This window comes from Cytobacillus sp. FSL K6-0129 (genome assembly GCF_038007625.1).
Classification (GTDB): Bacteria; Bacillota; Bacilli; order Bacillales; family Cytobacillaceae; genus Cytobacillus; species Cytobacillus kochii.
Map to the genome: position 1 here is coordinate 1095756 of NZ_JBBOXM010000001.1, position 57671 is coordinate 1153426.

A 57671-nucleotide genomic window follows, 5' to 3' on the forward strand; every position below is an offset into this window, starting at 1 on the left:
TTGATAAATTTTTCTGACTTCATAGGTCTTGTAAAGTTCTAATTTCCGCAACTCTATTGGATGTCTATTAACACCAAATTCTTTTAGTTTTGCAATATACCAGCCTTTTGAACCTTGATAAGCCATCCTCATCTCTCCCACAGTCTTTTTAACAATATATGTGATAAGAATCGGAGACATGCTTATTGATGAAGGTTTTTTCCTAACACATCTTTTGCTCCAGTTATGGGAATGACACTACCCGTGATAAAACTAGATGCAGGTTCAATAAGAAAAGCAATCACCCTCGCCACATCCTCCCCTGTGCCAGGGCGCCCGACAGGAGTTCGATCATCTTTTACTGTACAGGCATCGTCTATATCACTCTCTTTCCACTTGCCAATAATATCCCCTGGACAAACCATATTTACTGTTATGCCATTTTCTGCTTCTTCTAAGGCAAGCGTCTTTGTTAATGAGACTACACCTGATTTTGCTGCAGCAAAAGCCGAACGATACATCCATCCTGGGGCAGTTTCAGCGCGATCAAAACCTATTGTTATGATTCTCCCCCACTTCCCCTTTCTCATGAGTGGAATGATGGCTTTTCCTAATATAAATAAAGCTTGTAGATTTCCATTTATTAAATAAGACCATTCATCTAAAGAGTATTCAATCATTTTCTTTTTTTCATGAATATATGGGCCCGCGTTATGTATCAAGATATCAATTGAATCTGTTTTCGCTAATGATTGCTGTATGAGATGATTACATTCATCTTCATTCGTAATATCTGCTTTAATTGCAATATTTTTTGTCCCATATTTGTTAGTAAGGGCCTCACAAAGTTCAATTGCTTTTTGTTCACTATGTCTATAATTAATAATCACATTTACATTTTGCTCTGCTACTTTCCAAGCAATACTGCTACCGATACCGGTTGACCCACCAGTAATTAACGCTGTCTTTGTATTCACAAAACAACCCCTTTTAGTTAGAATTTTTAAAATTATTATTTAATTTTAATACTAATCACTATAAAGTAATGTTGCAAGTGTTTTGAATTGATGTTTTTTTAACGAAAATAGAAATGTTGCATAAATTAATGAATAGGCGATTATCATCATCGGAAAGATCATCTCTTTTTTTGGAAGGGTGAAAAGTGTATGTTCCCTTGGAATCAATTCCCATTTAATAAAGAAATGAAGTCCAAATTCGAAAAATTAAACCAAAAAGAAGTCAATGAGTATGTACAAGGGATGCTCGGAAAAGTCTTTCCGAATGACCTTCAATATTCAAACGAGCAAAAACAAGAAGAAACTCAACATACAACAGAAAATAGTCCATCACAAAGTAAATTAAGATTTCGTGTCTTGGAGACACATAAATATGTTTTTGTGCGAATAGAAATCCAAAAACGAGAATGGTTAAAGCAATTAAAAATGTATCATACAACCAATCAACTCATTCTCGAACATATTCCAAAAGACAGTGACCAAACACTTATTACATTACCGACTCTTGTAAATAAAAAAGGCGCTAAAGCAGACTACCAAGATGCCATTTTAGAAATCCAACTTTATAAGTTGATTGACCGGCAATTATCTGAAATACATGTCGATGACCATTAGTTAGGAGGGGAATATTATGTTACTACCTGAATACCCTAACGACATGCTTTCAATCATCAAAAATGGATTACCAAATATAAAAAAAAGAAAGAAGAAAGTCTTAATTGCAGGTGCAGGCATGGCTGGATTAGTTTCAGCCTCACTCCTTAAACAAGCGGGTCATACTGTCACTGTTCTAGAAGGGAATAACCGTATAGGGGGTAGAATCTACACGCTTAGGTCCCCTTTTACAAATGGAAATTATCTTGATATGGGTGCGATGAGAATTCCTCATACACATAAACTCGTATTACAATATATAGAAAAGTTTCAATTGCCATTATCCCGTTTTATTAATAGTCATCCAAACGATATTATTTATATTAATAATAGGAAGATTTCAAGAAAACAATACGAAGAAAATCCAAACTTACTTGATTTTCATTTAAATAAAAATGAGCAAGGAAAGACAGCCTTTACACTATTACAAGATGCCGTAGAGCCATTTATCACTCTCTATAATAATAGTACAGAAGAAGAAAAGAAAAAAATGATCTCAGAATACGACAAATATTCAATGGTCGATTTTTTAAAGTTTAACCCTTTAGCAACGCCTTTATCTTCAAATGCGATCAGATTAATTAGTATTCTCTTAGGTATTGAAGGGTTTCAAGAATTATCATTTATGTCGATTTTATCTAGTGTTCTCTCCCCACTCTTTCAACCTGATATCCAATATTTTGAAATAAGAGGTGGGAATGATCAACTTCCCTATTCCTTTCAAATGGAATTAGCATCGAACCTATTTTTCAATCAAAAAATAGAAAGAATCAAACAAAGTAGTAATAAAGTAAATATATACGTACATGATACATATCAACATACATTTAAAACGTATACAGGCGATTATTGTCTTATTACCTTACCGTTTACTACACTTCAATTTATAGATTTACTACCCAAAAATAGCATTAGTCAAAAAAAATGGCAGGCAATTAGAGAATTGCAAAACATTTCTTCTATGAAAATTGGAATTGAGTTTAGTAGCCCTTTTTGGGAAAGGTACAACTTTGGTCATGTCATAACTGATTTACCGATTCGTTTTAGCTATATTCCAAGTAGAGTAAATAATGATGCACCAGCGGTTTTACTTGCAAGCTATAGTTGGGGCAGTGACGCTTTATTATGGAATAGTTTGTCACAATCAGATATTACGAGGGAAGTCTTGAAATGCTTAAGTGAAGTATATGGCAATATTGTCTATAAAGAATACCTTAGAACCTTTACATTTAATTGGAGCAGAAATTCATTTTCTGCAGGTTGTTTCACGTTATATGCACCAGGTCAACAAAAACATTTCGGTGAGGAGGTAAGTAAACCCTCAGGCAAACTTCATTTTGCTGGGGAGCATACATCCTTATTCCCTGGTTGGATTGAAGGAGCAATCGAGTCAGGTATTCGTGCAGCGGCAGAAATTCACATGAGGGAATAGTCATAATAAAAAAACGGTGAAAAAGCCATAAATAATACAAAGACCTTTTCACCGTATATGTTATTTAAGTAACAGTATATCCACCGTCAACTGTTACAGATTGAACCGTAAGTAAGCTTTACCCATCTTTACGCTCATATCAGCAATGACAACGTTTGCACATTTTTCACTGCATGCCTTGACATCTAAATAGCCAATCACTGTAACACCACTCGTGATGATATGCTTTCGCGTAAGTTTATTTACAAATTAAACCGATGTAGCACCTTGTCCACCATCGATACGATAATATGAACCTGAAATAAATGAAGCTTTTTCTGATGATAAAAATACCATTAGATCAGCAATTTCCTCAGCTGTTGCATATCTTTTCATTGGTACAGAGCTTTCAAATTGTGTACGTGCATTCTCTGTTTGTTCAGGCATGGCGTTTGCTTCAATGGATCTCATCATTTGTGTATCTACACCAGATGGTGCTACTGCATTGACTCTAACACCATAATCTGCCGCTTCTAATGCAGCCGTTTTATTTAACCCGATTACCGCATGTTTAGATGCAACATAAAGTCCCATACCTGGTGCACCTAATAAACCGCCGTTTGAAGCCGTATTAACGATTGCCCCACCTTTTTGAGCTTTCATCACAGGTAAAACATATTTTAATCCTAAAAACGCACCGTAAACATTTACACCAAATACTGCATCAAAATTTTTCTTTGTTTGCTCATCTAAGATGGCAAAATCGCCATTGATCCCAGCGTTATTTATAAATGTATCGATACGACCAAATGCTTGTTGTGTATCTTCAACATATTTCTTTACATCTTCTTCTTTTGTTACATCAGCTGATAACAATAAAATCTCCTCAGCATCAATAGAAGCAGCAGCCTTTTCTAATGCTTCTTTAGATAAATCTACTAGTGCGAGCTTGGCACCTTCTTTAGCAAAAGCTTTAGCTGCTGCTATTCCAATACCACCTGCGGCACCTGTAATTAGAACTACTTTGTTTGCGAAATTCATCTCATATTCCTCCCTTTTGTCTCATACAAAATAATCATACTACTAAAATTGTATATTGTCGACAATTTTGTTTGCTATAATAGGATGCCCAAAAAGTGGCATCCTTATTCTAACGTTTCTAATAAAAGAGCTGGAACTATATCCTTCGCTTCAGTAATTTTATTTTCCATTAGATTCTTGGTGATTAATTTCATTTTTGGATGAAAACGATTCATCGTATTCGTTGTCCATTTCACTTGGGCAAACACTGTTAATATATAAACAGATTCATAATAAAATTTAGATAGTGCTTTATTATTCGCCACTTCAAAAAAGAACGTAGTTAAACCCGTGGACTTCATTTGATAACCAATGAGATCACCTGCAAGGAAAGCTTCTTCCACTGCATTGAGTTTTAATTTTAACGTATCTTTCGTTTCATCATGCCATTGATGCGAAGTCATATCTAGTGCCATTTGAATGAGTCCAACCATGACATGTGTATATTCTTTAATATCTTCTGTCGTAAAGGATTTTACAACTGTCCCTTTTCGATGAATACGCTCGACAATATTGTCTACTTGAAGTAAATATAATGCTTCTCTCACAGGTGCTCTACTCGTTTTTAGCTCTTCTGCTATTTTCTCTTCCACAATTTTATCTCCAGGAATATAAGAACCTTCCATGATTTTCGTTAATATGTATTTGGCAATTTGTTCGGGAAGCGATTCACCAAATCGATGCTCATTATTAAATAAAAAATCCTTCAAACCATTCACTCCGTTGTTTAATTACTCTTTATTTATCCATTATATCATTTAATTAGAACGATTTGGAAATTTAATCAGAATTGGATGAGTAAGCCGTCAGGTATATAGTTGTAATCAGATGGTTGTAAAATTTAAATTTGATATCCATCAAATTCATGTACACAAACACAAACTATATTGGTAAACATTCATGAATAAACCTTACTTTGCTACAATAAGTCAAATCATAAAGTCTGAATATGCATTTGTTTTATAGAGGAATAAGAAAAAGATGAGCAACGTCTGCATCATATGATACAGGTGTTGCTCATCTTGAAGGATAATTTAAGCATATTTATCCGATAATTATTTACCGATGAACATTTGAGTCCAGTAATTACCGTTCTCAACATAACCTACTCCAAGGTGAGTATAGCTAGAGTTAAGAATGTTTTCACGGTGACCTTGGCTATTCATCCAAGCTTGTACTACTTCTTCTGGTGTTTGTTGACCTTGGGCAATGTTTTCACCTGCTGAAGTATAAGAAATACCAAATTGTTTCATCATATCAAATGGAGAACCATATGTTGGGCTGTTATGATCGAAATACCCTTTTGCTTGCATATCACGAGATTTTTCACGCGCTACCTTACTAAGCTCCACATCAAGTTTTAATGCAGGAAGACCAGCATTTGCACGCTCTTTATTTGTTAAATCAAGTACTTGTTGTTCATATGCACTAACTTCAGATGAAGCTTCTTCTGATGGTGCTTGTTCTTCTTCAGTTACTTCTTGCTCTGGTTGTTTTTCTGGTTGTGCTGCTTCTTCAGCTGGTTGTTTTTCTGGTTGTGCTACTTCTTCAGCTGGTTGTTTTTCCGGTTGTGCTGCTTCTTTAGCAGGTTGTTTTTCCGGTTGTGCTGCTTCTTCAGCTGGCTGTTCCGCTTGCTCTGGTTGTGCTGCATGCGCTTTACCTTGTTCTAATGCTGCTTGTGCTTTTTCTTTCGCTTGACTTAAGATATTTTGAATATCCTCTTGATTCCAATTTACATTATATTTACCGATGCAATCTTGCATCACTTTATTAATATAATCTTGGTTTAACATATTAGAAGTTTGATAGACAAAAGCCTTTGTATCTACTTTTACTTGAGCTGGCTCTGCCGCTTCTGCCTTGTTTAAACCTGGTGCTGATACTAGTAATGCAGCTGCTGCCGCTACTGAAAAAATAACTTTCTTACTCATAATCTATTTCCTCCCTAATGGATGTTTTTTGTTGTTTCTTGCTGTGACATAATCATATCATAGGTTTTTTTGTAATATTTTTGGGAGGAAATAGCAATGAATTATTCTTGTATGGTTCTATCTAAAAATAGAAAGAAAAAACGTTATGATTAGTAGGTTTGTTTGATTTTTAGAGAATAGGTTTTTTTATCATTAATTGGTAATGACACTATCGTGTTTCCATTTATATACTAGAATACTATACTTGACAACTTAAAAAAGCCTTTTTCTCTTTTACGTTTATTACATGAAGGTAACATTCGTGATAATTATTATGCAACTATAATGAAATGATATCAAAGCCTAAAAACCTTGATATAAGGCGGTTTGTAGCATATAAACCTATTTTCATTTGCCTATTGAAGAGGAAGGGAAATACATCCCTATCCTTCTATATAAAAGGCCACTCTTCTTCTTATAGAAAGAGTAGCCTTTAAAAATTAATGATCATTTACCATCGGAAGTATAATTTGTATCGTTGTCCCAATATTGTATTCACTTTGAATAAGCAAGCGCCCTTCATGTAAATGTACGAGTTTCTCCACAATAGCTAACCCAAGCCCTGTACCTCCATCAGCTCTTGTCCTTGCTTTATTCACTCGGTAAAATCTTTGCCGGATTTTATCTAAGTCTTCTTCAGGTATCCCAATCCCAGAGTCTTCCAATTGAATACAACAGCCATCTTCTGTTTGGAAAAGATCAAGTAGTAATGTGCCCTCATCAGTATATCTAATCGCGTTATCAAAAATATTTTGCATAATTTGTTCGATTCTTCCTTCATCTGCAATAATAATGATATCAGGATCAAGATCTACTTCTATAGATAAGCCTTTTCTTTTAATTCGCGGACTATACTTTTGCACGACATCTTCCAAAAGCTGGGCTAGGGGTATTGGCGCCTTCACCAAACGATAGTCATCAGTTTCAAGTTTTGACAAATCTAATAAATCACCGACAAGTCTCTCCATCCGAGTTGCTTCCCGATAAATGAGTGCAAGGTATTTTTCGTGATCTTCTTCATTTGTTACAAGACCTGACTTTAGTGCATCACTATATCCTTTGACATAACTAATCGGTGTTCTTAATTCATGAGACACATTAGCAAGAAATTCTCTCTTTCTATCATCTTCTTTTTGAATAGATGTGGCCATTGAATTAAAAGCACTAGCCAGTTCACCAATTTCATCTTGTTGATTTGTCGATAGTTGCACATTGTAATTCCCTCTAGACACTTGTTCAGCTGCTAACTTCATTTCCATTAACGGGCTAGTCATTCTTTTAATGAGGAAAGTACCTGTCATAATGGCGAATAGAAGAAAGATGAACGCGGCAAGCATCCAAAGATAAGCGAAATCCTGTGTAATATCAGAAATTTTCTCTAACGGTAAATAAACATATATAATACCAGCGAGACGATTATCATCTAATAACGGGATAATGACACCCATAATACGAGTATCAAACCTTTCTTCAAAACCCGTTTTGTAAATTGGATTTCCTTTTAATAATTGCTCTCGTTCTTCTCCGTTAATGAGCGAATCATATTTCATTTCAAATGGAAAGCATGCGCTCAATTCCCTAGGATTATCTACCATGATGATATCGGTTTCTGATTTATCATTGTACCAAGCTACTTTTTCCTTTAAGTCTGTACTTATTTCTCCACCTTTGTAATCAGACGCTAAGGCTAATCCTTCTTCTAATAATGTATCTTCTACATTTTCGACATATAATTTCTCATAAAACAGATAAGATAATATGTAGGAATAAACAATTGTGATAAGTATCGCTATCGTCACCGTTAACCATAACTTTTTGGCTAATGTGTCGGTAAGGTACTTCATTTGTCTGGTACCTCTAGTTTATAACCTACCCCCCATACGGTTTGAATGTAATCTGCTATACCTAATTTCATCCTTAATGTTTTAATATGGGTATCAACCGTTCGTAGGCTACCATCATATTCAATTCCCCACACATGTTCAAGGAGCTGCTCCCTTGAAAGAGCCTGGTTAACATGTTGAATTAAATAAGAAAGCATTTCAAACTCTTTTAATGTTAAAGATATTTTTTCCTCTTCGACAAGGACTCTCCGCGCTTTTTTATCTATTGATAACTTTCCTATTTTTATTTGCTCTGATTCTTGTTTCACTTTTCCAGATCTCCGAAGGACTGCATGTATTCTAGCAACAAGCTCTCCTGGACTAAGTGGTTTAACAATATAATCGTCCCCGCCTAATTGTAGCCCCTTCACTTTATCCCATTCTTCTCCTTTTGCCGAAAGAAAAATGATTGGAATATCTGAATTAGTACGTATTCTTTGACAAACTTCATATCCATCTTCATTTGGCATCATAATATCTAAAATGACTAAATCAATTTCAGCTTCCTTCAATATCATGTAGCCTTCTTCACCACTCTCTGCTGTAAAGCATTTAAATCCCGAATTCTCCAAATACATCTCAATCAATGTTCTCATATCTGGTTCATCATCAATAATTAATATATTTACTTTTCTCATGAATCCTCGTTCTCCCTAAGCAAAATTTGAAACGGACCTTCGCCTACATCTACTGATCCTTTCAGTTTTATTGTTTCTGAATCGATAAATTGTAACTCAGAGCTATCATACCCTGCGACTAATACTATATCGCTAAAGGTTTCAATTGTGAAAGGGTTGGCTGTTACGCTCATTTCACCTATTACTTCACCAGCCTCATTTAACTTATACAGCAAATTGGTTCCATGGCTCACAACAAATATCGCCTCATCAGCTTTGGTAAAATCGACTGGCATCGAAGGAACACTAATTTTTCTTAATGCTTTTCCGGTCTCTCTATCATAAACATGTACATATTTTTCAATATCTAATCCTTCACCATGTCCACCAACCCATATTTCGTTATCTAATGGGAACAAACCTGTTGCATGTGTATGTATTTCATAGTTTTCTTTTATTTCCATTCTTTCCAAATCAATACTTGTAAGAAGATTTTCATCAAACCCTATAATGATGAGTTCATCCCGAGCTTCATCATGTTTCATCTCGAGTGGTCGATCAAAGATATCAATATGACTCGTTTCTTCTCCATTACTATTAAAAAAACGGACGCTATTTTTTCTTTCATCTAAAGCAACTATTGTATCAGGTCTTAGTTCCTCAACATCTACAACACCCTCACCAATTGTCCACTGATGAATCAGTTCCCCTTTAGATAATGAATAAAGATCAATGGTGTTTAACTTTTCACCATACAGTAACAGAGTGTCGCCATCTGATAGTACACTTCCTCCTGTGTATGCTTTATTGACCTTCCATGAACCAATGTTTTTTTGCGCCTGTATGTCTATAAATGATAGGCTCATCTCCTTAATATTTACTGTTATCGCAATATCCCGCTCAGCTGGTATATTAGTGAATTCTTCTTGTCTACAACCAGTTAAGAAAGAAGAAATCAGTAAGAAAAATATGAACGCCTTGTAATAACGCATATAAAGTTTCTCCCCAGTTTTAATGTTTTTATAAGTCAAGGATACCGGATGGTTGTGTTAAAAGTGTGAAAACCTTCAATCGATTGTATCGAAAATTTCAAAATGTATATCAATGAGTGCGACTTTCATATCAGAAGAAAGTGAGGAGTCAATAATTCTTTTAATCGCAGCAATTAACTTTTTTTGTTTATCTCTTCTTACTCGTGGGTGAGCATTTTCATCTCTTAATTCTTTTTCTATTGCTATCATTAACACAATATCCGGATTTTCTTCATCTGTTGCCAGTGCTCTATTTTTCCATAATGAACGGTAGCTTTGTAAAAGATCCTTACTATTCATTTTAATTCACTCCTCTCATATTGAATCTACTTGATTCATACATAAATTTCAATTGAACGTTAAAAATAAAAGTAATTCATTAATAGGAAGGGGCTAGTCTATGACTACACCATATTGCTGTCCATCATGTAAAACTAATCGTTCACGCTTTAATATTATTGAACAACATCCGCGTTCAGTTAAGCTTGATCCACAATCTGGCTCTGTACTGGAAGAATACGCAGCAGAAAATTTAACTGCTTTCCATTTAAAATATAATGGTCCAACAGTAAGAATTCAATGCGGTGCATGTGGCCTAATAGAAGATGAAAAAACTTTTATTAAGTTTGGAGAAAACCAATAAAAAATAAGGGTGTAGTAATGAAGAAAGCGTTCAAAATCGATACGATTAAGAACGCTTTTTTTATCTTGTCATTTCCCTATCTCATTTAAAGTCAAATGCGATTTTTCAACAAAAAATTCTTAGCATCGACCTGCCATGGATCAAGTGGAGAGAATCTTACTAAACGAATGGAACCCCGATAGCTCTTCTTGCCTTTATTCTTTATATACCAATCCACTTGAATGGGAAGATTAACTACTAATGCAGTATTTCCTTTCTCTAAGTGACCAATTGAAGTTAACTTTACATTTTCAATCGAACGAATCGCTTTGTCATCTATCTTGTTTAATGCGACAAGAGACAGGAGATAAGCATCTTGTTGTTTCAAGCCTGCTATAAAGGCAGCTGATACTTTTTCCGGATCAGATATTGCCATATACTCATCAAGTTTACCTGCAGCTTTGAGAATCATCAATTTATGAGATAAATCCATTGAATTGGTACGATGTGTCGTACTACCAAAAAAATGAATACAAAAATGACCTGGAAAATTATTCGATAAAGCACCTGCCCCGTGTGGCATCCCGTGCATGGAAGCAGCAATCCATTCTCCATCACTAATGACGATAATTGCTCTTCGCTTCCAACTCCATTTTCCATTATAAATTTCCTTCATTGTCTTTGTATCTTCTTTCGTTAATGGTTGAACATCTGCATGCTCACTACCAGCTCTTCGTTGGACATCAAATCGCTTACCAGTATCGACATCTAGCACAGTAAACTTCTTAAACTTCGGTAAATGTTCTTTCGCTTCTTTCCAAGGCAACATCTGGATAGGTAATCCAATTTCATCATCCACCATACTATACATCTTTATAGGGGACACTAAATAAAGCATTAAAAACAGGGAGACAATGCTCAACTTTTTCATCTTTTATCACTCTTCTTTATTAGGTTTCATCGTAAAGTTTGCCTAAAGATGAGCATTTATATGTATAGTAACTTTTGGATGGATTTGTCCATATGAAAAACAATAACAGAGTAGCTTCTAGAATTACACCTCTCGACTTGTTAACAGCTAAAGGCTTGGACTGTATTCCACAAAAAAACTGAGTAAGAACAAAATCCTACTCAGTTTATTTTTAATCAATTTATTCTTTTGGTTTTTCTAGAGATTGTAGTCCGCTTTCGATTTTATCCCAATCAATATTTTCTCCGATGAATACCATGTTTAAAGGAATATTCATATCTTCTTGAAAATATACAGGCATCCCGTATGAAAATTGGAAAAGCTGTGGATAGGCTAAAGATGAGAACTTAATATATCCCTTCATTCGATAGAGCATGTCAGGTAATTCCCTCAAAAAATCCTCAAAAGCAGATCGATCTACAGCTCCTTTAAATTGATAAACAAAGGTGCTCAAATGTAAATCTGTGCCAATCCTGCTGCTAGATTGTTTTTCTTTCGGCAGTAAGGACAATTCTCTTATTCGTTTAATTGGTACTTTTGCATTTTTTGTTAACAATGTAAAAGCTGTCGAATTAATACTTTGAACTTCTTGGATGACATTTGCTTGTTCATCTTCAGATAACAAGTCAATTTTATTAACAAGTAGGCAATCTGCATGTCTAATTTGTTCAACTAAAAGCTGTAGCACTTGCGGTGTCAATTGTTTTCTGTGTAGCCATCTTGCACTATCAAGGATTGAAATAATACCTTTAGGGACAATTGAGTTAGCAAAAAGTGGTGAAAGCACAGCATCTAAGACTTCCACTGGATGTGCTGCTCCTGTCGCTTCGATATAGATGACATCTGGTTTTTCAAGCGTTAATAAACCTTGTAACTGTCCTTCTAATTTGTCTTGAATGGTACAACAAATGCAGCCATCCAATAATTCTCTTAATGGAATGTCCTCATCTATTGCATCTGAATCAATTGATACTTTTCCTAATTCATTCATTAAAACAGCCACTTTTCTACCGTTCTCTTTTTCATCCTGTAGCAACTGCTTTAACAGTGTTGTCTTTCCACTCCCTAAAAATCCAGCTAATATATAGATCTCTGTACTCATGTTTATTTTTTCCCCTTAAAGTCTATTCTGCAATTGTCTCTTCAATCATATTACTGAGTTTGTTTTTTATTATTTCATACGTATCGTCGGTGATATAACCTATTTTTTGGAACTCTTCTTGCTTACATTTCCATACGGGAATATAACCATGTGGGAAATATTCATCCTCTTCTTCTAATCCTACTTCAATAAAAGATTGGTAGTCGCTTTCTAAACATTGATCATGTTGTGCTTCTTTTCCTTTTTTACAGCGAATGAATTCAATCACCAAGTGTTCATGTTGTTTGTAATGTCTTAGCATTTCAGCGATTAACATTTCACAAGTTTGTTCGACCTGAACGACCTCCTTCTTCATATTATCATTCATTTGAACAATCTGCCTCATGGAAACCACCTCTTTCATTGAACCATTGTAAAGGATAGAAGAGAATGGCACAAATATTACGGTCACCCATTGACCTCCGTGACATTCTTCTCTTTGAAAAACTGCCTGAGAGCGGAGATATTTTCTTCATAATCCATATCTAACACAGCGCCAGCATGTGGAGAATTTTTGTCAACAAATGAATCGTCTACCGGAATCCGCATTGTCTCTATATCTGTTATTGGATTCAATAATACAGAGGTCGCCATCGCAAACATCTGATCAATATGTAAATCTGTATCAACATTTGCCATAATCATTTTCATCATTTCAGGTGATTTGGCGATTCCTTCAATAGATGTCATATGGTTTTTTAGTTCTTCCTTTAATAAAGCAAGCACTTCCTGTTGTCGCTTTACTCTTCCATAATCGTATTCATCATCATGACGAAATCGAACGTAATCTAATAGTTGCTCACCATTCAAAAAGTTTTTACCTGGCTCAATGTTCATATTCATATCTTCAATCATTGCTGCAGGAACATCAACTTCCAGTCCATTTGGAGCAACAGTATTTAGGATATTTGCAAATCCTTTAAAGTCAATGACAACTGAATGATCAATATTTATTTGAAAATTTTCTTCGATTGTTTGTGAAAGTAATTCCGTTCCTCCTAAAAAATAGGCATGATTCAATTTATGGTATCCTTTTTCATAATTCGGAATTTCTACATAGCTATCACGCATAATAGAGACTAGTTTAACTCTTTCTTCTTTTGGTTCATACCGAGCTAACATAATTGTATCAGATCTTGAATCTGTTTCTCCTCTAGAATCAACACCAACAAGTAAAAATGTTTTTGGTTCTGAATTGTTCCATGTTGTTCCCTTCTCCTTTTGACGGTTATCTTTCTCAGATATGCCAGATGAACATGCTGCTAATAGTAAAGCTAACAAAATGATGACATATTTTCTCACGGTTCATCCTCCTTATTTTTCCTTATTCATTCATTGTAGGGATAGATGAACAACTTTATACTTTAAAAAAGAGGAAATAGTTTTTTACATTTTTTCCTTCCTAGAGTAAGAGCGGTTTCTCATAAAAAAAGAACAAACTAACAACCCATATAACGCGTGTTGTTAGTTTGTTCGGTGCTTATCAACTTAATTTCTTTTCAACTGTCACAATCACTTCTTTTTTAATTCCTGCTGAAAAGAAAATGATGCTACATAAACAAATGACGGCTATCACAAAGAAGGCAATCGTTCCCCCGCTGATACCAATCAAGTATCCACCAATCATTGGGCCTATAAAACTTCCTGTATTCCTGAACTGAGCAGCACCAAAATACGTGCCACGTAATTCCTCTGAAGCTAATTGATCAATTAATATACTACTTGCTGGAAACGATAATATTTCTCCAAAGGTGAATAAGATTACACCGATAACTGCCATTATCCAATGAGTGGATATAGCAAAAAAGAATAACCCAATAGCTACAAGAGCCGAACCAATAATCATAGATTTTAAAGGGCGAACCTTTTCCATCAGTTTTGCAAAAGGTAATTGTAATATAATTACAAGGATGGCATTAATGGATAAAAGAAATGAATAAATGACGACTCCATTCTCCAATCGATTATCAAAGTGTTGTGGTAAGTTAGAATCCATTTGCGAATAACCTATCGCAAGTAAAATACCACCTAGAATATAATACAATAGCGACCTATCCCTCCTAACAATGTGAAAGGCAACAGGCAAAGTAACATTTTCTTTATTCTCCAAACGAGGAACAGGCTGAATCGTAAACAATAAAATGAGCATATATGCTAAATAAATACCCCCAGTAATATAAAAAGTGAGAGTCGCATTTGTTAATGCTAATACAGCCCCGATTAATGGGCCAACAGCTGCCCCAATATTAATTGCGACATATCTTAAGGAAAATACTTTCATTCTTTGTTCCTTTTTTGTTAAATCGGCCATCAATGCTTGTGCAGTTGGTTCAAAAAAGGAATTACACAAACCAAGTAAAGCATTGAGTAGCAAAAAAGCAAGAGCTGAGGCGGACAAAGCAAAGCCAAAATAAGCGGCTGCTGTACCAATTAATGCAACAAGCATAATCGGCTTTCTTCCAAATTGGTCAGATAAATGCCCCCCTATAAAACCACCTATTGTCGACATTAATGGACCCATCCCGATAATGAGGCCAATTAAAAACGAAGGATAGTCCTGATTCACTAAATATATAGATAAAAAAGGCAACGTCATAAATGCCGCCCCGCGAGATAAGATTGTACCAACTAGTAAAATCCATATCGTGCGATGAAACTGATTATAATAATCTTGTAATCGTTTAATCATGTTGGTTATCCTTTCGATTCTTTTACAATACGCCCTTTAACTAGAAACAAATAAGATAATAGAGCTAAGATTTCTGCACTAGCAATAATAAATGCCATTGGCCATGAAGAAGATTCACCAGCTATTCCAACTAACGGAGCAGCCATACCACCAAGCAAGAACGTCATTAAGCCAATTAAGGCTGAAGCACTACCAGCATTTTCACCTTGTGAAGCCATTGCCAACGAAAAAGTTGATGTATTAACTACTCCAACAGCAGAAACAACTAAAAATAACGGAATTAGAACACCCCAAATACCTAGATGGAAAATTTCACTTAGAAGTAATGTAACCCCTCCAACTAAAGCAATCATCAATCCACCTACTAATAAAATTCCCTCATGTATTCGCTCTGAAAGTTTTCCCGTTAATTGACTGCCTAAAATAATGCCAATTCCATTTATTGCAAAACAAACACTAAACATTTGCGGAGAAAGACCATAAATATTTTGCAATACAAAGGGAGATCCAGAAATATAAGCAAACATTGCAGCACCAACAAAACCTTGAGATAAAGCGTATCCCATAAATTTACGGTCTTTTACGATTTTTCCGAAACGGCTAAAGGAAACAAAAACGCCTCCATTTAACCTCTTCTCAACAGACAAGCTTTCTTGTAATGAAAAGATAACCAGTAATAAGCTAAGAAACCCGATTAATGTTAAAACAAAAAATACTCCTCTCCAAGAGGTAATCGTTAATAGTTGGCCACCAAAAACGGGTGCTAAAATAGGGGCTGCCCCGTTTATTAAACTAAGTGTGGCAAAAAATTTAGTTAATTGTGTACCACTGTATAAATCTCGAACTACGGCTCTTGATATAACAATTCCTACAGCCCCGGCTAATCCCTGAATAAACCTTAATATGATGAATAATTCAATGTTTGGAGAGGCCATGCAGGCAACTGAAATGAGACAATATAAAATAAGTCCAACTATTAACGGCCTCTTACGGCCAACCATATCACTAATTGGCCCGGCAAAAATTTGTCCTAAAGCTAAACCAACCATACATGCTGTTAAGCTTAATTGTGCATAGGATGCACTTGTTTGCAGATCATCTGCTAGATTAGGTAATGCCGGAAGATACATATCTAAGGATAGTGGCCCAAAAGCAGATAACAATCCCAGAATAACGGCCAGCATGAGGCGCTTACTTCTACTTTCCTCCTTATCGTTACTTAATTCACTCGTTTCGTACATCACACATCCTTCTTTCCATCTTCAATACAATTTTAGAATATTGCTAATTTACCATAAAACCTTTAAAAAAACATCAGTCTTTTTTAAATAAATTCGTCAAGCGAAATAAATATTTTAAATTTATATTAAAGCTCAACAACTAAAGCCTCCGTTTGCTATTTTCTATTTAGTGCTAATCTCGGGCTATCTAAATGACAAGTAAACCCTCTTTTGCGAGGCGTTTCACATAATTTGTCTTTCAATGAAGCGTAAACTCATCATATTCTTTCTCAGTCTTAAAATTAACTGTAAAAACTACCATCTCACAAAAAAAAAGAAGCATATCAATTGTTGATTTTGATTAAAAAAAGAAACGACCATAACCCTTATAAATTAAAGGGTTATGGTCGCTTAAACGATTTTCACATGTTGTATAGAAGCTAGAATGAGTTATTTTTTCATTTCTTCTTTTAAAACTTCTATTGCTTTTTTGATTTGAGTATCGTTCTCTAGAAGCTTTTCACGTAAAGCTTCCATTAGTTTCACGGTTGTTTCACCTTCAATGACTCCAGTTTCATCCAATTCATTATCCTTTTGGAATGCTTTCACTGCAGCTTCTGTCTCTTCATCAAAGAATCCATCATTTTTATCAAGCTCATATTCCAGTGCCTCTAACATCTGCTGTGCTGCCTTAATTTGACTTGATGATTCCGATTTTTTTAATGGTTTCTCAGGATTAATATAAGGCAAGGAAGCATATTCAGGCAAGGAAACTTCATAATCAGGCTCAATACCTTTTTCATGAATCCAATTTGCATCTGGCGTTAACCATTTTTCTGTTGTAAATTTCATATTTGAGCCGTCAGTAAAATCTTGAGCACGTTGTACAGTTCCTTTACCAAATGACTTTTTACCGACTAGACTTACATCAGCTGATTCATGAACGGCAGCTGCTAATATCTCAGAAGCACTAGCACTACCTTCATCAATAACTACTACTAGAGGCGTCTCCATTTGCTTGCCATTAGGAGCTTGCACGGCCTCCCTATTCCCATTACGATCTTCAATTTGGAATAAAATTTCGCCTTCAGGTACAAACAAGCTCGAAATTTCAATTGCTTGATCTAATAATCCGCCAGGGTTTTGTCTTAAATCTAAAACTAGACCCTTCATCCCTTTTTCCTCTAAATCATTTAATACATCAACGAGTTCTTGCGCTGTATTTTCAGAAAAAGAAGTGATCTGAACTTTGGCGATATCATCTTCTAACATTTCGCCATATACCGTTTCAAGAGGAATTGTATCTCTCGTAATTGTTACATTCATCGGTTCACTGTTACCACCACGAGCAATTTCCAGTTCTACTTTGGAACCTTTTTCGCCTCTTATTAATAGGACAGCTTCTGAAGAACTCATTCCTTGCAAGCTCTTGCCATCAACAGAGACAATTTGGTCATTTGGTTGTAGACCAGCATCTTCTGCAGGTGAACCTTTTAATGGTGAAACAATGACAATTTGTCCGTCTTGTTCTGTAATTTCAGCGCCAATTCCTTCAAAAGAAGAGGAGATGCTTTGATGGAAATTAGCAGCTTCATCTTCATTCATATAATCAGAATATGGATCATCTAGAGAATCTAGCATCCCATTGATAGCTCCATTAATTAATTCACCCGAATCAATTTCTTGGAAATAATTTTCGTTCAAGGAATCATAGGCTTTATATAACTTTGAAAATTCACTTCTTTCATTCGTTCCTACATTTACGGCCTTCTCATCACCGAAAGACAATGCTAATGTGGTGATTCCAGCTGTAACAAAAACGAGGATGAATACAAGCATAATAAACGGGAATAACTTCATTTTTATTAGCTTAGGCTTATCCTTTACTTCCTGTTTTTCTTCATCATTATTTACTTCATTAGACAACCCTTTCACCACTTTCATCACTGTAAGCTGTGATGCTTACTCAAGTTTAAGATTCTTTATTGGCGTTATCGGTATCAATAACTGTACTACTGTAATGAAAATTATATCTTATTTCTTTGGAAAAGAGGAAGATTTTTCTTATGTATTCCTTTCATCTCAAGAATTCAAGCTTCTTTTATTATGTATCGATTAAATGGGGAAAGTCTTCTTCTACAAAGTGAATCTCATTTGTTCACTTCTAATTTCCCCAAACCCCACATAATCATTACATAAATGATGAAAGGAGAATGAATGCATGATTCCTGGTATATTACTATGGTGCTGTTTTGCTTTATCTATTATCTTTCTTATCTCAGGAATATTTAATCATTCTTATGTTCAAGCATTATTAAGTTTCGTTTTATTCCTGCCATTGAGTTGTTATTTATTTCGTATTGATCATTTTTTTCAATACTTTTTTCTTTTCCCTATTATTCCATTAATCGCTTTTTGGTACATTTTTATGAAGAAGCGTACTTAAATTTCTTTTACAGACTCAAAGTATTCTTCTAATGTTAGATCTTTCTCAAAAATGACTTTCGCTGCTTCTTTTCCAACATAGCGAAAATGCCAAGGTTCAAATTTGTATCCTGTTATTTCTTCTTTACCTTTTGGATACCGTAAAATAAAGCCGTACTTATGTGCATTCTCTTTTAGCCATTTACCTTCTGTTGTATCTTCGTAATCTTGAGTTAACGTGTAATCGACTGAAGGACTTGAAATATCCATCGCTAATCCTGTTTGATGTTCACTACTTCCAGGTAGAGCAACTGCTTCTGAAGCTTTTTCCTCACCTACGCTATTTACCTCTGCTTGGAAAACTGCTTCCTGCCGATCATATGAACGATACCCCGAAACAGCAAATAACGCTATTTTTTCTTTTTTAGCTGCAGAGAATAATTCTTCTAATGCATCTGCGGCTTCTTTTCTAAGGTAACTTTTTTCAATATCTTGATCTCCGAAAGAATATTCAACATCTGCACGAACAAGATCTTCAGGAGCATAATCTGCCGGTAAAGCAAAGTCTTTATTCACCATTACCATCAAGTTTGTTGGGTTTGCTATTGTTGGTTTTCCATCCACATCTTCAATTTGATTAAAAAATTGAGAAGCTAATGTTAGGTCATCTTCATTTTGTTCATCTTGTTCGGGAGGTTGTTCAGTTGGATTGTTTTCTGTTTCTTGCTGATTGTCCTCTTCTTTTTCTACAGGCTCATCTACTGAAGTTGGTTCCGAATTAGATAGAAAAGGTATTTTTTCTAAATAAGGATCTAATTGACTGCAGCCTCCAAGAAAAAGAGCAACTGTAACTGTTCCTGCAAGTACTTTCTTCATTACTTTTCCCCTATTCTCTTTCTTTATGTCAACGTCTATCATAACACTTTATATAATAAATTGCGAAAGAAGAGAAAGGCATAATCTATGAACCTTACTATTAGTGATTCTACCAATAACAAATGAGAAGAGGACCACTTTAAGTAGCTACAGATTCACTAGAGAAACGAGGGAAATAACAATTCTTAGAAAAGATGTCTTCATAAAATACTTCCCTTCATACGGATGTACATCTGCTTTAACTTTTACCTTAAGGCAAAAGAAAAGCGAGTGACTATGAAAAAATAATCACTCGCTAACATGTACGATTTATGAAATTGCTGCTTCTAATGCTACTTCAATCATTTCGTTAAAAGTCGTTTGTCTTTCTTCAGATGTAGTTTCTTCACCAGTAATAATATGATCACTCACTGTAAGGACAGAAAGAGCTTTTCTTGCATGCTTAGCTGCTAACGTATAAAGTGCTGCTGTTTCCATTTCGATAGCAAGAATTTGGTACTGTGCCCATTTTTCATGTTCAGCATTATCATTGTAGAACATATCAGCTGTAAAAACATTCCCAACCTTCAATTCCAATCCTTTACTTACCCCACTGTCATAAGCTCTGCGCAATAGATCGAAATCAGCTGCTGGTGCATAATCAACTCCACCAAAAGTTAAACGATTCATTTGTGAGTCCGTGGAAGCAGTCATCGCAAGGATCACATCTCTTACTTTTACATCTTTTTGGATGGCTCCGCATGTACCAACACGGATCAAGTTTTTTACATTATAACTATTAATCAGTTCGTTCACATAAATAGAAAGGGAAGGAACGCCCATTCCAGTACCCTGAACAGATATTCTTTTACCTTTATAAGTGCCTGTATAACCAAACATATTGCGGACTTCATTATAGCACTTTACATCTTCTAAAAAGTTTTCTGCAATATATTTTGCCCTTAATGGATCACCTGGTAGTAAAACTGTTTCTGCAATTTCATGTTCTTTTGCTCCAATATGTACACTCATCATATTCCTCCATCTATTAATCGTTCATTATCTAAAATATAGCATAGGATGAGTGATGATGGAAATGAAAAGGGGAAGCTAAGTTTTTCACTACATACCATTCATATAGATAAATATGAACAAACATTTTATTACCTAACCATTATTCGGTTCACTAAGGCCCAACCACCCGACTTTAATTGATAATAATATTGCCCTCTTCTCCCTTCATCAATATATAAAATATCTCCCGTTGATAAAAACCTCCCTTGGAAATCAAACGGCATGCGATCAAGGACATTAAATTGCTTAAATACAGTTGATAAACATTCTTCATGATTTGCACCTTCAATAAGTGTTCGATAAACTTCTCGATAGCCCCGAGTTTCTCTATATTTTGGAGTTTGAAAAATGGTAACATCATATTCTTTTGTTCTTGGTTTTACAAAAGTCTTGATCATATATACCCCTCCAATAAATGATTATTTTAAACAATATATTAGCTTTTTCTACGTTTATTTCCTTCAAAGAAATTCGCCTATTTTTGTCGATTAAAGAGAAATTTTATTATGAAAACGCTTACAATTTTATTTTTCTTTCATAAACTAGTATTAAACATAGTGGTGGTACAAAAGGGAGGGATAATTTGAAACGAGAGAAGATTCACTTCCATAAATTCTTTTTGTTGTTTGTTTGTATTTCCATCATATGCAGCTCATTACATTGGGTATTCCCATACAAAAACTATACAAAAATTGCACATCGTGGAGACGTTGCTTCAGCACCTGAAAATACAATGGCCGCCTTTCATTCTGCGCTAAACAATGGTTTTGATGTTATCGAATTAGATATCCATTTAAGTAAAGATAAAAAAATTGTCGTCATACATGATTCATCTGTTAACCGGACCACAAATGGTGAAGGTTTAGTGAGAAATATGTCAGTATCAGAGTTACAAAAACTCAATGCGGGCGGTTGGTACAGTCAACGTTTTTCTGAAGAGAAAATTCCATTATTACAAGAAGTGTTAGATGAGTTTGCTGGAAAGATCGTTCTGTTAATAGAAATAAAACCTGGCACAGAAACTCCAGAAATTGTAGATCAATTGGCAACTCTGCTAAAACAAACTGTAAATGCTGGTGTCCCTGAAAAAATGTTACAAATCCAATCCTTTCATATTGATACATTACAGCAATTTACACAACGCGCTCCTGACTTTCCCATTGGCCTTGTCTTAACCGCGCCTATTAATCTTATTCAAATGTATACGTATAAGACAGAAATTAGTTTTTTATCGATTCATTATACGAATTTAACACATTCATTCATTCAACAAGCACAACATTATGGATATACGATCTATGCCTGGACGATAGTTACCCCATCACAGTTCAAGCAAATGCAATTATTAGGTGTAGATGGAATTATTTCGAATAGTTTGGAGCGGAGAGAAGAGAATAGATATTATGCATTTCTACAATCATTTATAGAAGGTCATAAACTATTAGAAAGATTCTTTGTATAAATATAAAAACCCAATCAACTATAGCTCCATAAAGGAACATGAATAGTTGGTTGGGTTTTTGTTTATCTTGTTTCTTACTCTTCCGAATCAAAACTTACATCTTCATCGATAATACACTTTTTGATTAAGTATTCAAATGTAATATCAGCTAATTCATCTACTTCTTGCTCTACAGGAACGAACCCTCTTTTAGTCAACTCATGAAAGAAAAATTCTGCAATTTCTTCAGTATCAATAAAAACTTCAATTTCCTTCATATGCGACTCCCCCTTTGTACAAATTGTATGTGACACATTAATGAAACATGCAACATTTCAATAGAAAAATATTTTTTTATTCTTTTGTCATTAAATCTAGTAAAAGTACATAAATATTTTCTATCACTAGTTTTGAAAGGTTGATTAGATGGAAAAATTCACAGCAGTCTGCGATCGTTTTGTAGAAGATATAAATAATGAAGAAGGAAAATGTCTACAACTATTTGATCGATTATTACATTTTTTATTCATCGCTGTTTTACTAGTAGGCATTCCTGTCATGTCAGTGGCAATTATTCAACTGTTTCATCTTTTGTAAGATTAACTTTTTTTACTTTTGTTGTGATGGTTTCTAGCTTTTTCAAGATGATTTTCATTGCTTTTTTATATTCTTCATCTTGAAAAAAGTTGTACAAAAAAGAATAGTCATTATATATGTCTAGCAAACCATCTATGATTTGTTTCTCTTCGTTAGTACGATCCATTAGATTTGAATCAACATCTTGATAACAAACATCCTCAGAATTCTTTATTTCGTTCAATGCTTGTTGGTTAATAAGAAACAACATCCCTAATTTTTCTATAAATTCGTCAGCCTGTTCGGCATCAGATAATAAGGAAAGTTCCTCTTCACCAGCCTCAAGCCACTCTCCGTCAGATATTCGAGATAACTCATAAATGACGTCTTCCCATGCATCTTCTTTATAACGCCAAATCTCGGTACGGAAGCCGACTACTTTAAAAATCTCAGTACCATATCCTTTCACTTGGACAAGGTCCCCAAAAAAGTATTGGTACTCAATATCTACATGCTCCTTATCACTTACATCTCCTTCAAACTCTGAAAGAGGCTGTAAACTTGACTCCAAATAGAGACCATCACTTTTATTCACTTCATAAACATACATACCATCAAGCCATTTTACATCTGTTACTTTCCCTACCGTTCCATAAATTGTAATCACGACTGTATCACCAACTTCATATTTCGGTTTTTTACGATTAACCATTGCCCTCATCCTTTCCAATATAGTCGTGACTTTTAATTAAGATAGTATATGCATGAAAAAGCATTTTCGCTCGTATACAGGGCCGTCCAAATTTTTTTAGGGCCATCTTCATCATATGTTTATTTACGCAAAAAAACTGAATAAGATTTTACCTTGGTCTTGCCCCTGTCAAGTAGACAACATAAAAAGCTAAGCAGTGAGCGCGTGTCGATATTCAATCGGCGCGCGTTTCTTTAGTTTCTTTTGTCTTCGTTTGTAATTGTAATGGTAAATGTAATCCTCAAGAGCTTGCTCTAGTTCTTCTTCTCCCTTACACTTACTTATATACAGCTTCTCGGTTTTGAGGTGTGAAAAGAATGATTCTATACAGGCATTGTCCAGGCAGTTTCCTTTGCGAGAGTGGCTGCCTTTGATGCCATAATCCTTTAATCGGTTGCCGTATATTTTTGACGTGTACTGGAAGCCTTGATCCGAATGGAGAACGGCTCCAGCCACGTCTTTTTTCTTTGTCCATTTCTCTACCGTTTTTAACACAAGTTCCAAATCATTTCTTTGGGCTAGCTCCCAACTTACTATTTCGTTATTAAAGAGATCCTGTATGACCGATAAATAATAATATTCTTCGCCAACAGACACAAATGTGATATCCGTTACCATTTTTTGATTAGGTCCTACCGCCTTGAACTTCCTTTTCAGACGGTTAGGAAAGAGGTTAGAAGGACTATGACCATGTCGTTTTCTCTTTTTTCGGATGACTGATTGTATGTTCATTGCCGTCATCAATCGGTAGACCTTTTTGTGATTAATTAAATACCCGTTTTCATTTAATTCGTCTGTAATACGGGGTCGTCCATATTCGGGATGCATAAAATGTATGCCCAAAATGTGCTCTCGAATCTTTTGTTCATCCCTAACTTTTGCTTCGCGTTTATGATTGTTTTTTCTCCATTTGTAGTAGCTAGCCGGTTTGATATAGGCAATCTCCAACAGCCAGGAGACCGGATAGGTAACCCTTAACTCATCCACCAATTCATATTTCATTCGTCTGGGGTTTTCTCCTCCTTTACCAGATTTGGATACTGCTTTTTTAGAAATTCAACTTGTGCTTTCAAATAATCCCTTTCCTCTTCAACCGACTTAAATTTAGTCCTAGGCCTGCCTTTTAAAGGATTAGAAACTCCTTTACGCTCATCAAACGGGGCTCCTTCTTTCCATTTCTTAACCCACACTTTAAGCTGGCTGCAGTGACGGATTCCCAGTTCCTCTGCCAATGCTTTATAACTTTTAGACCCATTCACATATTTCATGACGGCATTATGTTTAAACTCTTCCGAATAACTATTAAAAGTTTGTCCTTTCTTTGCCATAGAAAAATCCCCTCCAAGGTAGCATTCTTTCCTTCATGGTAACATGAAGGTTTTTTTGAATGTCTACTTAAAGGGGACATTAACACCTCACTCAGCTTTTTTATTCTTTATCTATTTTGAATTGCACTACTATCTATTTGTTATCTACTTCAAGTTTATAAGCTTATCATCATTTCTATTTTTCTTATCTTTTGTTTTCTCATCGTCTAGGGAAACAAAAGAAGATTATACTGTTTTGATTAAAGCCTTCATAACTATTTACTCTCTTCACAAGTGATGAACAGTCTTTCACCTCATATATAGAAAAGAATCACCACTTTCCCGTTGAGCATAAAACTTTATTTGTTTATCTTCAAGTAATTGTAATATAGAGATATAGCTAAGCTCTTTTGCAAACTTCTTTGTCCATCCTGCTTTTGCTGCCGTATCTCTGATGGGTCCTTTCATACCGACAAAGTATATAGAAATCCCCTTTTCATGTTTTAATTGTTCTATCATTTCTTCTAAGGATTTAAAAGAGTGTGCATCTATATCATTTACTCCTGAAAAATCAACAATGACTAATTTAGCATTAGGTTTTATCAATATAAGCTCATTTAATTTATGCTCTAAATATGAAATATTTGAAAAATGTATAGAAGAGTCTATTCGTGCAATAATCAAATCATCTCGCGTTTTTGCATTTGGAAATCGTTTTATATCTCGAAATACTTTCTCCTTTTCTAAATATCCCATTTCTATGACCCTAGGTCTAGATATCTTAATTAATAAAAGGCTGAAATTAAAAACAACCCCAATAACTATTCCCCATTGAATGCCAATAACTAATGTCGCAGTAAAAGTAACTAACCAGCTCCAACCATCAATTGCCTTTATATTAAACCATTTCCTTATTTGCTTGAAATCTATTAGTTTATAGACCGCTACGATGATAACTGCAGCTAATACTGCATTAGGCAGATAATAAAAATAAGTAGTAAAAAATTGGAGGGCAATTATAACAAGTACGCTTGTAAATATGGATACCATTTGTGTAACTCCACCACTTTGATAGTTTACTGCACTCCTTGAAAAACTACCATTAATTGGTAATATTTGAAAAAAGGACCCTGAAAAATTGGCAAATCCTAAAGCGGTTAGCTCTCGATTAGGATTTATTTTATAACCTTCTTTTTCTGCAATTGTTTTTCCTATAGAAAGTGACTCCATAAACCCTAATAGCGCAATGGTAAGTGCAGGAAGGATTAATTGCCTAACTGCATCTAGCGTAATTGTTGGAAAAACCGGAATAGGCAAGCCACTTGGTACCCCTCTGACAATTTGAACACCTCGTTCATGTAAATCAAAGGCATAGACACTTATAATGGAAAAAACAATCAATAGTAACGCACCCGGAATTCTAGCATTTATTTTTTTTAGTACAAGTAAAAATACTATGCTGCATCCCCCAATCAAAAGTGTTAAAAAATGTATCTTCGGAATCCCATTGACTAAATCTATAAATATTAGGTGTATTTGTAGGTAAGTTCCTAATGTTATTCCCAATAAATGCTTTAATTGACTTAATCCAATAATTATGGCAGCAGCAGAGGTGTAGCCTCCCAAAACCGACGGAGAAATATAGTTTACAATCATCCCCATTTTCAACACAGCTAAGAGAAGTTGAAAAATCCCAACCATCAAAGCTAAAAAGATTACAAGAGTGATATATTCATAGGTGCCCGGTTTTTCAAGTAAAGATACACCTGAAAAAACCAATAATGAGGTTATAGCAGTTGGCCCAACGGATAAATGCCTAGAAGAAGCAAATAATGCATATATGATTAATGGTAAGGTTGATGCATATAGACCCATTATTAGTGGAAGTCCCGCTAACATCGCATAAGCCATTCCTTGGGGGACCAGCATGACAAAAAGAGTGATTCCTGAAATGAAATCTTTTTTTAGTGTTTGTAATTTGTATGATCTAATCAAAGTGAAAGGATTATATTTTTTATCTAACATATCAACCTATCCTTTTTGAGCTTTCTATACATGAGATTAGAGAGATTACCTTGGTACTGCCTAAGATAAGAAATAGGGCATTTCTGCCCTATCCATTAAGGAGTTACAATATTAATAAACTGATCAAAATGATCGAGTAGGTTTAAAAATTCATCCAATTTTGTTTGGTCTCCAAATAATTTTAGTTTGTTTGAAGTAACAGCTTCCCTTGGGTCAAGGATTCCATTTACAATCGCATAAAATGTTGCCTTATTACTAATGAATGAAAGATCTGGATTATCATCTAGTTTATTTCTCTTATTTAATACACAATTTTCGAGATAAATGGTGTATTTCTCCTCTACATCTGATAGAGAAACATTCATGATCATTTTTTTATCTGCTGCTTTCGGACCATTTAATCTTACAGAAAGTAATTTAAAGAATTCATCAAATGGCATTTTAAGCATCATTCCCGAATGACCTTTTGCTATTGCTCCCTTCTTCCTAGTCCCATTTCTTAGTTCTGACGCACCGATAAGATAAGCGTTACGCCAATTAGCTGATTCGGCCTGATATCCTAATTGTTCAAAGGTGTCTGCTAATAACTCTTTTGCTTCCTTATTGTCCGGTTCTGCCATCACTACATGTTTTAATACTTGAGCAACCCAACGATATTGCCCGTTTTCAAAATCTGCTTTCGCTTGTTTGACCACATGAGCAGAGCCACCCATGTAACTTACATATTTTTGACCTGATTCAACTTGGGGAAGTGGATCCAAATCAGAAGGATGGCCACTATAATATCCTAGATAGAAATTATAAATCCCTTTAGAATTATGCTTTAAAGTACCATAGTATCCTCGATTACCCCAATATTGGTCCAACGTCTCAGGTAGCTTGAGCTCTTCTGCTATTTCTTCCATTGTATACCCGTAATTGGCTAGACGAACGGTTTGATCATGGATATATTTGTAAAGGTCACGTTGTAATACTAAATGTTCTAAAGCTTGCTCTTTTCCCCATACTGGCCAGGCATGTGCCATGACTAAAGCATCAATCTCTTTACTCATAGTAAGATCAATGGTTTTATCGATTGCCTTCACCCATTCTAGCGTATCGCGAGTTTTTGCCCCTCTAATCGTATAAATTTGATGCATTGTTTTATTAACATTTTCTGATACAAATAATACTTTGTAATCCTGAATATAAAAGTGCATTTCTGCTGGTGCTTCAGTATTTGGTGTTAACAGGAATTCGAAATTAATACCATCTATTGTTAATTGCTCAATCTCTTCTTTTATTTCTCTATTAGGCATTTCAAAACCATTACCTGAGTGGAAAACAGTTCCGATGCCTGCGGATAAAAACCCTTTTTCTCCCACTGGTAACCCTATACCAAACTGATAGGATGCACGCCTAGACATTATTGGACCTAATAGGACATTTTCACTGAACATCTCTTGTGTAAAATGTTCAGGGACAATAATTGGAATTGTGGATGTCTCAGCATATTGAAGAATTGAATGTGTACCCCCAAAATGATCAGCATGGCTTTGGCTGATGATAATTGCAGTAACTGGCCTTTTAGGTCGATAACTAAAATATAATTCAATGGCCGCATCTGCAGCAGAATTACTAGATGAAGTATCAATGACAATGACTCCGCTTTTCCCTTCAACAAAAATCACGGTAGCTAACGAAAGTCCGCGAACTTGATACACACCTTCTACGACTTTATAAAGACCTGATTTTGCCTGTAATTGTACATTTCTCCACAAGCTTGGATTTACAGTTTCAGGAGATGGCTGATTTTGGATATTTAAATTTTCTATCCTATTTTCATACGGAGCAATTAGACCCCTATCTGCATCTTCATAATCTTGCTTGTTTTCAAAATTTAGGGATTCAAAAAAATCCTTGTTAGCTTTTTTTGTCACAGTAGTAGCATTCTTTGGGAGCTTGGATAAATGACTTGTCGGAACAGTACCTGACATTTAATATACCTCCTAGATTAAGAGATGAGATATGATTTCTCATACTTTTTAATTTATTTGTCTTTCTTTATCTTTCCAGAAGTCCTTTTTCAATTCTTTTTTATCAATTTTTCCTATTTGAGTTAATGGTAAATTTTCTTTAAAATAGACTTTTTTAGGTACCATATAACTAGATGTCCGCGCTTTACAGAACTCAATAATTTCTTCATCGGAACACTTCAGCCCATCACGTAAAACAACAAAAACTGTTACTAGTTCGCCCCAATCTGGGTCCGGTACGCCAATACATGCACTCATAACAACTGAAGGATGTTGATTAACAACTTTTTCAACTTCAACAGAATAGACGTTCATTCCACCTGAGATGATCATATCTTTCTTTCTATCAACAATATACAAAAAACCTTCTTCATCAAATTGTCCAATATCTCCTGTATGAAACCAGCCATCTTTGATTGCTTCTAATGTTAAATCGGGCCTTTTATAATAGCCTTCCATTAAGTACGGTGATTTTAAAATCACTTCTCCTTTTTCGTATGCTTTAACATCTTGACCTTCCTCGTCTATTATTCGAATCTCGGTCATTAAACAAGGTTTTCCACAACTCTGGAGAAACTTAGCACCTGTCTCTAATGCTCGTACGTGATCGAATTTGTGCATTCTTGTGATAAGAACGTTCGCTTCAGTTGCTCCATATTGCTGCACAAATACCGGTCCAAACAGCTCCATCGCTTCTTTTAATCTTTCGGAAGAAATTGGCGAAGAACCGTAGTGAATGCTTCGTAAAGAACTAACATCAAATTTCACCTTTTTCACTTTGTCGATGATTCTGTAAATGATAGTTGGCACCGTGAATGTAACTGTAATCTTTTTTTCTTGCACCGTCTTTAAAAATGTATCCGGCTTAAAATTATCAATATAAATATGCGCTCCACCAGCTAACGCCCGTAGCATTAAACTTCCCGCTGAATGCTGAAGCGGGGTTGTTAATAACACTTTATCGCGATCATCCATTGGAAACTCTATGAAGCTCGCAATAAGTGCAGCAGCTTTTCCTCCTTGAGAGTGCAGAACACCTTTTGGCCTGCCTGTTGTCCCCCCGGTATAGGAAATCATAGAGATATCCTCAGGTAACATGTCTGGGAATGACGACACATTTTCGACCTTTTGAATCTCTTGTCTGCTTACCGTAGTAAATTCTTCAGGGTATTGTAGATTAAAACCCGCCAATCCCAGTACTTTTACGGATTGATGTTGCTCTTTTTTATCATTTACATATTTCAATACTGTTTTCATATGCATTTCCGTTGCCATAATGACAAAATCCGTATCAGAATCATTTAAAATAAAGTCAACTTCACGAACGCCTAACTTAACACCCATTGGAATTGAAGTTGCACCGCAGCGAGCAACAGCTTGGCTAAATAGAACGAATTCTATACTATTTGGAATGAGATAAGCAACGTGCGACCCTTTTTTTACACCTAAATGAACTAAAAAACTGGCAATTTTGTCTATTTCTTTCCGTAATTCACGGTAGGTTAAGGTTTCATTTGTTGACATGAATGTTACTGCAGGATGCTCTTCAAATCGTTTTAATGCTTTATTCATATAACCTTGAATAGTCTCTATACTCATCAGAATCACCTATCCTTTATTTTATTTTTACTTTGTCTGTAACAATTCTTTCGCAATTGTATTTCTCTGAATTTCAGAAGTACCAGTTAAAATTCTAAACATTCTTACCGTACGATACATTTGTTCAATTGGATGGCCCTTCAAAAGCCCCTGGCCGCCGAAGATTTGCACGGCTTTGTCCAACACACGTCCAGCCACTTCAGATGTAAACAGTTTTACCATTGAGGCAGTTGCTCGATTATCTTCCCCACTCTCGATTCTGTCGATAGCATCGTACACCATACACCTTGCAGCATAAATCTCTGTCGCCATATCCGCTAGCATATGTTGAATAGCTTGAAACTCACCGATTGACTGTCCGAACTGCTTTCGTTCATTTGCTCTTTCAATCGATAAATCTAATGCTCTTTGAGCCACCCCAATATATGTAACCCCCCAAATGGCTCGATTTTGACTGATCCTTTTTATTCCAAGTAAAAATCCTTTCCCTGATGCTCCAAGAATATTTTCAGAAGGTACTCGACAATTATTAAAAATCAGTTCCCCTGTTCCACGTTCTCCTGAAATGGGAATTTGTGTCTCACCTAATTCATAACCCGGTTTTTCATTTGTTTTTTTATCAACTAAAAAGGCCGTTATGCCAACAAATTTTTCTTCAACGACTTCTTTGCAGATTACAATAGCAAAATCTGAATATGGTGCTGCACTAATAAAGTGCTTGATACCATTTAAAATGTATCCATCTCCATCTTTTACGGCAGTCGTTTGGATTGCTCTTGCATCTGAACCTGCTCCTGGCTCGGTTAGAGCGAAACAGCAACTCGTTTCCCCTCTAATTAATGGATTAACATACTTCTCAATCTGTTCTTTTGTGAATGATTCAAGCATCTGCCCGATTCTAAGGACACCGCCTTTTTCACCTAAAACAAATCCCCATAGAGCAGACCCTGACCGAGCTAGTTCTTCTTTTAGCAAACATAACTCTTTTAAACTTACATTTTGACCACCATATTCGTGTGGTAGAGTAATCCCATAAAAACCTAATTCAATGGCTCTATTTCTCACCCATTGAATAGCTTCGTTCGGAATGACCTCTTCCGTCTTAATATTCATTGCTTTTTCATATGGAAGTAGCTCATTATAAATAAAGTCACGCATTTTAGTAAGTAATTCTTGTGATTCACTCGTTATCACCATATATACTCCCTCCTGATTATGTGTAGACATCTATATACATCTTATATAAAACCAAACGATGACGATTCCTTATCCTATTTACATGTTTTTAGTGGAAGAATCTTTTTCTGTTTTATTTTTCCTTATATGTGGAAGTACTAGAACGATAGCTGTTGCTATTAGGAAAAATAGTGAGATCGGGCTTTTAAAGAATACGGTTAAATCACCTGTGGCAGTCAAGATTGCTTTCCTAAGATTATCCTCAAGCATTGGTCCTAATATAAATGCAAAAAAGAACGGTGCTAAAGGGAAATTCGTTTTTCTAAAAAAATAACCTAGCAGTCCAAAAATGATCATAAGCCAGATATCAAAAAAACTATAATTAATCATATAAACACCAATAAAACAAAATGCAGCAATAAATGGAACTAGGAACAGTTCAATTTTTTGGATTAAAAAGGCAAAGGCAGGCACAAAAGCAACGTTTAATATTAACAGCAATACATTTGCAATGAAAAAGCCTGCAAATGATGCCCACACGATGGTTGAAGAATTTTCAAATAAAAGCGGCCCAGGCTGTAAGCCAACCATAAGGAGTCCCCCCATCAATATGGCTGCAGAAGCGGAACCAGGTATACCTAAAGCAAATGTAGGAATAAGTGCACCACCTACTGACGCATTATTGGAAGCTTCTGGACCACTCAATCCAGCAGGGGCACCTTTTCCAAATTCCTCAGGTTTCTTCGACAACTTTTTCTCGACAGTATAAGACAAAAACGTGGATAGAAGACCACCGGGTCCTGGCAAAACCCCTACGATAAATCCGATAATTGATCCTCTTATCATCGAACCCGTGTTACTAACAACCTCACTTACTTTTGGAAATAAAGAGGAGAATTTTATATCTGTCTTCATCCCTCTTGTAGTTACTTTCTCTTCAAGCCTAAACAGTACTTCTGAAATACCAAAAAGCCCAATACCGATGACAGCGATATTCATTCCATCCCATAATTCCACTAAGCCAAAAGTTAAACGTTCCTCACCTGTAACCATATCTGTTCCGATAGTTGATAGTAACAGACCTAACAATGTAGCGATAATTGGTTTTAATGGATTTTTCTGCGTTAACCCACAAGCTACAATCAACGTAAATAAGATGAGTGAGAAATATTCCGTGGGTCCAAACATGAGTGCATATCTAGCAAGGATGGTGGTTAAAAATACCATACCCGCAAACCCAAAAACGCCCCCAACAAATGAAGCAATCGCACTTAATGTTAAGGCATACCCGGCTTTTCCTTTTCTCGCCAATGGGTAACCATCGAATGTTGTCACAATGGCGCCACCATCTCCAGGTACGTTGATTAAGATTGAACTAATCCGTCCCCCATACATCGATCCTAAATAAATACTCATTAATAAAATTAAAGAACTTAACTGGTCCATCTTAAACGTTAAAGGTAACAGAAGGGCCATGCCGGTAATAGGACCCAAGCCAGGTAATGCACCGATGATTGTGCCTAAAGTTACACCAATTACACACCAGAGCATTGCTTCTGGACTTGAAAGCATCGTTGTAAATCCAGTTAATAATTCCGATAACAAAATCTCACCCCCAGAAATGAATTATTTTTCATCCAAAAATACCCAATGGTAGCGGACTATCTAACCACAATTCAAAAATCAAATACATCAAAATCAAAACAACAATGGTAAAGGTAAACGCTTTAAACCAAGGTATTTTCTGCACAAATGCTAAAATGGTGAACATAAACACCCCTATACTTGCTAGCATGCCAATGAAGTGTGATAATCCAATCGTCACTGCAAGAAAGAGGATAATGAAAACTTGTTGAAATCGGATTTTTTTATCGACTTCTTCTTCTGACTCTTTTTTCTTTAATCTCATTATCTGCATAAGGTGGAAGCAAAGAAGCAGGAATAATAATATGGAAATGATTCGTGGAAAAAAGCCTGCTCCAACCGCACCCAGATTAGTCGAATATACTTGTAAACCAAACGACATGATGAGAAAAACAATACTAATAAACAGTAAAAACAATCCAAAATAGCGCTCAACGAACATACGAAACCTCCTTTCGAGAAATGAAATTTAATAATTACAAGAAAATTATTTTTCTAAATCTTCCAAATATTTTTTAAACTCTATTCCTTCTTCTTCAATTAATTTTGTATATTCTTCCGTATTTAGATAATAAGGAGACAAACCACGGTTCTTTAAAAATGTTTTCCAGGTATCTGTTTCTGTCATTTCCTCTAGGTTTTCTGCCCAATAATTAACAACCTTAGCTGAAACGTCCCCACCTGTCCAAATTCCTGTATATCGATGGAAAGCAACTTCCACTCCCGATTCCTTTAAAGTCGGGACATCTGGTAAATCTTTAGAACGTTCTTCTGAAAGGACAGCTAACACTCGCACTTCACCTGTTTTGATATAGTCATTAATTAATGGAAGTACACCTAAGGTTGTATCAATTTGGCCACCGAGTACAGCCGTCAAGCCTTCAGAAGCCCCTTCCATTGGAACGAAGTTTAATTTATCAATACCTGCACCTTGTTTGATTAGATCCCATTTAAAGGCTTCACCCCCATCAATTGGACCGAGTGTACCAATAGTTACATCTTTCTCCGATTTTAATGAACTTAACAACTCCTCTATCGTTTCATATGGGGAGTCTTTATGGACATAGATAAATAGTTCACTAGTAGCCAGGGAAGCAATAGGTTGGAAATCAGAAAACTTTAAACTAAGTCTTGGGTCCCAACCTGGACCATATTCAGGAATCACTATTAACTTGTAAGGATCACTATTTTGCCTCGCTAATTCTTCACTTGCAATACGACCTCCAGCACCTGTTTTATTAGTGACGACAAAAGATTGTTTTATTATCTCTGCATCATTTAAAATTTGTGCCGTTGTACGCATAATTATGTCTTGACCACCACCAGGAGCAAAACCAACAAGTGCATCAATAGATTTATTAGGATAATTCTCTGGTAAGCCTTCATTTTCTTCTTTTGCTTTTTCAGACGAAGATGCAACATCTGATGAATTACACGCGGATAAAACTAGCATTACTAATGTAACTAGCAAAACAACAACGAATGAACGCGCTTTCATTTTTTTCATATTAAAATATTCCCCCCTAATTTTAAATTTATTTTTTATCAGTAAATTGATAACATCTCTAAAGTCGGCTTATCATTATTATCTTTACTGTTACTTCTAATAGTGAATTGATAACAGTCTGTATTTAGATACATGAGCCCTGCTACAAGAGGAGAAGCATCTTTATAGTAAAATACTCGGCTTAATGTCATTAGAGGCTGGTTATTAGGGACGTTTAGCCTATTTGCTATTTCCTTCGAAACAGGACGTACCCCTATTGAACATCTTATTTCCTCAAGACCCAGCAGAGAATTATCTTGGCTTGTTTTTAACAATGTACTTAATGGTTGGTGCTCCACTTCATCGATCATCTTTTCTGTAAAAACTAATTCAGGGGATAAATAGGTAATGTTAAAAGCGATCGGCATATCTTTCAAATAAAATATTCGGTATATTGTACGTATTTTAGTATCCATCGAGCATTCTAGTGCTTCGGCAATATTTTTTGGTATCTCTTCTTCGCCGTATTTGACTAACTTTATTTTCACGTTTAGACCTTGACCTGTTAAAGTTTCATAAAATCCTCTAAAGTTTTGCACGTCTAATACATCGTTCATAATGTCCGTTTGAATGATTGGAAATTTAACATACATACCTTTTCCTTGTTGAATGATAATTAGGTCTTCTTCCAATAAAAGTTTTATTGATTTTCGAACCGTTAATCTGCTTACCCCATATTCTTCTGTTAATTCATGTTCACTAGGTAATCTCTGTCCTGGCTCAAAGATGTTATTCTCAATCTTCCTTTGAAGGTCTTGAGCAATTTGTTTATATAAAGGTATATAACTTTCACGATTAATAGTCATCATAACTCTCCTCACATATATACATGTATATAGATGTTATATATAAACTTAAAAAATTTTTTTCAGGAAAACTATTGGGATAAGCTCTTTAATAAGTCTCATTTCACCCTTAGTTTAAATTCCCAACTTCTTTTGGTTTAGAAACTTCAAACTCCCCCATACATTTATACATGTATGTAGACGTTATATAACAAGTTAAAAAAATACTGATATATTCGCCCTTATGATTAAGGTATGGCAAACGGGCGTATAAACACCAAGCTATTCCTACAGCTTTTTCTAAATATATCTCTTTTCTATTACCCCTCCTAACGAAGATTTGGGCGTATGCCTAGCTTATTAACTAACATTTTATTAAAACTATTTGTAATTGTCAATTTATTCTTAATATTATATTTCCATTATTATAGGCAATTCATTAAATAAACATGTCATTCACTTCATATGAAGATTATGGTCCTTGATCCTATCAAAGATATTATGTTACTAGCTAGGGAGTATAAAACACGGCGGTCATACCCAAGTCAATTATAAATAAAAAGCACCTTTAGGTAGATCTTTTACGTATCTACTCTATAAGGTACTTTTAAATTTACTTCCTACTCTCTTATATAAAACGTAAGTCTACACCATATTAATAGAATCATAGGCGAAGAAATTGAGTAACACTAAGCATTTATCCCTTATGATTATATAGTTCCCACGCTTCATCAAAGACAGTCATCGTTGCTAAATAAGATCCGTTTAACTCAAGGTAAGAACTGATTTCTTGATAGTTCTTAGACATTTTAGGAAAACTATGATCAAGGTAAGCATCGTTTGCAAAAATACTTATTTCATCCTTTGGTTCAGGATGGCGGTAGGTCATTAAAAAATGATAAAAAGATTTTGCCATCGTACCAACTTCCTTTAATCCGTTTTTCTACATCATGAAGGAAAGTTAATAACAAATCAAGCATTAGGTTAATCTAAATGAGAGAAATCAAAATAATTTCTCTTAAGCAATCGTGGTCTAGCCATCAATTCAGCAAAAGAAATCTCCTTATCTATTGTTTTCGTATCAATTAAAAAAAGTTGATCTTCAATTTCTTTAACTTGTTCATCAGGTTGATATTCCATATCACAGTCTTGGCACAAAATAGATGGTGTTTGGGTAATTTCTATTGCTCTCGTGCCATCTGGGAGCTCCCAAAACACACTGGCTTTTGTCTCTTCAATATGCTTACTATCACACCATGTACAATGGCTATGCATTGTTATCACCTCACTCATTAGAAGCTGCCGTTTCCGACTCTGACCTTTTCTTTTGTTCTGCTTGGTATTTCTTTTCTTTTAACTCGTCACGTTTTTCCCTACGATTCTTCAAATTACTATGAGATGGATCATGGTCATAATTATCACGACGATTTAATCTTGATAATCCTTCTGGGACAAGATTAAATGCTTCATCATTCAATAGGCCCGCAATACCTACTTTTGATTTCATATCTTCCATATCTCCATATACACCTTGGAAATAATCATCAGCTTTACCTGCGACATAGTTTTCAGGCTCTGGATAAGTCGTAATTACTCCCTCAAAGTTTCTTAAGACTACTTTATCAGCACTTTGTGAGATCAAGTAATTCGGCTGAAGAGAAATTTTCCCTCCTCCTCCTGGCGCATCGACCACAAAGGTTGGCACAGCATATCCTGAAGTATGACCTCGCAAGCCTTCAATAATCTCTAACCCTTTTGAAACAGGTGCACGGAAATGGCCAATCCCTTCAGATAAGTCACACTGATAAATATAATACGGCCTTACCCTAATCTTAACTAAGTCATGCATCAGTTTCTTCATAATTGCTACACTATCATTGATTCCTGCCAAAATAACTGATTGATTACCTACTGGCACACCAGCATTTGCTAACATTTCACAAGCCTTTTTCGATTCTTCAGTAATTTCAATCGATGTATTAAAATGGGTATTTAACCAGACTGGATGATACTTTTTCAAAATATTACATAGATTCTCCGTGATTCTTTGCGGGAATACGACAGGTGCTCTTGTACCAATTCTAATAATTTCCACGTGATCAATTTCTCGCAAGCTTTTTAAAATATACTCAAGTATTTTATCGTTGATTAATAGACCATCTCCTCCAGATATGAGGACATCACGAACTTCAGGTGTGTTTCTAATATACTCAATTGCATCATCTAATTGTTTCTTCGGCACACCCATGCCAATTTGACCGGAAAACCTTCTCCTTGTACAATAACGGCAATACATAGAACATTGATTAGTTACTAAGAAGAGGACACGATCTGGATAACGATGAGTCAATCCAGCAACAGGCGAATCCTCGTCCTCATGAAGTGGATCTTCCAAATCATATTTGGTTTTATGAATTTCTTCTGAAATGGGTACAGATTGCATGCGAATCGGACAGCGTGGATCATCTTGACTCATAAGTGAGGCATAATAAGGTGTAATATTCAATGGAATGGTTTTCGTTGATATTTTAACCCCTTCTTCTTCTTCAGGCGTTAAATCAATAACCTTTTTTAAATCATCTAACGTTCTTATCGTATTGGTTAGTTGCCATAACCAATCGTTCCATTTTTCCTCAGGTACGTCTTTCCAAAGTTCGATATCCTTCCAATGCCTTTTTGGCTTATACAAAAACTGTTTCACATGATTTCCCCCTTCAAAGTAGTCGTCAATTTTATTATGCAAAAGCCATGCCAACTATTTCATTCTAAGAATAAGATATGCGAACACCTACACAGTGGATACAAATGGAGGGAACAGCTAATAGAAGGGCTCTTAACAAATGGTGGTCATAAAAAAAATGCCGATTATTCGGCACTTTAAGAAGAACATTTATTATGTCAAAGCTTAGTCATCCCCTATCATTCTTTAGCACCTGATATCACTTCAAGCCTTTGTAGTTTATATTGAAGCGTTTGCCTTGGAATTTGTAACAATTTAGCTGCTTTTAATATATTTCCCTCTGTCTGGTTGATGGCTTCCTCTATTAATTGGTTCTCCAATTTGGCTAAAGCGGGACGCAGGGCAAAGTCAGTTTGTTTAGTAGAGTCCTTCTTTTCTTTTACATATTGTTTAAGCATTAGAGGGAGATCTTGAATAGTCAGGGTTGATCCATTACACACATTCATCATATATTCAATCGTATGCTTAAGTTCCCTGACATTTCCTGGCCATTTGTACTTGAAAAAAAACTGCTGTACTTGTGGGTGTAGACCTGTAATATTTTTTAAAAATTGCTCGTTATATTGCTTAATGAAATGTTCAGTTAAGAAAACAATGTCTTTTTTCCTTTCTCTTAAAGGTAATAATTCAAACGTGAGTACATTTAAACGATAGAATAAGTCTGCTCGTATTTTCCCTTCTGCCAGGGCAATTTGAGGGTGAATATTCATTGCCGCAATGACGCGAAAGTTCACATATGTGTTTGTTGTGCTTCCTAGTCTCCTCACTTGACCATCTTCTAACACACGTAATAGCTTCGCTTGTAGCTCTATAGGCATCGCATGAATCTCATCTAAAAATAATGTGCCCCCATCAGCCAACTCGAATAATCCTGGCCGATCCATGGCACCAGTATAGCTTCCTTTCGTTGTCCCGAATAAGACACTTTCTAATAAAGATTCTGGAATAGCAGCACAGTTTTGTGCAATAAAGGGAGCATTTGCCGAGAGTGATGCATCATGTATTCCTTGAACAAATAATTCCTTTCCGCTTCCACTTTCCCCAATTACAAGCATCGGTGACTGTGAACGGGCTAGTTTTTTTGCTTCGTTTTTTACCGCTATCATTTTCTCATCTTTTGTTAATAAGCTATCAAGGGTATATTTGGTTGCATGTGAATGACTTGTTGCTGTTTTTCTTTTGCTTTTTACTTTTGATCTTAAATCAATCAAACTATCATTCAGTTCTTTAATTCGCGAATAATCTTTCGCAATTTCAACCGCACCAGCAACTTTCCCATCAAGCTCGATCGGTAAAGTAGTATTGACGGTCTCAATCTGTTTTCCATATAAGTTCACATAACTTTGCTGTTCATTGATCATTGGTTGCTGAGTTTGCATGACATTAAACAATGTGCTCGTATTTTTGTTTAACGAGGGAAAAACGTCTAAAAGTGGTCTTCCTAACACTTCTTCTATTTTTAAACCATCATGTTTGGCCGCTATCTCATTGTAGTAGATCGTATAGCCATGTTGATCAACAACATGAATCCCTTCGTCTATGCTATTTAAAATTGCTGATAAGACCTCTTTAGAAATACCGTACTCGCTTGTCAATCTCATTCCCCCTCTATTCCATAAATACAGATGAGGTGCCGAAAATTTGTCATACACTGCCAACTTTTGGGCAAATTATTTTAAGATCGTTGTTGATAAATCTTTTACCCAAACATTCATATCCTCGAGTTTATTAAAAATATAACAATTCTTTCCTAACCTTCCACGATAGACGTAGTCTAATTGGTGTAGGGCTGCGTTCATACCAAAAGATAAAGAACGAGCAATCGAATAAGCACAAAAGATTCCATCATTTGCAAGTTCCTTCTCTAATCTCTGTAATAACACTTTCATTAGTCCATGCTTACGATGTTCCACTAAAGTAGCACAATCCGTTAGCTCTGCGTTTTTATACTCATTATTTACTTCTGCTGAAGCAGCGCTTACAATTTCATCTGCATAAACATAACCAAAATAAATCGTACCATCATTCATTGTTTTCTTAATATACTCGGGGTCATGAAGAGGCGTTGGATATACTTCAAATATAGCCCGATAAAGTGTAGCCAACCCTTTGGCATCATTTTCTGTCATTCTTCTTAATTGATAGTCTGCGGGTGGGATATTTATTTGAAACTCCTTTGACAATTTAGAAACATTTTCAACAATCTCATCTTCTTTTATCCAGTCATCACTTCTTCTTCTTTCTGTTTGATAATACTTACAGAAAAAGAATAAATCAGACCCAAGAAAATAGCGATTTATGGTAGCTTCACATAGAAAACCATTCTGTATCAGCGTTTCAAAATCCTCCTTTCTTGCTTTAATTATTACCTTTTCAATCTCATGTTCATCGGAAACTTCAGTTATTTTTTTTATGATTGCGCACATATCACCACGATAATCATCAATCCTTATTCGTTTATTATAGAAATCCTTTACAACGTCCATTACGTAATGATTTGTACACAGTTTTTCCTGTCTGATTTCAACCATTTTTCGCCCTCCATTATAGAAAAAGCCCGGCTTTCGCCGAGCCTTCATATTCTGTCACTCATTTGGTTCCTTACGCTAAGCGAAAGCTTACTAGTTTCATTTCAGTCATTTCTTCCACCGCATATTTTATTCCTTCTCTACCTGTTCCACTTTCCTTCACGCCTCCATATGGCATATGATCTACTCTAAATGTTGGGAAATCATTAATCATCACACCACCAACATGCAGCTTTTTCGCAGCCTGAAACGCTCTTTGCAAGTCATTTGTAAACACACCTGCTTGTAACCCATATTTAGATTGATTCACCCAATCAAGTGCAGTATCAAATGAAGCAAACTCATTAATATGAACGACCGGGGCAAAGGCTTCCTCACAAGAAACTTTATCATCCAACCTTGTATTTAATAATATAGTTGGTTGCAGTACACCCTCTTCTTCTCTTCCTCCATATGCTAACTCAGCACCATTCCTTATCGCTTCATCAATCCATGCTGAAGCCCTCACTGTATCGTCTTCAGATATCAAAGCTGATACATCTGTTCGGTCATCGAGGGGGTTTCCTAAATGAAGCTTTTTGGTTTCAGCAACAAAGGCTTTCACAAAAGAAGCAAAAACATTTTGATGAACGAAGACTCTTTGTACGGAAATACACACTTGACCTTGAAAATTATAAGCTCCAGCAACAATCCGAGGTACGATTCTTTCAATATTTGTATGTTCATCAACAACAACAGCTGAATTGGATCCTAATTCAAGCGTCACCCTTTTTAAACCAGCATTTTCTTTAATTGATTTTCCAACTGCAGGCGAGCCCGTAAAAGTAATCATCGCAATTCGTTCATCACTGGTGAAAACATCGCCAATTATACTCCCGCTCCCTGTAACAACATTGAGCGCACCTGCTGGAAGACCTGCCTCTTGAAACATTTCGGCGATTTTATAGGCTGATAGCGGAGTTTGACTTGCTGGTTTAAGCACAACAGCATTTCCAGCTGCAATTGCAGGACCAACTTTATGAGCAACAAGATTCATAGGGAAATTGAAAGGGGTAATCGCAGCAATAACTCCAAGTGGTTCGCGAACAGTGTAAGCCACCCTTCCCTCTCCTCCTGGAGCCGCATCCATAGGGATTGTTTCACCTTGGATATTCCTTGCTTCTTGAGCGGCAAATCGATAGGTCATAATGGTCCGCTCTACTTCTGCTAATGCCGCTTTTATCGGTTTTGCTGCTTCTTTTGCAATGATCTCAGCACAATTTTGTCTTTGCGCCTTTAATTGTTCAACAACAGATTCTAAAATCTCTGCTCTTTGATAAGCAGGCATTTCTCTCATTTTTTTCGCCGCTTCATTTGCTGATTCTATCGCCTCTTCTACTTCATTTGATGAAGCTTGAGCGATTTCTGCTATTACCTCTTGGTTATAAGGACTTTTTAGTGCTTTTAACGTTTGCGTATTTTTATGTTTTCCGTTAATCCATAATAATTGCTGCATCTAAATTGCCTCCTACTAATCTTTTAATATTGTTTGTTTATCTATTATTTACCCTTCTGCAACCAACAACTAACCTAAGCAACTATCTATTTACTCTTCAACCATGCCACACCATGAAACAATGGAGAGGGCAATTACCTCAGCAGCCTCAAATACATCATCTAAAAAAATATATTCATTAGCATCATGAGCAGAAGCTGTGACACCTGGACCAATGACAACAACCGGTGTATGACCAACGTTTGATAAGATGCCTCCGTCCGTTCCCCACGGAGAGGCTTCAATGATTGCTTCTTTATTTGTCACCCTTTCAAAAGCTTTACCGACAGTAGTGATTAATGGATGATCACTTTCTAGATTCCCCGGTTGCCACCTGCCTCCAAACCATTCAATACTTGGTATATTTTCTGATAGCCATCCATCTTTCACACACACCTCATCAATGGCCGCTTCTAATTCTTTTTCTACGTCTTCCATTCTCTCATGAGGAGCTACACCGATCCTGCCCTCAATTATAGCTATATCCGGTACAGAAGATGGCCAATCTCCACTCTTAATTTTGCCAATATTCACTGGCACAGGGATGGGTATATTTTCATATAAAGGATCGTCAATTCTCGCATTTCGCACTCTCTCTAGCTGCTGAAGTCCTTCTATGACTAACATCGATTTTTCAATGGCATTGATTCCTTCATATCTGGTGCCACCATGTGCTGATTTACCTTTCACAGATACACGAAACCACATTGACCCTTGTTGCTTTGGAAATACTTTCATATTAGTAGGCTCTGGTATGATTGCGCCGTCCGCTTGGTAACCTCTTAAAACAGCTGCTAATGTTCCTGCTCCTCCACTTTCTTCTTCTATCACACTTTGAAAGATAACATCACCTTTCAGTTTAATATTTGAAGCAATAATCGCTTCTAAAGCGAGTAGTAATGCGGCTGTTCCACCTTTCATATCTGTTGTACCTCTACCGTACATTTTACCTTCTTGGATATGCCCACTAAACGGATCATCTGTCCAGTCATTTATATCCCCTTCTGGTACAACATCAATATGACCATTTAAAATGATTGATTTGCCGTCTCCTTTGCCCTTTAGAACAGCCACTACATTTGGATTACCACTATAATCCTTTCTATCAGAACAATAAGCAGGATGTTTAAGCAGCTCTTCATCTCCAATTTCCCATATATCGAGGGCAAGCCCTAATTTACGGCATTTTTCAATAATAATTGCTTGTGCACTACTCTCGTTTCCACGCGTACTTTTTTCTTGAACAAGCCTTTGTAAAAAACGTGTACCCCTCGCTCGATTTTCATTTAACCAGTCTTTGAGTTTTAAATCTTCATTCATCGAAGCCCCACTCCTTTAAAGATATCGTCGATGGTGAAAAAGGTTAAATCATGTGGAAAAAGTGCTTTCTTTTCAGTTATTCGCTAATGCTAAGTATTTTCCTTTGCCCTATGAAAAAATAATCTTGTCATGGAGTGACACAGTTGCATCAGTAAGTTGTAATACTTCATCAATAGTATGAGGTTTAAAGACCTCATGAAGAACTAATCCACGATTTTTCTCAACCGAAAAAACTGCCATATCTGTAATAACCATATTGACACAAGCAGTTGAGGTTAAAGGAAGACTACATTTTTGCACAATTTTCGATTGACCGTGTTTATCCGTTTGATTCATGACGACGATCACTTTTTTCGCTTTTTGGGCTAGCTCCATTGCCCCCCCCATCCCCGGTACCTTTTTACCCGGGACAATCCAATTAGCTAAATCACCGGTTTCACTCACTTGTAATGATCCTAAAATGGTTAAATCCACCTTACCCCTACGAATCATGCCAAAAGCGAGCGCGCTATCAAAATAAGAACCACCTGTAACTAAAGAAACAGGAAATCCACCGGCATTGCATAAGTTTTCATCTTCTTCGCCATGGATGGGGCTCGGTCCCATCCCAATAATGCCATTCTCGGCATGAAACATGACGGCAAAATCTCTAGGGAGATGATCAGGTACTAATGAGGGTATACCTATGCCGAGATTCACAACCATTCCAGATTTGATTTCTGCAGCTGCTCTTTTGGCCATACGATTTCGCTTTTCTATTGCCAAGCCCATTTCCAGTCAACCCCCTCAGATTGGATGATATAATCAACAAATACACCAGGCGTAATTATTTCTTCTGCCTCTAAACTTCCAACTGGAACAATTTCTTCTACTTCAGCAATGGTAATGTCTCCTGCCATCGCACAAAGGGGATTCGTATTTCTTGCACTTTTATCAAAAATGAGATTACCAAATGTATCTGCTTTCTTAGCATAAACGATACTAATATCCGCTGTTAACGCCGTTTCAACCATATAGCGCTTTTCAGCGATTTCACAAAAAACCTTGCCCTTTTGTACGATATCATTATCGATTGCAATATCTGATAAAATCCCTGGTAACCCCATACCGCCAGCTCTGATACGCTCTGCCAGTATCCCTTGTGGAGAAAATTCAACCGCCATCCTCCCATCTGTCATTAATTGGCCTGCAATCGGATTAGAGCCGATATGAGAAGTAATTATATGGGACACACGGCCGAGGCTAACGATTTTTCCAATACCAATATGAGGAAACCCAGTATCGTTACCAATAAGCTTTAACTGTGAGACCCCTTTTTGCTTAATCGCTTCAATCAGTGTCGGCGGTGATCCTACCCCACCAAAACCACCATACATTAATGTCATACCGTCAAAAAATAAGTGATCCACTTCTTCAATAGATGAAACTTTATTGAGTGCCTGTTTCACTCTTCATCACCTTCTAACTTTAACTCGACTTCTTTTAAATAAAAGTTCGTAAATTGTTGTAAGGTTTCTTGCAAGCGTTGAATTAAGTCATCCATTTCTTTAAAAGTAATATTCAAAGGGGGGGCAATCATAACTGCATCTCCATTCACACCGTCTGAACCTGCTCCAGCAGGATAAACAAGTAACCCATGATGTTGAGCAATACTAATCATACTTTCGGTTACTTTCATCGCCCTAGGGAATGGCTTCTTTTCTACAAAGTTCTGGACAAACTCTATCCCCAGCATTAAACCTCTTCCCCTTATATCCCCGATAAATGAAAAACTTTTTTGTAGCTGTAATAACTTTGCTTTTAAATATTCACCTTTTTTCTTTACTTCAGGTATAATTTTATTCTTTTCTAAATATTCTATGACAGCGAGTGAAACGGCACAGGCTTGAGGGTTAGCACTCAAAGTATGCCCTCCCATAATTGTCTTAGAACCTGAGACAATCGGTTCCATCACATGATCACCGACTAAAGTAGCAGCAATCGGCGTGTATCCCGCCCCCATCCCTTTACCTAATGTAACGATATCTGGTTCAACACCCCACTGCTCACAAGCGAGCATTGTACCTGTGCGTCCAAATCCCGTCATTACTTCATCCGCAATAAATAAGATTTGATGGCGCTCACAAATCTCTTTAATAATCTTGTAATAATCTTGCGGTGGAGTGATAGCTGCCCCCGATGCCCCAATGATCGGCTCCGCTATAAAAGCAGCAATATGCTCACTCCCTATCCTTCTAATCATATTATCTAACTCATTTGCACAGAGGTAACCACACTCAGGAGCTTCTTTATTGTACGGACACCTGTAACAATAAGGAGGTTGAATTACTGGAAAATCTTCTAATAGGGGAATAAACCGCGCTCTTCTCCCAGTATGCCCTGACATAGAAAGTGCACCTAAAGTGATTCCGTGATAACTCATCCATCTAGATAAAACCTTTGTCTTGGTCATCACACCTTTTTCTTGCCAATATTGAATACTAATTTTCATGGCAGTTTCTGTTGCTTCCGACCCGCTATTGACAAAGAAACACCAATTCAACTCTGGGAAGGATAAACTTGCTATTTTCTTGGCTAACTTTTCTGCTGGCTCACTTGTGAACTGTGAGCGATATACAAAAGATACTCGCTTAGCCTGTTCTGTCATTGCATCAATAATTTCCTGAACTCCATGACCGATATTTGCCGTAATCGCTCCAGATGAAGCATCGAGATATTCCTTCCCCTCACTATCGTACAAATATACACCCTTGCCATAATCAATCATTGGATACTCTGCATCTATTACAGGTTTGATTAAATATGTGCGGTCCATCCCCATCCCCCTTACTAATCGAGCATTTAAACGTACATAAAGAAAACCCGCTAAAACCTACCAATAACATGTGAGGTAAACGAGCAATGAAGTATTATTATTTTTTTGGAGCGGGCGAATCAGATTGATTTATGTTTTTATTTCAATTGTATGTTTGAGAAATGTAAAACTTTCTTAAAGATTTAAAAGAATATTTTAGTTGCCATTGTTATGAATTGAATGAGGGATTTGACGGAGGCTCTAAGTGTGAAGTCAGCTTGATTTGTGTATTAATGACTTAACGAATAAAAAAACAGTATACCCAATTTCATGAGTACACTGTTTCCCTATCTATTCACCTACAAAAATCTCCACATCTTCTTTTTCCGCTTTAATGGTAGCATACGACCCAAACGGAATCGTCGCTGCTTGATTTGTATGTCCAAAGTCAATATTGGCAATAATTGGAACACCGCTAATTTCCTTTTTCGATTCAATCATTTTCTTTAAGAAATAATCTGTAACCTGTGATTCCTTTTGAAATCTCCCGATAAGTATCGCTTTTATCTCATTCGCATCTTTTTGCTGTAGCAAAGATTGCAGCCCCCGTTCAAAAAGAAAGGGATGTGATTCTTCATTATCCTCTATAAAGATAATCGCACCTTTCAATGAAGGCATATATTCTGTCCCTTGTAATGACGTTAATGTTGATAAATTTCCACCTATTAATTTTCCGCTTGCCTCTCCTTCTTGAAGAACAAGATAGCCTTCGGATGCTATATACTGCTTTTCATCTTGCTCCAGATGCCATGGATCATCACTCCATTTATCCGAAGGTTCAATTTCATACATGCCATCAGTCGTTACTGCTTGAAGGAAGCTATTGAGTGTATATTCAAACCCATATTTTATACCAAAATCAGCAAAGAAAGGGCCGGAGTATGTAATTAAGCCCGTTTTATGATGAATGGCAGCTAGCAATGCTGTTATATCACTATACCCACAAAAAACCTTTGGGTTGTTCTTGATTAATGAATAATCAATTGATTTTAATAATTGATTGGTATTATAACCGCCTATACCAGCTATAATCGCTTTAACATTCGGGTCACGAAACGCATCATGTATATCTGCCACTCTTTGCTCAATACTTGTACTAAAAAAATCATCATGTTCGAGGACATATTGACCATATGTTATTTTAAATCCTAAATTAGCTAACCGTTCTTCTGCTAATCTTCTTTGTTCACCCTTTATGACAGCCATACTTCTTGAAGGAGCAATGATTCTGATTTCATCTCCTGATTGTAATCTCTTTGGAAACATCTATGTACACATCCACTTTTTTCTTTCTATTTTACCGTAATTTTCATCTAATTTCGACAAGATACATGAAATCTTGTTTATAATCACTCAACGATTTTCCACTTGTTATTCACTGACAAATATGTTGATGAAAAAAGAGAGACTCCTAAAAGCCCCTCCTTATTCTTTATTATTACCAGTTACCACACCAGCTAGCACCGATGATTACTAACAAGATAAATAATACTACAATTAACGCAAAGCCACCGAATGCTCCATTTCCACAACCACCGTATCCACCTACTGGATAGCTATAATAAGGTTGAACTTGTTGAGCACAAGGATCGCATCCATATCCGTAATTCATAATCATTCCACTCCTCTTTTTGTTTTAGGCATTTTCAAAATCATCATATGACATAGGTTCTTGTCCTGCATGTGTTTTTGCCCAATTTTTTTAGAATGTCAGTTTTTTTCTTTTTCCTCTAGACGTAAAGCGTTTTCATCTCATACAATTTAATTACAAGATAAATTGGGTAATCTAAAATTGTCATATTTAAAGGAGTACAAAGAATGAAAAGAAAATCACTCCTCCTATGTTCCATGTTATGTATTGGATTTATATTTTTATTTCAATTCTTTCAAGAACCTAAAGTGGAGGGAGATCAATCAGTAGAGAATTTTTATGAAAAAGTAGGAAGCGAAAAAACAATTAACTATTTAATCATCGGTGATAGTATTGGTAGAGGATCAGGGGCATCAGAGCCAAATAAAAGATGGTTTCAAATATGGGAAAATAAAATGAAAGATACATATGATGTTGATTTTAAACGTCATATGGTTGTACAAAGCGGAAGCACTGCTTTTGAAGGGTTAAATAAGCTGAACGCCACTCCGCACCTAGGAAGCATCGATTTAACTTTTATTGTGTTCGGGGAAAATGACCGAAAATATATGAATGAAAAGCAGTTTGCCCAATTTTATGAAGGACTTCTTAGGCAAGTAAAGAAAGATTATCCTGATACAGAAATATATACATTAACAGAATCACCTTTAGATAATGAATTATTCATTCAAAAGATCACAGATATCTCAGCCCATTATTTAGCTAAAAATATTGATTTACGACCTGTATTTAGTGAATCAACTTATTCTGCCTTTGAATTAACGACAGACCTTGTACATCCAAACGATAGAGGCTATCAACTTTATGCCGAAGCGATTTTTCAAGAAACACAAAATTTGATGAATCAGGATACGCAAATAGCTGTACTAGCTGCTCCTCTTCATGATGACGTAAATATCGCCTTACAACAATCTTCAGCCTACACACATGCCAGTCATCCATATAAAGGTATTTACTGGTATAGTGAAGATGCTGGAGAAACAATCAAATTTTCCTTCTCTGGAACTTTTCTCGGGATGAAAGTGAAGAGTCACCCTGCAGGAGGCATGCTCGATATTTATATTGACGGTCAGCCTGTACGAACATTATCAACGTGGTGGCCTTTAGAAAAAGAAAGATATCTATATATATCAAGCGATTTAGAGAAAGGTATTCATCAAGTTACATTTACTGTGTCCAAGCAAAAATCCATCTTTAATGAGTCAGGTAAAGCGGAGATATTTCTTTCAACGATCATTACCGAGGGTACGAACTAGACCGTTTTTCAAAATAAGTGAATGAGCTCTCCTTCCTTTACACACATTAACAAAAAAGGACAGGGAGAGTTTTTCTCATGTATCGATGTTTAGTATTACTCGTTTTCATAGCCTTCATATATTCCAATCATGTGCTTGCCTCTTTTGCTCCAACAGCGGCAGAATTACAAGAACAAGACTACATTCTTGAACAACTCAACCATATCTTAGATGAACCCCATATTACGAGTAAGGAAGAATCAGTTAAACTTGCACATCAACTTTTCGAAAGTTTAAATGAAGAACAAAAAGAAGAGATGATCCTTCCACTAAATAAGGCAATTGCACATAAATGGTCTAATCTACCTATTAATCAAGCAAGTAGAAATGGCGTTCCCTTGTCTGAACTAAATACACAAAGTTTTATACTCGCCATGTTATTACTTCAAGCAAATCTCAGTCCACTTGGCTTTGAGCATATGACAGAAATCATTAAAGCTGATTACTTTTTATCAACAACAATCAAGAACCCTCCATTTAAATGGGGGGCACAAGAATATTATATCTCTATACATGGAAACCCTTCCTATACAAAACCTTGGATGATTCAACTAACAGGGCATCATCTTGCAGAGAATATTTTCATTAACCGTTCAAAAACGACGATTACCCCTGAGTTTACGGGGACGCAACCTCGTATTTTTCAAATAAATAATCGTACGTATCATCCAATGAATGCAAAAGTAAATGCTGTCCATGCACTCTTACTATCTTTATGTAATGAGCAAAAACAGCAAAGTAAACTTAATGATGAGTTTAACGACATTTTACTAGGCCCCGGAAATGACCAATCGTTTCCCACTCAAGAAGGTTTACTTATAAAAAATCTAAATACAGAGCAACAAATACAAGTAAAACACATGATTGAGGAATGGGTCGCTCATGCACCTTATGAAGCAAGAAAGGCATTGCTACACACGTATTTATCTCAGGAACAACTTCAGAAAACGACGATTGCTTGGGCTGGTTCAACTTCAATCAAGCGACCGGGTAGCTACTTTCGTATTGATGGACCGCAAATTTGGATAGAAATCTATAGTAAAGAGGGCGTTGCCAATAAAAAACAAGCACATGTACATTCTATATGGCGCGATAAATTAAATGATTATGGGGGGATATTGAAGTAAATAACATCAGTCTAATTTTTCTGTATCTTACCTGTTATAATCCTGGCTCCTTCAATGACAGTTTCAACTAGCTCTTCTTCTTCATAATCATCAATACGAACAGACGGGATGGTAATAGATATACTTGCTAAAATTTCATTTTGAGGATTAAATATCGGTGCACTATATGAAATCGCACCTTTCACTCTTTCACCATTGCTTTTGGCATATCCTCTTTGTTGAATAGATTGTAGCTCCTCATATAAGACATCTTTATCAATAATCGTCGTACTTGAAAGAGGTTCGAATTGGATTTTTGCTAAATACTCTCTTTGGATGTCTGCTGGGAAATAAGCCAATAATATTTTTGCTGAAGCGCCTGCATATAGTGGTGATTCTTGTCCCACCGTAATCATTGTTTGTAGTTGATGACTGCTTGCGATAAAATCTATACACTTTCTTTTTTCGTTTTCAATCACATTTAAACTAATGCACTCTTCTATTTTCACCCACATTTCTTTCATTACCGGGGCGGCTATGTTTAAAAAACTTGAGTTTTTTTCTACTAAATGACCTAAAAACAATAACTCTAATCCTAACTGATATCTTTTTGTTTCTTCATTTTTATGTAATAAGCCTTCATAAACAAGGGTAGAAAGCAATCTTTGCAAACTAGGTTTAGATAGACCCGTACGTTTATGTAATTCTGTTAATGACAAAGTTTTATGCTCATAAGAAAAAGATCGTAGAATTTGTAATGCTTTATGTAAGGTTTGCATCGAATAGTTCTTTTTAAACATTTGATCATTCATGGATGCATCCATCACCTCTTAAATAATATTTACTTTACAATAAATTTACCATTTTCAAAACCTTTCCACAAGCGGAAAAAGATTTCTTGGGAAATGAAAAGAAGGATTCAACTAAAGTGAATCCCCCTTGGTCTAAATACACTTATATTAAGCTTCTTCAGCAAATAATTTCAGATAACGCCCATAGCCTTCTTTCTCCATATCTTCATATGGTATGAATTTTAAAGAGGCTGAATTAATACAATATCTTAATCCATTCTCACCTGGCCCATCATTAAACACATGACCTAAGTGAGAATCAGCTTCCTTACTACGAACCTCTGTTCGAACCATATTGTGACTGTGGTCTTCTTTTTCTAATACTTCTTTCTCTTCTATTGGTTTGGTAAAACTTGGCCAACCACAGCCTGCATCATACTTTTCCGTTGAACTAAATAACGCCTTACCTGAGACGATGTCAACATAAATTCCCTTTCTAAATTCATCCCAGTATTCATTTCTAAATGGCGGTTCCGTACCATTATTTTGTGTGACATAAAATTGCATCTCATTTAATTTATTCTTCAAATCTTTTTTCTCACTCATCTTTTTTCTCACCCCAATTTTGTTTAATAAACCCTGCTCTACCTGAGCCTTGATGGTAAGCCTGGTAATGAGTTGGATTTTTCTTATAATAATGTTGATGATACTCCTCTGCAGGATAGAAAGCTTTTGCTGGTAATATCTTTGTCACGATTGGATCTTTAAAGGGCCCCTCTTTCTCCAATTTTTCTTTTGAAGCTTCGGCCAATTGTTTCTGCTGTTCATTATAATAAAAAATAGCCGTCTGATAAGATTGGCCCCGATCGTAAAATTGACCACCAGTATCGGTTGGATCAATTTGTTGCCAATACAGTTCAAGTAATCTTTCATACGGGAAAATCGTTGGATCAAACGTGATTTGCACCGCTTCATAATGACCAGTCGTTTCCGAGCAAACCTCTTCATAAGTTGGATTTTCTTTATCACCGCCGGTATAACCAGATATTACCGCTTTAATGCCCGGTAACTCATCAAATGGTTTAACCATACACCAAAAACAACCACCGGCAAATGTCGCTTTTTCCTCATTATTATTCGCCATCTTGTCACACCTCATTTTTATTTTCCTTAGCTCTTAAAGAAATAGCTTGTAACACTAAGATAAAGAAAAGTGGATGTAGATGCAAATAAACAACCTTCAATTTCTACTTATGGTCTCCGAAACCCTCTTCTCTATAATTTTTTAGCGCATTAAACATTTCGATGAATACAATAATGAAAAATCATAAGTAAGGAGGTTGGCTTAACTAATGGTGCAGCAATCATCTTCAGAGCAAAAGGTCTTACAAAAAATGTCGTCACCTGCCAATCAACTACTGAATCAGAACTTAGATGCATTAGGCTATATCCAATTCTTTCATCTCTCTTCAAGTAGCAAAATGATAGATATCTTTATAAATGGTGTCAAGATATACAAACAAATTTCTTATAAACAATTGACTAATAAACTTGCATTACCTGCCTCTAGTTACCATATTGATATTTATCCAACTGACGTCATGGTCTCATCTTTACTTAGTAGAAAAATTGAAGTCCTCCCCGAAACATTGCATAATATCGCACTCTCAGGTGAAGCAAATGACATGAAATATACTGATACACCAACTAGTATCGCTATACCAAATTCACTCAATGCAAAATTTATTCATCTGGTCGCTGATGGTCCATCATTCAAACCGGTAATATTAGCACCCAAAAGTGAGGAATTGCCACTCATACAATACAAGCAATCGAGTAAATGGATGAATCTTTCGCCTAGTATGCTTCAAGGCTGTATTTACGGTTACCCTTATAGAGATTATCTCACATCGTTTCGCTTTCCCCTACAGCCTCAAAAGCAACATCTTATCTATATCTTTGGTTCTGTGACAGGAGATCCACCATTAGAACTAATGGTACTTATTCAATAACTGCCAGAACTTTTCTTATTCGTTCATATAAAAACCTGTAGCTGGTATATTACTCAATAAGAGTACTCGCTACAGGTTAATGCTTACTTTACCGGTACTAATAAAGTAAAGTCAATATCATCTTCTTCTAAATTGAATTCATTCACTTTTACTTTTATATCACTTTTTAAATCCATTTCTGTTAACGCTACATAGATTTTCTCTTCATTTGGTTGGATGACTACCCAATCTGGTGTTTTATAATGATTATTAATTAGTTTGAGTAAGAAGGAGATCGGTAAATCCATTTGGCCAATAGATAAATCCTTTTGTTCCAATACAACATCCCCGTTTGGTAATACAGAGGGTTCAAAAGACATTCTTAAACGCAACTGTTGACTGAATACAGGTAAGGTGCCGTACAAATTCACTTCATCATCCAACCTTACTTCATAGTCCAGTCCTCCGTCTAAAATTTCTTCCTCTAAGTAATGATTAATTAATAGGTTTAAATCATTTTTATTTGTTGATATATGAAATGGAGCGTAATCCGCCTCATTTAATTGCACACTTTCATAAGGGTCATCCTTCGCTGGAATACTAACCATAATAAATAAAATAAGCGCAAATAGAATGATTATACCCAGTAGCCCTAAGAAAAGCACTTTCCATTTATTCCCCTTCAATGAAGCTCCCCCTTAATTCTCTTTATTTTCAATGACAGACTTAATTCCTATTTGATCTAAAACTTGATAAATTCTCCCTGCCATTAATTCATATCCTCGATCATTAGGATGGAAATGATCTGTGAATAGTAGATTTTCTTCACTCGTTTCAAAAATATCATCTACATTTACAAAATACATGTTCTCATACTCACCTAGTACTTGTTGGCTGGCTATATTCCACTGACGCATGATCAAACTTAGCTCTTTAATGCTTGAAAACCATTCTAAAAAAGGGTTATATAATCCCACTAATAATACTGTACTCTTCGGATTATATTCGCGAATGGTATGTAGAATTGTATTTAAATTATCTTCAAAAACATCTTGTTCTTTTTCAAAAGCAGCTACATTTAATTTGGTAAAATTAGATCTGACTACCTTCATAATATCATTGCCACCAATAGTAATAATAACGAGATCCGATTCTGTTACCGCATTTTTTACTTTGTCCATATTAAGCCGTTCTAATAATTGGTTTGACCGATTCCCTTTTACACCATAATTAATAAAACTTGTATAATTAATCGACCGATGTTCCTCTAAGAGCTTCTCTAAATAGGGTATATACCCACCACTTTCAGTCGTGTCGCCTACACCTTGGGTCAATGAATCACCTATTGATACGACATTTAAATCAATGGGGAAAAATTCTGCAGGAATATCTTGTTTAGTTAAATCCTCCATTTGTTTTGCTTCAGCGGCCTCATTATCGCTTGTCATCGCATTGGTATTACAACCCGCCAATAGAACCATGATTGATAGTAATAAGGTGAATATTCTTTTCAATTCTTTCTCACCTCTTTATTAAAGTATGTTTCATTATATCATGTTGTGGTAATCACATAAAAAAGTGTGATTACTTAATAATATTAAATTATACTCTTTTAACCACTATTAAACTTAAATGAAGAGAATAATTTAAATAAAATACCATCTATGGGTACAGAAGAAACAATTTTTCACTTGATACTCTTATGAAATGAAGTTAAAAGCAACACTTAAAGAGGTAAATATATTAGCACAAAAAAGAAGCAAGACCAAGCTTTGAGTTTACACTTTAGGCTTGGTCTTGCTTCTAAGATCTGTTGAATGAAATTATTGAATTTTTTTTATATCGGCAATGATTTCTTCATAAGGAACATCGGATACACCATCATAATCCTTCATAACCACACCATTTTGATCGACTAAATAAATTGAAGTCTGATGAATGACTTGATCATCATTCTTTGGTTTTTTTACTAATGACTTGAAAGAATCAACAGCAAAGCTTTCAATCTCTTCTTGGGTATAGCCCGTTAAAAAATGCCAGTTAGAAAAGTCTATTTCATAGTTGTTCGCAAAATCTTTTAATGCCTCAGGACTGTCCACAGTTGGATCAACACTAAAAGAAACAAACTCTACATTTTCAATCCCTTCTTCTTTAACCTTATCTTGCAATTGACTCATATTATATGTCATTGGTGGACAGACCGTTTCACAGCTAGTAAAAATAAAATCAGCTATCCATACTTTCCCCTCTAAATCACTTAAACCTACAGCCTGATTGTCTTGATTAGTATAATTAAAATCTCCCACATCATAGTTTAGTGCATTTTCTATACCACTTTGGCCACAAGCGGCTAGAATAATTGTAAAAAGACCAATAACCGCGGCTAATTTTTTCAACACTTTCACCTGCTTTTATGTATTTATCAATTCAACATTAATGTACCAAACGAAATTGTTTGAATGAAGAAAAAAGTATGACATCTATGTGAACAAAGGAAAATAATGCAAATACCTCTTCTAATAATCGAATAGAAGAGGCATTTACTGCTTAAAGGTTATTCGATGTGATAACAAAAACCAATTGCGCCTTCACCAGTATGGGTACTAATAATTGGTGTTGTATCCTCTATTGTTACATGATTAAAGCCTGTTAATTCACTGATTACTTCTTTCAGTTTTCTTGCTAATTCTAAACCACCCGCATGGGTAATTCCTACACTTTTAATCGTCTTTCCTTTTGCATCTTCTACTAATTGTTTGGATAAAAACTTTATCACTTGAGAGTGACTTCGTACCTTTGTTATTGGTGTATACACGCCATCTGCTAACGAAGCAATCGGTTTAATATTTAATAGAGAGCCTATTAAACCTTTGCCTTTTCCTATTCTTCCACCTTTAATCAGGTTTTCCAAAGTGTCTACAACAACATAAAGTTTCGTATTTTCTTGAATTTCTTGAATTCTCTGGATAATACGCTTGTAATCTTCTCCCTTATCTGCGAGTTCAGCAGCAGCTATGACTTGAAATGCCAACGCTTTTGAAATGAAGCGAGAATCAATAACAGTCACATTGGCCTCTGTTATGTCTGCAGCAGTTCGAGCAGAATCAACTGTCCCACTCATTCCTCCAGTCATATGGATAGAAATAATTTCGTCGTAACCATCTTTGTTTAGTTGATCATACAATTCTACAAATGTCCCTGTTGCAGGTTGAGAACTTTTAGGAAGCTCATCAGACTGTCGCATTAAATCCAGAAATTCTTGGGGCGTAATATCGACACGGTCCTCATAAGATTGTCCATTAATATTAATTGATAATGGTACAACAGCTATATCTAACTTTGTAATCATTTCAGCTGATAAGTCAACAGTTGAATCCGTTACAATTTTTATTCTAGTCATTCATTCACGTCCTATCATAGCAATTCAACCTTCATTATACATGTATATCACTGCGATTAAAAGATTTATGTTGAAACGTCTTTATACTGTCAAAATTACAATAAAAAAGATTATTACATTTATTTAATGTTTTTTTAGTTAGGTAAACTGGACAAATAATCAATAAACAAAACAAAAAACCTTTCAAAATAAATGTTAACTAAAATACATGATTTCACAGGCATATTAGCTTTTATAACTATGTGGACCCTTTTTATAACTTTCTCAACTTGTTCACTACACTAAAAAAAGACCCCTTTACGGGATCTATCATGCATTGCTTTTTAATTCTTTTGTTTGAAATACCATCTCAACATCTGACCACTTCATCACACGTTTTAGATACTCTTTAAATGAGTACACAGTTGTCTTACAATGTTCCGTATGATAAATTTTCGTTACAAACTGCTGTAGTCGAATGTGTACTAAGAAAAAACAAGGACTATCCTTATCCACTAAAGGAATCTCTGTAATCTTCACCTTCTGTCCAAATACATTTCTGAACTCTAGGCTTTTACATATCAAAATATCAATCCTCATTTTCACCCGTTTAATCGTATTATACATCATTTCGTTTAATAATTCTTCTAGATTTTTTGTGCTTATTAAAATTATGATGAGGAGCTTTCCAATGCTTCTAATTGTTCTTTCTTTAACTTTCTGCGATAAACGATTTTTGATAAGGTAATACTGATTTCATATAGGACAAGAAGCGGAATACTGACGATAATATCTGACATTAAATCAGGTGGTGAAATAATAACAGAAATCACTACAAGAACAAAATAAGCGTATTTCCTGATTTTTGTTAACACGTATGGGTTAATCATCCCGAGGGATGTTAAAAACATCGCCACAACTGGCAATTCAAATAGTATTCCAAAAGGCAACGTCATATGAAATATAAACTGAAAATACTTA

60 protein-coding genes (2 of these 60 cut by a window edge) are annotated in these 57671 nt (G+C 35.7%); 8 read left to right on the forward strand and 52 right to left on the reverse strand.

The genetic code is table 11. The features are described 5' to 3' along the window. A protein-coding gene (locus MHI57_RS05245) for a DUF2639 domain-containing protein (RefSeq protein ID WP_095372920.1) crosses the window boundary here: on the reverse strand, positions 1-126 show its 5' portion. It extends 30 nt beyond the left edge of the window; 126 of the gene's 156 nt are visible here — the first part of the coding sequence; its start codon is at positions 124-126; the stop codon falls past the left edge of the window. Positions 127-182: 56 nt separating this feature from the next. Continuing rightward, positions 183-956, reverse strand: a complete 774-nt coding sequence (locus MHI57_RS05250; RefSeq protein WP_095372919.1) for an SDR family oxidoreductase — start codon at positions 954-956, stop codon at positions 183-185. 189 nt (positions 957-1145) lie between these two features. On the opposite strand from MHI57_RS05250, the gene MHI57_RS05255 reads away from it, so the two are divergent. Further along, complete coding sequence (locus MHI57_RS05255; protein WP_307313313.1) at positions 1146-1610, forward strand: Hsp20/alpha crystallin family protein; 465 nt, start codon at positions 1146-1148, stop codon at positions 1608-1610. 16 nt (positions 1611-1626) lie between these two features. Beyond that, a complete protein-coding gene (locus tag MHI57_RS05260) occupies positions 1627-3081 on the forward strand; it encodes a flavin monoamine oxidase family protein (RefSeq protein WP_340975300.1) in 1455 nt (484 codons plus the stop codon). 249 nt (positions 3082-3330) lie between these two features. On the opposite strand, the gene MHI57_RS05265 is transcribed toward MHI57_RS05260, so the two are convergent. The 7 genes from MHI57_RS05265 to MHI57_RS05295 form a co-directional block, all read right to left on the reverse strand. Further along, the gene (locus MHI57_RS05265) at positions 3331-4101 is read right to left on the reverse strand and encodes an SDR family NAD(P)-dependent oxidoreductase (RefSeq protein ID WP_224937579.1); all 771 of its coding nucleotides are present in this window, start codon (positions 4099-4101) and stop codon (positions 3331-3333) included. A gap of 104 nt (positions 4102-4205) precedes the next feature. Continuing rightward, a complete protein-coding gene (locus MHI57_RS05270; RefSeq protein WP_095372915.1) occupies positions 4206-4850 on the reverse strand; it encodes a GntR family transcriptional regulator in 645 nt (214 codons plus the stop codon). A 345-nt stretch (positions 4851-5195) separates the two neighbouring features. Further along, entirely contained in the window at positions 5196-6071 is an 876-nt protein-coding gene (locus MHI57_RS05275) for a CAP domain-containing protein (protein ID WP_322909511.1), read from the reverse strand. Between the two features lie 479 nt (positions 6072-6550). Continuing rightward, positions 6551-7954, reverse strand: a complete 1404-nt coding sequence (locus MHI57_RS05280) for a sensor histidine kinase (protein ID WP_095372913.1) — start codon at positions 7952-7954, stop codon at positions 6551-6553. After that, entirely contained in the window at positions 7951-8631 is a 681-nt protein-coding gene (locus tag MHI57_RS05285; RefSeq protein ID WP_322909513.1) for a response regulator transcription factor, read from the reverse strand. Before MHI57_RS05285 ends, MHI57_RS05280 begins: the two co-directional genes overlap by 4 nt. Then, positions 8628-9602 carry a YncE family protein gene (locus MHI57_RS05290; RefSeq protein WP_340975302.1) on the reverse strand — a complete coding sequence of 325 codons (975 nt, stop codon included), beginning with the start codon at positions 9600-9602 and terminating at the stop codon, positions 8628-8630. Before MHI57_RS05290 ends, MHI57_RS05285 begins: the two co-directional genes overlap by 4 nt. Positions 9603-9677: 75 nt before the next feature. Beyond that, complete coding sequence (locus tag MHI57_RS05295; protein WP_307313298.1) at positions 9678-9941, reverse strand: hypothetical protein; 264 nt, start codon at positions 9939-9941, stop codon at positions 9678-9680. A 100-nt stretch (positions 9942-10041) separates the two neighbouring features. On the opposite strand from MHI57_RS05295, the gene MHI57_RS05300 reads away from it, so the two are divergent. Beyond that, a complete protein-coding gene (locus tag MHI57_RS05300; RefSeq protein ID WP_095372909.1) occupies positions 10042-10284 on the forward strand; it encodes a DNA alkylation repair protein in 243 nt (80 codons plus the stop codon). Positions 10285-10375: 91 nt separating this feature from the next. On the opposite strand, the gene MHI57_RS05305 is transcribed toward MHI57_RS05300, so the two are convergent. From MHI57_RS05305 to MHI57_RS05350, 10 genes are all read right to left on the reverse strand, one after another. After that, a complete protein-coding gene (locus MHI57_RS05305) occupies positions 10376-11194 on the reverse strand; it encodes a hypothetical protein (protein WP_322909516.1) in 819 nt (272 codons plus the stop codon). A 220-nt stretch (positions 11195-11414) separates the two neighbouring features. Then, positions 11415-12335 (reverse strand): CobW family GTP-binding protein, encoded by a 921-nt coding sequence (locus MHI57_RS05310; RefSeq protein WP_340975303.1) that lies wholly within the window; start codon positions 12333-12335, stop codon positions 11415-11417. A 22-nt stretch (positions 12336-12357) separates the two neighbouring features. After that, entirely contained in the window at positions 12358-12786 is a 429-nt protein-coding gene (locus tag MHI57_RS05315; protein WP_340975305.1) for a hypothetical protein, read from the reverse strand. After that, positions 12783-13676, reverse strand: a complete 894-nt coding sequence (locus MHI57_RS05320) for an LCP family protein (protein ID WP_095372905.1) — start codon at positions 13674-13676, stop codon at positions 12783-12785. Before MHI57_RS05320 ends, MHI57_RS05315 begins: the two co-directional genes overlap by 4 nt. Positions 13677-13857: 181 nt before the next feature. Then, positions 13858-15063, reverse strand: coding sequence for an MDR family MFS transporter (locus tag MHI57_RS05325; protein WP_340975308.1), 1206 nt, complete (start codon positions 15061-15063; stop codon positions 13858-13860). Positions 15064-15068: 5 nt separating this feature from the next. Further along, positions 15069-16304: a multidrug effflux MFS transporter gene (locus MHI57_RS05330; protein WP_340975311.1), complete on the reverse strand. Its 1236-nt coding sequence runs from the start codon at positions 16302-16304 to the stop codon at positions 15069-15071. A gap of 429 nt (positions 16305-16733) precedes the next feature. Next, positions 16734-18227, reverse strand: coding sequence for a lmo1851 family serine protease (locus MHI57_RS05335; protein ID WP_095372902.1), 1494 nt, complete (start codon positions 18225-18227; stop codon positions 16734-16736). A gap of 498 nt (positions 18228-18725) precedes the next feature. After that, complete coding sequence (locus MHI57_RS05340) at positions 18726-19583, reverse strand: M15 family metallopeptidase (protein ID WP_095372900.1); 858 nt, start codon at positions 19581-19583, stop codon at positions 18726-18728. Between the two features lie 309 nt (positions 19584-19892). Continuing rightward, positions 19893-20594: a purine-nucleoside phosphorylase gene (gene deoD, locus MHI57_RS05345; RefSeq protein WP_307313278.1), complete on the reverse strand. Its 702-nt coding sequence runs from the start codon at positions 20592-20594 to the stop codon at positions 19893-19895. A gap of 131 nt (positions 20595-20725) precedes the next feature. Further along, positions 20726-21034, reverse strand: a complete 309-nt coding sequence (locus MHI57_RS05350) for a YodL domain-containing protein (protein WP_095372898.1) — start codon at positions 21032-21034, stop codon at positions 20726-20728. Positions 21035-21219: 185 nt separating this feature from the next. Here MHI57_RS05350 and MHI57_RS05355 point away from each other — a divergent pair, with 185 nt between their 5' ends. Further along, complete coding sequence (locus tag MHI57_RS05355; RefSeq protein WP_095372897.1) at positions 21220-22098, forward strand: glycerophosphodiester phosphodiesterase; 879 nt, start codon at positions 21220-21222, stop codon at positions 22096-22098. A gap of 74 nt (positions 22099-22172) precedes the next feature. On the opposite strand, the gene MHI57_RS05360 is transcribed toward MHI57_RS05355, so the two are convergent. Then, entirely contained in the window at positions 22173-22355 is a 183-nt protein-coding gene (locus MHI57_RS05360) for a YozD family protein (protein WP_095372896.1), read from the reverse strand. A gap of 148 nt (positions 22356-22503) precedes the next feature. Here MHI57_RS05360 and MHI57_RS05365 point away from each other — a divergent pair, with 148 nt between their 5' ends. Beyond that, complete coding sequence (locus tag MHI57_RS05365) at positions 22504-22674, forward strand: hypothetical protein (RefSeq protein ID WP_157733954.1); 171 nt, start codon at positions 22504-22506, stop codon at positions 22672-22674. On the opposite strand, the gene MHI57_RS05370 is transcribed toward MHI57_RS05365, so the two are convergent. The 23 genes from MHI57_RS05370 to MHI57_RS05475 form a co-directional block, all read right to left on the reverse strand. Further along, on the reverse strand, positions 22649-23365 hold the full coding sequence (locus MHI57_RS05370; RefSeq protein ID WP_095372895.1) for a hypothetical protein: 717 nt from the start codon (positions 23363-23365) through the stop codon (positions 22649-22651). The genes MHI57_RS05365 and MHI57_RS05370 overlap by 26 nt on opposite strands. 189 nt (positions 23366-23554) lie before the next feature. Then, the gene (locus MHI57_RS05375; protein ID WP_328200406.1) at positions 23555-24406 is read right to left on the reverse strand and encodes an IS3 family transposase; all 852 of its coding nucleotides are present in this window, start codon (positions 24404-24406) and stop codon (positions 23555-23557) included. Continuing rightward, positions 24403-24732 carry a transposase gene (locus MHI57_RS25035; RefSeq protein WP_251161713.1) on the reverse strand — a complete coding sequence of 110 codons (330 nt, stop codon included), beginning with the start codon at positions 24730-24732 and terminating at the stop codon, positions 24403-24405. Before MHI57_RS25035 ends, MHI57_RS05375 begins: the two co-directional genes overlap by 4 nt. 288 nt (positions 24733-25020) lie before the next feature. Continuing rightward, positions 25021-26736 carry a SulP family inorganic anion transporter gene (locus tag MHI57_RS05380; RefSeq protein ID WP_340975314.1) on the reverse strand — a complete coding sequence of 572 codons (1716 nt, stop codon included), beginning with the start codon at positions 26734-26736 and terminating at the stop codon, positions 25021-25023. A 95-nt stretch (positions 26737-26831) separates the two neighbouring features. Next, positions 26832-28712, reverse strand: a complete 1881-nt coding sequence (locus MHI57_RS05385) for an alkyl/aryl-sulfatase (RefSeq protein WP_340975315.1) — start codon at positions 28710-28712, stop codon at positions 26832-26834. 48 nt (positions 28713-28760) lie between these two features. Then, on the reverse strand, positions 28761-30350 hold the full coding sequence (locus MHI57_RS05390; RefSeq protein WP_340975317.1) for a class I adenylate-forming enzyme family protein: 1590 nt from the start codon (positions 30348-30350) through the stop codon (positions 28761-28763). 27 nt (positions 30351-30377) lie between these two features. Next, complete coding sequence (locus MHI57_RS05395) at positions 30378-31547, reverse strand: acyl-CoA dehydrogenase family protein (protein WP_322909521.1); 1170 nt, start codon at positions 31545-31547, stop codon at positions 30378-30380. A gap of 78 nt (positions 31548-31625) precedes the next feature. Next, the gene (locus tag MHI57_RS05400) at positions 31626-33131 is read right to left on the reverse strand and encodes a tripartite tricarboxylate transporter permease (protein ID WP_340975318.1); all 1506 of its coding nucleotides are present in this window, start codon (positions 33129-33131) and stop codon (positions 31626-31628) included. Positions 33132-33159: 28 nt separating this feature from the next. Continuing rightward, complete coding sequence (locus tag MHI57_RS05405) at positions 33160-33612, reverse strand: tripartite tricarboxylate transporter TctB family protein (RefSeq protein WP_307313261.1); 453 nt, start codon at positions 33610-33612, stop codon at positions 33160-33162. Between the two features lie 45 nt (positions 33613-33657). Further along, entirely contained in the window at positions 33658-34677 is a 1020-nt protein-coding gene (locus MHI57_RS05410; protein WP_095372888.1) for a tripartite tricarboxylate transporter substrate binding protein, read from the reverse strand. A gap of 38 nt (positions 34678-34715) precedes the next feature. Beyond that, entirely contained in the window at positions 34716-35522 is an 807-nt protein-coding gene (locus MHI57_RS05415) for a GntR family transcriptional regulator (RefSeq protein ID WP_180316956.1), read from the reverse strand. Between the two features lie 676 nt (positions 35523-36198). Continuing rightward, positions 36199-36417: a YozE family protein gene (locus MHI57_RS05420; protein WP_095372886.1), complete on the reverse strand. Its 219-nt coding sequence runs from the start codon at positions 36415-36417 to the stop codon at positions 36199-36201. A 68-nt stretch (positions 36418-36485) separates the two neighbouring features. After that, positions 36486-36776 carry a YokU family protein gene (locus MHI57_RS05425; protein WP_095372885.1) on the reverse strand — a complete coding sequence of 97 codons (291 nt, stop codon included), beginning with the start codon at positions 36774-36776 and terminating at the stop codon, positions 36486-36488. Between the two features lie 10 nt (positions 36777-36786). Then, on the reverse strand, positions 36787-38202 hold the full coding sequence (gene ablA, locus MHI57_RS05430) for a lysine 2,3-aminomutase (RefSeq protein WP_095372884.1): 1416 nt from the start codon (positions 38200-38202) through the stop codon (positions 36787-36789). Positions 38203-38420: 218 nt separating this feature from the next. Continuing rightward, on the reverse strand, positions 38421-39836 hold the full coding sequence (locus tag MHI57_RS05435) for a sigma-54 interaction domain-containing protein (protein WP_307313254.1): 1416 nt from the start codon (positions 39834-39836) through the stop codon (positions 38421-38423). Between the two features lie 75 nt (positions 39837-39911). Continuing rightward, positions 39912-40772: a putative beta-lysine N-acetyltransferase gene (gene ablB, locus MHI57_RS05440; protein ID WP_095372882.1), complete on the reverse strand. Its 861-nt coding sequence runs from the start codon at positions 40770-40772 to the stop codon at positions 39912-39914. Between the two features lie 70 nt (positions 40773-40842). Continuing rightward, a complete protein-coding gene (locus tag MHI57_RS05445) occupies positions 40843-42264 on the reverse strand; it encodes an aldehyde dehydrogenase family protein (RefSeq protein ID WP_095372881.1) in 1422 nt (473 codons plus the stop codon). A gap of 90 nt (positions 42265-42354) precedes the next feature. Further along, entirely contained in the window at positions 42355-43623 is a 1269-nt protein-coding gene (locus tag MHI57_RS05450) for a peptidase (protein ID WP_095372880.1), read from the reverse strand. Positions 43624-43731: 108 nt separating this feature from the next. Beyond that, complete coding sequence (locus MHI57_RS05455) at positions 43732-44394, reverse strand: 3-oxoacid CoA-transferase subunit B (RefSeq protein ID WP_340975320.1); 663 nt, start codon at positions 44392-44394, stop codon at positions 43732-43734. Beyond that, positions 44379-45071, reverse strand: a complete 693-nt coding sequence (locus MHI57_RS05460; protein WP_340975321.1) for a CoA transferase subunit A — start codon at positions 45069-45071, stop codon at positions 44379-44381. Before MHI57_RS05460 ends, MHI57_RS05455 begins: the two co-directional genes overlap by 16 nt. After that, a complete protein-coding gene (locus MHI57_RS05465; RefSeq protein ID WP_340975322.1) occupies positions 45068-46438 on the reverse strand; it encodes an aspartate aminotransferase family protein in 1371 nt (456 codons plus the stop codon). The genes MHI57_RS05460 and MHI57_RS05465 overlap by 4 nt, the downstream gene beginning before the upstream one ends. A gap of 330 nt (positions 46439-46768) precedes the next feature. After that, positions 46769-47743 carry a S66 peptidase family protein gene (locus tag MHI57_RS05470; RefSeq protein ID WP_340975324.1) on the reverse strand — a complete coding sequence of 325 codons (975 nt, stop codon included), beginning with the start codon at positions 47741-47743 and terminating at the stop codon, positions 46769-46771. A 172-nt stretch (positions 47744-47915) separates the two neighbouring features. Further along, positions 47916-48089, reverse strand: a complete 174-nt coding sequence (locus tag MHI57_RS05475) for a YjcZ family sporulation protein (protein WP_095372875.1) — start codon at positions 48087-48089, stop codon at positions 47916-47918. A 206-nt stretch (positions 48090-48295) separates the two neighbouring features. Here MHI57_RS05475 and MHI57_RS05480 point away from each other — a divergent pair, with 206 nt between their 5' ends. Both MHI57_RS05480 and MHI57_RS05485 read left to right on the forward strand, forming a co-directional pair. After that, complete coding sequence (locus tag MHI57_RS05480) at positions 48296-49384, forward strand: GDSL-type esterase/lipase family protein (RefSeq protein ID WP_340975326.1); 1089 nt, start codon at positions 48296-48298, stop codon at positions 49382-49384. 77 nt (positions 49385-49461) lie between these two features. Next, positions 49462-50550 (forward strand): DUF3500 domain-containing protein, encoded by a 1089-nt coding sequence (locus MHI57_RS05485; protein ID WP_307313234.1) that lies wholly within the window; start codon positions 49462-49464, stop codon positions 50548-50550. 11 nt (positions 50551-50561) lie between these two features. Here MHI57_RS05485 and MHI57_RS05490 read toward each other — a convergent pair whose 3' ends face one another. The 3 genes from MHI57_RS05490 to msrA form a co-directional block, all read right to left on the reverse strand. Continuing rightward, positions 50562-51341: an IclR family transcriptional regulator gene (locus MHI57_RS05490; protein WP_180316955.1), complete on the reverse strand. Its 780-nt coding sequence runs from the start codon at positions 51339-51341 to the stop codon at positions 50562-50564. Positions 51342-51488: 147 nt separating this feature from the next. Next, the gene (msrB, locus tag MHI57_RS05495) at positions 51489-51926 is read right to left on the reverse strand and encodes a peptide-methionine (R)-S-oxide reductase MsrB (protein WP_095372872.1); all 438 of its coding nucleotides are present in this window, start codon (positions 51924-51926) and stop codon (positions 51489-51491) included. After that, positions 51919-52464: a peptide-methionine (S)-S-oxide reductase MsrA gene (gene msrA / locus MHI57_RS05500; protein ID WP_095372871.1), complete on the reverse strand. Its 546-nt coding sequence runs from the start codon at positions 52462-52464 to the stop codon at positions 51919-51921. Before msrA ends, msrB begins: the two co-directional genes overlap by 8 nt. Positions 52465-52672: 208 nt before the next feature. On the opposite strand from msrA, the gene MHI57_RS05505 reads away from it, so the two are divergent. Continuing rightward, entirely contained in the window at positions 52673-53332 is a 660-nt protein-coding gene (locus MHI57_RS05505; protein ID WP_307313227.1) for a DUF4397 domain-containing protein, read from the forward strand. 83 nt (positions 53333-53415) lie between these two features. Here MHI57_RS05505 and MHI57_RS05510 read toward each other — a convergent pair whose 3' ends face one another. The 6 genes from MHI57_RS05510 to tatC all read right to left on the reverse strand — a co-directional run. Continuing rightward, a complete protein-coding gene (locus MHI57_RS05510) occupies positions 53416-53997 on the reverse strand; it encodes a YpmS family protein (protein WP_095372869.1) in 582 nt (193 codons plus the stop codon). 12 nt (positions 53998-54009) lie between these two features. Then, the gene (locus MHI57_RS05515) at positions 54010-54825 is read right to left on the reverse strand and encodes an SGNH/GDSL hydrolase family protein (protein WP_233435227.1); all 816 of its coding nucleotides are present in this window, start codon (positions 54823-54825) and stop codon (positions 54010-54012) included. Positions 54826-55134: 309 nt separating this feature from the next. Then, complete coding sequence (locus MHI57_RS05520; RefSeq protein WP_370873261.1) at positions 55135-55716, reverse strand: SCO family protein; 582 nt, start codon at positions 55714-55716, stop codon at positions 55135-55137. 149 nt (positions 55717-55865) lie between these two features. Beyond that, positions 55866-56711, reverse strand: coding sequence for a DegV family protein (locus MHI57_RS05525; RefSeq protein WP_095372868.1), 846 nt, complete (start codon positions 56709-56711; stop codon positions 55866-55868). Positions 56712-57020: 309 nt separating this feature from the next. Beyond that, positions 57021-57275, reverse strand: a complete 255-nt coding sequence (locus MHI57_RS05530; protein WP_095372867.1) for a DUF2535 family protein — start codon at positions 57273-57275, stop codon at positions 57021-57023. A gap of 86 nt (positions 57276-57361) precedes the next feature. Then, positions 57362-57671, reverse strand: the final stretch of a protein-coding gene (gene tatC / locus MHI57_RS05535) for a twin-arginine translocase subunit TatC (RefSeq protein ID WP_307313215.1). 434 nt of this gene lie beyond the right edge of the window; 310 of the gene's 744 nt are visible here — the last part of the coding sequence; its start codon lies beyond the right edge, outside the window; it ends in the stop codon at positions 57362-57364.

What these genes read in the sequence shown, in the direction of transcription:
- MHI57_RS05255 (WP_307313313.1), top strand. Translation starts at nt 1,146, where the DNA reads ATGTTCCCTTGGAATCAATTCCCATTTAATAAAGAAATGAAGTCCAAA.
- MHI57_RS05260 (WP_340975300.1), top strand. Translation starts at nt 1,627, where the DNA reads ATGTTACTACCTGAATACCCTAACGACATGCTTTCAATCATCAAAAAT.
- MHI57_RS05265 (WP_224937579.1), bottom strand. Translation starts at nt 4,101, where the DNA reads ATGAATTTCGCAAACAAAGTAGTTCTAATTACAGGTGCCGCAGGTGGT.
- MHI57_RS05275 (WP_322909511.1), bottom strand. Translation starts at nt 6,071, where the DNA reads ATGAGTAAGAAAGTTATTTTTTCAGTAGCGGCAGCAGCTGCATTACTA.
- MHI57_RS05280 (WP_095372913.1), bottom strand. Translation starts at nt 7,954, where the DNA reads ATGAAGTACCTTACCGACACATTAGCCAAAAAGTTATGGTTAACGGTG.
- MHI57_RS05285 (WP_322909513.1), bottom strand. Translation starts at nt 8,631, where the DNA reads ATGAGAAAAGTAAATATATTAATTATTGATGATGAACCAGATATGAGA.
- MHI57_RS05290 (WP_340975302.1), bottom strand. Translation starts at nt 9,602, where the DNA reads ATGCGTTATTACAAGGCGTTCATATTTTTCTTACTGATTTCTTCTTTC.
- MHI57_RS05295 (WP_307313298.1), bottom strand. Translation starts at nt 9,941, where the DNA reads ATGAATAGTAAGGATCTTTTACAAAGCTACCGTTCATTATGGAAAAAT.
- MHI57_RS05300 (WP_095372909.1), top strand. Translation starts at nt 10,042, where the DNA reads ATGACTACACCATATTGCTGTCCATCATGTAAAACTAATCGTTCACGC.
- MHI57_RS05305 (WP_322909516.1), bottom strand. Translation starts at nt 11,194, where the DNA reads ATGAAAAAGTTGAGCATTGTCTCCCTGTTTTTAATGCTTTATTTAGTG.
- MHI57_RS05310 (WP_340975303.1), bottom strand. Translation starts at nt 12,335, where the DNA reads ATGAGTACAGAGATCTATATATTAGCTGGATTTTTAGGGAGTGGAAAG.
- MHI57_RS05325 (WP_340975308.1), bottom strand. Translation starts at nt 15,063, where the DNA reads ATGATTAAACGATTACAAGATTATTATAATCAGTTTCATCGCACGATA.
- MHI57_RS05330 (WP_340975311.1), bottom strand. Translation starts at nt 16,304, where the DNA reads ATGTACGAAACGAGTGAATTAAGTAACGATAAGGAGGAAAGTAGAAGT.
- MHI57_RS05335 (WP_095372902.1), bottom strand. Translation starts at nt 18,227, where the DNA reads ATGAAAGTGGTGAAAGGGTTGTCTAATGAAGTAAATAATGATGAAGAA.
- MHI57_RS05340 (WP_095372900.1), bottom strand. Translation starts at nt 19,583, where the DNA reads ATGAAGAAAGTACTTGCAGGAACAGTTACAGTTGCTCTTTTTCTTGGA.
- deoD (WP_307313278.1), bottom strand. Translation starts at nt 20,594, where the DNA reads ATGAGTGTACATATTGGAGCAAAAGAACATGAAATTGCAGAAACAGTT.
- MHI57_RS05350 (WP_095372898.1), bottom strand. Translation starts at nt 21,034, where the DNA reads ATGATCAAGACTTTTGTAAAACCAAGAACAAAAGAATATGATGTTACC.
- MHI57_RS05360 (WP_095372896.1), bottom strand. Translation starts at nt 22,355, where the DNA reads ATGAAGGAAATTGAAGTTTTTATTGATACTGAAGAAATTGCAGAATTT.
- MHI57_RS05365 (WP_157733954.1), top strand. Translation starts at nt 22,504, where the DNA reads ATGGAAAAATTCACAGCAGTCTGCGATCGTTTTGTAGAAGATATAAAT.
- MHI57_RS05370 (WP_095372895.1), bottom strand. Translation starts at nt 23,365, where the DNA reads ATGGTTAATCGTAAAAAACCGAAATATGAAGTTGGTGATACAGTCGTG.
- MHI57_RS05375 (WP_328200406.1), bottom strand. Translation starts at nt 24,406, where the DNA reads ATGAAATATGAATTGGTGGATGAGTTAAGGGTTACCTATCCGGTCTCC.
- MHI57_RS25035 (WP_251161713.1), bottom strand. Translation starts at nt 24,732, where the DNA reads ATGGCAAAGAAAGGACAAACTTTTAATAGTTATTCGGAAGAGTTTAAA.
- MHI57_RS05380 (WP_340975314.1), bottom strand. Translation starts at nt 26,736, where the DNA reads ATGTTAGATAAAAAATATAATCCTTTCACTTTGATTAGATCATACAAA.
- MHI57_RS05385 (WP_340975315.1), bottom strand. Translation starts at nt 28,712, where the DNA reads ATGTCAGGTACTGTTCCGACAAGTCATTTATCCAAGCTCCCAAAGAAT.
- MHI57_RS05390 (WP_340975317.1), bottom strand. Translation starts at nt 30,350, where the DNA reads ATGAGTATAGAGACTATTCAAGGTTATATGAATAAAGCATTAAAACGA.
- MHI57_RS05395 (WP_322909521.1), bottom strand. Translation starts at nt 31,547, where the DNA reads ATGGTGATAACGAGTGAATCACAAGAATTACTTACTAAAATGCGTGAC.
- MHI57_RS05405 (WP_307313261.1), bottom strand. Translation starts at nt 33,612, where the DNA reads ATGTTCGTTGAGCGCTATTTTGGATTGTTTTTACTGTTTATTAGTATT.
- MHI57_RS05410 (WP_095372888.1), bottom strand. Translation starts at nt 34,677, where the DNA reads ATGAAAAAAATGAAAGCGCGTTCATTCGTTGTTGTTTTGCTAGTTACA.
- MHI57_RS05415 (WP_180316956.1), bottom strand. Translation starts at nt 35,522, where the DNA reads ATGACTATTAATCGTGAAAGTTATATACCTTTATATAAACAAATTGCT.
- MHI57_RS05420 (WP_095372886.1), bottom strand. Translation starts at nt 36,417, where the DNA reads ATGGCAAAATCTTTTTATCATTTTTTAATGACCTACCGCCATCCTGAA.
- MHI57_RS05425 (WP_095372885.1), bottom strand. Translation starts at nt 36,776, where the DNA reads ATGCATAGCCATTGTACATGGTGTGATAGTAAGCATATTGAAGAGACA.
- ablB (WP_095372882.1), bottom strand. Translation starts at nt 40,772, where the DNA reads ATGGTTGAAATCAGACAGGAAAAACTGTGTACAAATCATTACGTAATG.
- MHI57_RS05445 (WP_095372881.1), bottom strand. Translation starts at nt 42,264, where the DNA reads ATGCAGCAATTATTATGGATTAACGGAAAACATAAAAATACGCAAACG.
- MHI57_RS05450 (WP_095372880.1), bottom strand. Translation starts at nt 43,623, where the DNA reads ATGAATGAAGATTTAAAACTCAAAGACTGGTTAAATGAAAATCGAGCG.
- MHI57_RS05455 (WP_340975320.1), bottom strand. Translation starts at nt 44,394, where the DNA reads ATGGGCTTGGCAATAGAAAAGCGAAATCGTATGGCCAAAAGAGCAGCT.
- MHI57_RS05465 (WP_340975322.1), bottom strand. Translation starts at nt 46,438, where the DNA reads ATGGACCGCACATATTTAATCAAACCTGTAATAGATGCAGAGTATCCA.
- MHI57_RS05470 (WP_340975324.1), bottom strand. Translation starts at nt 47,743, where the DNA reads ATGTTTCCAAAGAGATTACAATCAGGAGATGAAATCAGAATCATTGCT.
- MHI57_RS05475 (WP_095372875.1), bottom strand. Translation starts at nt 48,089, where the DNA reads ATGAATTACGGATATGGATGCGATCCTTGTGCTCAACAAGTTCAACCT.
- MHI57_RS05480 (WP_340975326.1), top strand. Translation starts at nt 48,296, where the DNA reads ATGAAAAGAAAATCACTCCTCCTATGTTCCATGTTATGTATTGGATTT.
- MHI57_RS05485 (WP_307313234.1), top strand. Translation starts at nt 49,462, where the DNA reads ATGTATCGATGTTTAGTATTACTCGTTTTCATAGCCTTCATATATTCC.
- MHI57_RS05490 (WP_180316955.1), bottom strand. Translation starts at nt 51,341, where the DNA reads ATGAATGATCAAATGTTTAAAAAGAACTATTCGATGCAAACCTTACAT.
- msrB (WP_095372872.1), bottom strand. Translation starts at nt 51,926, where the DNA reads ATGAGTGAGAAAAAAGATTTGAAGAATAAATTAAATGAGATGCAATTT.
- msrA (WP_095372871.1), bottom strand. Translation starts at nt 52,464, where the DNA reads ATGGCGAATAATAATGAGGAAAAAGCGACATTTGCCGGTGGTTGTTTT.
- MHI57_RS05505 (WP_307313227.1), top strand. Translation starts at nt 52,673, where the DNA reads ATGGTGCAGCAATCATCTTCAGAGCAAAAGGTCTTACAAAAAATGTCG.
- MHI57_RS05525 (WP_095372868.1), bottom strand. Translation starts at nt 56,711, where the DNA reads ATGACTAGAATAAAAATTGTAACGGATTCAACTGTTGACTTATCAGCT.